The sequence below is a fragment of the Allofustis seminis DSM 15817 genome, from assembly GCF_000374325.1.
Taxonomy (GTDB): Bacteria; Bacillota; Bacilli; order Lactobacillales; family Carnobacteriaceae_A; genus Allofustis; species Allofustis seminis.
In genome coordinates this window covers 1-57,671 of sequence record NZ_KB894079.1, presented here as the reverse complement: position 1 = coordinate 57,671, position 57,671 = coordinate 1, and the positions used below count along the sequence as shown (strand labels likewise).

General features: G+C 36.5%; 53 protein-coding genes, 1 tRNA gene and 1 other RNA gene (1 of these 55 running past the window's edge). 5 read left to right on the top strand and 50 right to left on the bottom strand.

Annotated features, from left to right (window positions below):
- The 10 genes from scpB to C231_RS0100225 all read right to left on the bottom strand — a co-directional run.
- On the bottom strand, positions 1-234 hold the 5' end (the start) of the coding sequence (scpB, locus tag C231_RS0100270; protein WP_018658650.1) for an SMC-Scp complex subunit ScpB. Its footprint begins 354 nt before the window's first position; the window shows 234 of its 588 coding nt (coding positions 1-234); its start codon is at positions 232-234; the stop codon falls past the left edge of the window.
- A gap of 7 nt (positions 235-241) precedes the next feature.
- On the bottom strand, positions 242-1,015 hold the full coding sequence (locus C231_RS0100265; protein WP_018658649.1) for a segregation and condensation protein A: 774 nt from the start codon (positions 1,013-1,015) through the stop codon (positions 242-244).
- Positions 1,016-1,027: 12 nt separating this feature from the next.
- A complete protein-coding gene (locus C231_RS0100260) occupies positions 1,028-1,399 on the bottom strand; it encodes a hypothetical protein (RefSeq protein WP_018658648.1) in 372 nt (123 codons plus the stop codon).
- Positions 1,400-1,509: 110 nt separating this feature from the next.
- A complete protein-coding gene (locus C231_RS0100255) occupies positions 1,510-2,331 on the bottom strand; it encodes a purine-nucleoside phosphorylase (protein ID WP_018658647.1) in 822 nt (273 codons plus the stop codon).
- Positions 2,332-2,400: 69 nt separating this feature from the next.
- On the bottom strand, positions 2,401-3,321 hold the full coding sequence (gene xerD / locus C231_RS0100250; protein ID WP_018658646.1) for a site-specific tyrosine recombinase XerD: 921 nt from the start codon (positions 3,319-3,321) through the stop codon (positions 2,401-2,403).
- Positions 3,322-3,401: 80 nt separating this feature from the next.
- On the bottom strand, positions 3,402-4,256 hold the full coding sequence (locus tag C231_RS0100245; RefSeq protein ID WP_018658645.1) for a S1 RNA-binding domain-containing protein: 855 nt from the start codon (positions 4,254-4,256) through the stop codon (positions 3,402-3,404).
- Between the two features lie 80 nt (positions 4,257-4,336).
- On the bottom strand, positions 4,337-6,103 hold the full coding sequence (gene pyk / locus C231_RS0100240) for a pyruvate kinase (protein ID WP_018658644.1): 1,767 nt from the start codon (positions 6,101-6,103) through the stop codon (positions 4,337-4,339).
- A gap of 29 nt (positions 6,104-6,132) precedes the next feature.
- The gene (gene pfkA, locus C231_RS0100235) at positions 6,133-7,095 is read right to left on the bottom strand and encodes a 6-phosphofructokinase (protein WP_018658643.1); all 963 of its coding nucleotides are present in this window, start codon (positions 7,093-7,095) and stop codon (positions 6,133-6,135) included.
- 85 nt (positions 7,096-7,180) lie between these two features.
- Complete coding sequence (locus tag C231_RS07450) at positions 7,181-10,549, bottom strand: DNA polymerase III subunit alpha (protein WP_018658642.1); 3,369 nt, start codon at positions 10,547-10,549, stop codon at positions 7,181-7,183.
- A 13-nt stretch (positions 10,550-10,562) separates the two neighbouring features.
- Positions 10,563-10,886 carry a metal-sulfur cluster assembly factor gene (locus C231_RS0100225; protein WP_018658641.1) on the bottom strand — a complete coding sequence of 108 codons (324 nt, stop codon included), beginning with the start codon at positions 10,884-10,886 and terminating at the stop codon, positions 10,563-10,565.
- Between the two features lie 138 nt (positions 10,887-11,024).
- Between C231_RS0100225 and C231_RS0100220 the strand changes: the two genes are divergently transcribed.
- Entirely contained in the window at positions 11,025-11,837 is an 813-nt protein-coding gene (locus tag C231_RS0100220; protein ID WP_018658640.1) for a Cof-type HAD-IIB family hydrolase, read from the top strand.
- 43 nt (positions 11,838-11,880) lie between these two features.
- On the opposite strand, the gene C231_RS0100215 is transcribed toward C231_RS0100220, so the two are convergent.
- From C231_RS0100215 to C231_RS0100105, 23 genes are all read right to left on the bottom strand, one after another.
- A complete protein-coding gene (locus C231_RS0100215; protein ID WP_018658639.1) occupies positions 11,881-13,161 on the bottom strand; it encodes a nucleobase:cation symporter-2 family protein in 1,281 nt (426 codons plus the stop codon).
- The gene (locus tag C231_RS0100210) at positions 13,162-13,746 is read right to left on the bottom strand and encodes a xanthine phosphoribosyltransferase (protein WP_018658638.1); all 585 of its coding nucleotides are present in this window, start codon (positions 13,744-13,746) and stop codon (positions 13,162-13,164) included.
- Between the two features lie 126 nt (positions 13,747-13,872).
- Positions 13,873-15,681: an oligopeptide ABC transporter substrate-binding protein gene (locus C231_RS0100205; RefSeq protein ID WP_018658637.1), complete on the bottom strand. Its 1,809-nt coding sequence runs from the start codon at positions 15,679-15,681 to the stop codon at positions 13,873-13,875.
- A gap of 23 nt (positions 15,682-15,704) precedes the next feature.
- Positions 15,705-16,664 carry an ABC transporter permease gene (locus tag C231_RS0100200; protein ID WP_018658636.1) on the bottom strand — a complete coding sequence of 320 codons (960 nt, stop codon included), beginning with the start codon at positions 16,662-16,664 and terminating at the stop codon, positions 15,705-15,707.
- 20 nt (positions 16,665-16,684) lie between these two features.
- The gene (gene opp4B, locus C231_RS0100195) at positions 16,685-17,647 is read right to left on the bottom strand and encodes an oligopeptide ABC transporter permease (RefSeq protein WP_018658635.1); all 963 of its coding nucleotides are present in this window, start codon (positions 17,645-17,647) and stop codon (positions 16,685-16,687) included.
- Position 17,648: 1 nt separating this feature from the next.
- A complete protein-coding gene (locus C231_RS0100190; protein WP_018658634.1) occupies positions 17,649-18,626 on the bottom strand; it encodes an ATP-binding cassette domain-containing protein in 978 nt (325 codons plus the stop codon).
- Positions 18,626-19,633 carry an ABC transporter ATP-binding protein gene (locus C231_RS0100185; protein ID WP_018658633.1) on the bottom strand — a complete coding sequence of 336 codons (1,008 nt, stop codon included), beginning with the start codon at positions 19,631-19,633 and terminating at the stop codon, positions 18,626-18,628. Before C231_RS0100185 ends, C231_RS0100190 begins: the two co-directional genes overlap by 1 nt.
- A 209-nt stretch (positions 19,634-19,842) precedes the next feature.
- A complete protein-coding gene (gene acpP, locus C231_RS0100180; protein ID WP_018658632.1) occupies positions 19,843-20,091 on the bottom strand; it encodes an acyl carrier protein in 249 nt (82 codons plus the stop codon).
- 85 nt (positions 20,092-20,176) lie between these two features.
- Positions 20,177-21,208, bottom strand: a complete 1,032-nt coding sequence (gene plsX, locus C231_RS0100175) for a phosphate acyltransferase PlsX (protein ID WP_018658631.1) — start codon at positions 21,206-21,208, stop codon at positions 20,177-20,179.
- A gap of 14 nt (positions 21,209-21,222) precedes the next feature.
- Complete coding sequence (recG, locus tag C231_RS0100170; protein WP_018658630.1) at positions 21,223-23,259, bottom strand: ATP-dependent DNA helicase RecG; 2,037 nt, start codon at positions 23,257-23,259, stop codon at positions 21,223-21,225.
- Positions 23,260-23,321: 62 nt separating this feature from the next.
- Entirely contained in the window at positions 23,322-24,980 is a 1,659-nt protein-coding gene (locus tag C231_RS0100165) for a DAK2 domain-containing protein (RefSeq protein ID WP_018658629.1), read from the bottom strand.
- Between the two features lie 33 nt (positions 24,981-25,013).
- Positions 25,014-25,376, bottom strand: a complete 363-nt coding sequence (locus C231_RS0100160; protein WP_018658628.1) for an Asp23/Gls24 family envelope stress response protein — start codon at positions 25,374-25,376, stop codon at positions 25,014-25,016.
- 117 nt (positions 25,377-25,493) lie between these two features.
- Positions 25,494-26,597, bottom strand: a complete 1,104-nt coding sequence (locus tag C231_RS0100155) for a M20 metallopeptidase family protein (protein ID WP_018658627.1) — start codon at positions 26,595-26,597, stop codon at positions 25,494-25,496.
- A gap of 123 nt (positions 26,598-26,720) precedes the next feature.
- Entirely contained in the window at positions 26,721-28,448 is a 1,728-nt protein-coding gene (locus C231_RS0100150) for a DUF2207 family protein (protein ID WP_169333930.1), read from the bottom strand.
- Between the two features lie 19 nt (positions 28,449-28,467).
- A complete protein-coding gene (locus tag C231_RS0100145; protein ID WP_018658625.1) occupies positions 28,468-29,016 on the bottom strand; it encodes a LemA family protein in 549 nt (182 codons plus the stop codon).
- A 102-nt stretch (positions 29,017-29,118) separates the two neighbouring features.
- Positions 29,119-29,922 carry a septum site-determining protein MinD gene (gene minD / locus C231_RS0100140; protein WP_018658624.1) on the bottom strand — a complete coding sequence of 268 codons (804 nt, stop codon included), beginning with the start codon at positions 29,920-29,922 and terminating at the stop codon, positions 29,119-29,121.
- Complete coding sequence (locus C231_RS0100135; protein WP_018658623.1) at positions 29,901-30,599, bottom strand: septum site-determining protein MinC; 699 nt, start codon at positions 30,597-30,599, stop codon at positions 29,901-29,903. Before C231_RS0100135 ends, minD begins: the two co-directional genes overlap by 22 nt.
- Before the next feature lie 13 nt (positions 30,600-30,612).
- Positions 30,613-31,143: a rod shape-determining protein MreD gene (gene mreD, locus C231_RS0100130; RefSeq protein ID WP_018658622.1), complete on the bottom strand. Its 531-nt coding sequence runs from the start codon at positions 31,141-31,143 to the stop codon at positions 30,613-30,615.
- The gene (gene mreC, locus C231_RS07445; RefSeq protein WP_018658621.1) at positions 31,143-32,033 is read right to left on the bottom strand and encodes a rod shape-determining protein MreC; all 891 of its coding nucleotides are present in this window, start codon (positions 32,031-32,033) and stop codon (positions 31,143-31,145) included. The genes mreD and mreC overlap by 1 nt, the downstream gene beginning before the upstream one ends.
- Positions 32,034-32,062: 29 nt before the next feature.
- Entirely contained in the window at positions 32,063-33,070 is a 1,008-nt protein-coding gene (locus C231_RS0100120) for a rod shape-determining protein (RefSeq protein ID WP_018658620.1), read from the bottom strand.
- Between the two features lie 173 nt (positions 33,071-33,243).
- Positions 33,244-33,447: a cold-shock protein gene (locus tag C231_RS0100115; protein ID WP_018658619.1), complete on the bottom strand. Its 204-nt coding sequence runs from the start codon at positions 33,445-33,447 to the stop codon at positions 33,244-33,246.
- A gap of 163 nt (positions 33,448-33,610) precedes the next feature.
- Positions 33,611-34,291, bottom strand: a complete 681-nt coding sequence (radC, locus tag C231_RS0100110; RefSeq protein ID WP_018658618.1) for a RadC family protein — start codon at positions 34,289-34,291, stop codon at positions 33,611-33,613.
- 90 nt (positions 34,292-34,381) lie between these two features.
- A tRNA-Arg gene (locus tag C231_RS0100105) sits at positions 34,382-34,455 on the bottom strand.
- Positions 34,456-34,620: 165 nt separating this feature from the next.
- Here C231_RS0100105 and C231_RS0100100 point away from each other — a divergent pair.
- Positions 34,621-35,520: a diacylglycerol kinase family protein gene (locus C231_RS0100100; RefSeq protein ID WP_018658617.1), complete on the top strand. Its 900-nt coding sequence runs from the start codon at positions 34,621-34,623 to the stop codon at positions 35,518-35,520.
- Between the two features lie 55 nt (positions 35,521-35,575).
- Here C231_RS0100100 and recD2 read toward each other — a convergent pair whose 3' ends face one another.
- The 6 genes from recD2 to gshAB form a co-directional block, all read right to left on the bottom strand.
- Positions 35,576-37,957, bottom strand: coding sequence for an SF1B family DNA helicase RecD2 (recD2, locus tag C231_RS0100095; RefSeq protein WP_018658616.1), 2,382 nt, complete (start codon positions 37,955-37,957; stop codon positions 35,576-35,578).
- A 16-nt stretch (positions 37,958-37,973) separates the two neighbouring features.
- Positions 37,974-38,810 (bottom strand): Cof-type HAD-IIB family hydrolase, encoded by an 837-nt coding sequence (locus C231_RS0100090; RefSeq protein ID WP_018658615.1) that lies wholly within the window; start codon positions 38,808-38,810, stop codon positions 37,974-37,976.
- Between the two features lie 86 nt (positions 38,811-38,896).
- The gene (gene mnmA, locus C231_RS0100085; protein ID WP_018658614.1) at positions 38,897-40,021 is read right to left on the bottom strand and encodes a tRNA 2-thiouridine(34) synthase MnmA; all 1,125 of its coding nucleotides are present in this window, start codon (positions 40,019-40,021) and stop codon (positions 38,897-38,899) included.
- A 140-nt stretch (positions 40,022-40,161) separates the two neighbouring features.
- A complete protein-coding gene (locus tag C231_RS0100080) occupies positions 40,162-40,509 on the bottom strand; it encodes a hypothetical protein (protein ID WP_018658613.1) in 348 nt (115 codons plus the stop codon).
- 13 nt (positions 40,510-40,522) lie between these two features.
- Positions 40,523-41,662, bottom strand: coding sequence for a cysteine desulfurase family protein (locus tag C231_RS0100075; protein WP_018658612.1), 1,140 nt, complete (start codon positions 41,660-41,662; stop codon positions 40,523-40,525).
- Positions 41,655-43,985 (bottom strand): bifunctional glutamate--cysteine ligase GshA/glutathione synthetase GshB, encoded by a 2,331-nt coding sequence (gene gshAB, locus C231_RS07440; RefSeq protein WP_018658611.1) that lies wholly within the window; start codon positions 43,983-43,985, stop codon positions 41,655-41,657. The genes C231_RS0100075 and gshAB overlap by 8 nt, the downstream gene beginning before the upstream one ends.
- A 155-nt stretch (positions 43,986-44,140) precedes the next feature.
- On the opposite strand from gshAB, the gene C231_RS0100065 reads away from it, so the two are divergent.
- The 3 genes from C231_RS0100065 (at position 44,141) to C231_RS0100060 (ending at position 46,244) form a co-directional block, all read left to right on the top strand.
- Positions 44,141-45,415 (top strand): replication-associated recombination protein A, encoded by a 1,275-nt coding sequence (locus C231_RS0100065; RefSeq protein ID WP_018658610.1) that lies wholly within the window; start codon positions 44,141-44,143, stop codon positions 45,413-45,415.
- A 42-nt stretch (positions 45,416-45,457) separates the two neighbouring features.
- Positions 45,458-45,643, top strand: a non-coding RNA gene (gene ssrS, locus C231_RS08365) — 6S RNA.
- An 82-nt stretch (positions 45,644-45,725) separates the two neighbouring features.
- Positions 45,726-46,244, top strand: a complete 519-nt coding sequence (locus tag C231_RS0100060) for a universal stress protein (protein WP_018658609.1) — start codon at positions 45,726-45,728, stop codon at positions 46,242-46,244.
- Positions 46,245-46,370: 126 nt separating this feature from the next.
- Here the strand turns inward: C231_RS0100060 and C231_RS0100055 are convergent, their stop codons facing one another.
- The 11 genes from C231_RS0100055 to C231_RS08635 form a co-directional block, all read right to left on the bottom strand.
- Positions 46,371-46,970: a KpsF/GutQ family sugar-phosphate isomerase gene (locus C231_RS0100055; protein ID WP_018658608.1), complete on the bottom strand. Its 600-nt coding sequence runs from the start codon at positions 46,968-46,970 to the stop codon at positions 46,371-46,373.
- Positions 46,971-46,975: 5 nt separating this feature from the next.
- A complete protein-coding gene (locus C231_RS0100050; protein ID WP_018658607.1) occupies positions 46,976-47,608 on the bottom strand; it encodes a beta/alpha barrel domain-containing protein in 633 nt (210 codons plus the stop codon).
- 13 nt (positions 47,609-47,621) lie between these two features.
- Complete coding sequence (locus C231_RS0100045) at positions 47,622-48,506, bottom strand: dihydrodipicolinate synthase family protein (RefSeq protein ID WP_018658606.1); 885 nt, start codon at positions 48,504-48,506, stop codon at positions 47,622-47,624.
- The gene (locus C231_RS0100040; RefSeq protein WP_018658605.1) at positions 48,506-50,581 is read right to left on the bottom strand and encodes a BglG family transcription antiterminator; all 2,076 of its coding nucleotides are present in this window, start codon (positions 50,579-50,581) and stop codon (positions 48,506-48,508) included. Before C231_RS0100040 ends, C231_RS0100045 begins: the two co-directional genes overlap by 1 nt.
- A gap of 62 nt (positions 50,582-50,643) precedes the next feature.
- Complete coding sequence (locus tag C231_RS0100035; protein WP_018658604.1) at positions 50,644-51,927, bottom strand: PTS ascorbate transporter subunit IIC; 1,284 nt, start codon at positions 51,925-51,927, stop codon at positions 50,644-50,646.
- Positions 51,928-51,942: 15 nt separating this feature from the next.
- A complete protein-coding gene (locus C231_RS0100030; RefSeq protein WP_018658603.1) occupies positions 51,943-52,233 on the bottom strand; it encodes a PTS sugar transporter subunit IIB in 291 nt (96 codons plus the stop codon).
- Entirely contained in the window at positions 52,226-52,693 is a 468-nt protein-coding gene (locus C231_RS0100025) for a PTS sugar transporter subunit IIA (RefSeq protein ID WP_018658602.1), read from the bottom strand. The genes C231_RS0100030 and C231_RS0100025 overlap by 8 nt, the downstream gene beginning before the upstream one ends.
- 340 nt (positions 52,694-53,033) lie before the next feature.
- Positions 53,034-54,440 carry a HAMP domain-containing sensor histidine kinase gene (locus C231_RS0100020; RefSeq protein WP_169333929.1) on the bottom strand — a complete coding sequence of 469 codons (1,407 nt, stop codon included), beginning with the start codon at positions 54,438-54,440 and terminating at the stop codon, positions 53,034-53,036.
- 89 nt (positions 54,441-54,529) lie between these two features.
- Positions 54,530-55,219 (bottom strand): response regulator transcription factor, encoded by a 690-nt coding sequence (locus tag C231_RS0100015; RefSeq protein ID WP_018658600.1) that lies wholly within the window; start codon positions 55,217-55,219, stop codon positions 54,530-54,532.
- Positions 55,220-55,333: 114 nt separating this feature from the next.
- The gene (gndA, locus tag C231_RS0100010) at positions 55,334-56,773 is read right to left on the bottom strand and encodes an NADP-dependent phosphogluconate dehydrogenase (protein ID WP_018658599.1); all 1,440 of its coding nucleotides are present in this window, start codon (positions 56,771-56,773) and stop codon (positions 55,334-55,336) included.
- A gap of 319 nt (positions 56,774-57,092) precedes the next feature.
- Positions 57,093-57,671, bottom strand: a 579-nt coding sequence (locus C231_RS08635; RefSeq protein WP_040407945.1) for a carboxypeptidase-like regulatory domain-containing protein, incomplete at its 5' end; no start/stop codon positions are given.

The window sequence follows — 57,671 nt, the reverse complement described above, 5'->3', positions numbered from 1 at the left end:
TAGCGGCGCGAACTCTTGCTTTGTCGCTAGTTTATAGCATTTAGCTGTCTCGATTAGTGTCAAACCACACATCATATTTTCTTCATAAGATTTTTTTAATGAATCAATCAACGCGCATGCTTGATCTGCTTGTATATTCAACAGATTCTTTATTTCGTCAATACTCAATCCCTCATCGCCACTTATAAAAAGTAATGCCTCTAACGCAGGAATATATTCATTTTGCTTTTTCATAAATTCCCTACTTTTCTGATAACACAATTTTAATTTCTTCATGTGCATTTTGTTGCTTTACATAGACTTTATTTTTCTTCATTAACTCTAATATCGCAAGAAATGTAACAACAATTTCTGATTTCGTTTTTGTTTTTAGAAGCTGCGAAAAATTCAGCTCTCTTTTTTTTTGTTGCAAAATACTATCAGTAATCCAATCCATCTGATCAAATACTGTCAATTCATCGGTTTGAATCGTTGTACTTTTTTCTGCTGTTAGATCTTGCGCACTAAGTATTTTTTTCATTGCATCCAGTAAGTCATTCGCACTTAACTGACCTTTTTCGAGCGGAATATTCTGTTGATATTCCGATATGTCCGATGGTAATTTCGTATAATAGCCTGATCGAACGATTTCTTTTTCTTGCAATTCTCGACTCATTTTTTTGAATTTTTTATATTCCAATAGCATCTCAATTAAATGTTGGCGTGGATCTTCAGAAGTATCTTCCAGATCATTTAACTCTTCAGATTGATTTTCATTTCGCGGCAATAACATTTCACTTTTTATTTGCATAAGCGTTGCCGCCATCACTAAATAATCCGCTGCAATATCCAATCGGAGCTCTTTCATCATGTTCAAATAGTTCAAATATTGATCGGTAATCTCAGCAATTGGAATGTCATAAATATCAATTTCAAGTGTCCGAATTAAATGCAATAATAAATCAAGTGGCCCTTCAAATACTTCTAAATCGACTTCCCACTTTTTTTCATGCCATGCTGACTGTTCTTGTTTCATATGCACACCTGCTTATTCTTCAGCGCTAGATTGGTCTTGTTGCCATGTCTGAATAATCGGTGTCGTCTCCAGCGTTCCCATAATCGGCAAATCTTGGTACATCGCCTGTAGTGCATCAAGCATTTTATAAGATAGTCCTTCATTTCGATAAGAAGGACTTAAGGCAATCAGACGTAGGAGCAATACTTTCTGTTCAATTTCAACACCCAAAATTGCAACAAAATCACTGGTCTCCTCACTTTTCCATAAAAATAATTTTCGATCAGAGTCTTGACGATACAAATCCATCTCTTCCATCAATCGATCCGTCTGATTCAAGTCTGAAGCATAAGACATTAGTCCCATAGCGATTTTCTCGAAATCCTTTTTATAATGGTAGAGCATCTTTACACTCCTTTTGTTCATGTAAATATTTCTTCATACCCTATATAATAGCATGGATTTGCCGAATAAAAAAATAAATCTGCAAATATTATTTGCAGATTTATTTGTGATTACATTTGTTTTAATATTTCTAAGACTAATTGTTTGAAATGATCATACACTCTAGCAGACACTTCAATAACTTCTTGATGGTTCAATGGCTGATCTAAAACACCTGCTGCCATATTCGTAATGCAAGAAATTCCTGCAACACGCAACCCAACATGTTGAGCTACGATAACTTCTGGAACCGTCGACATGCCAACTGCATCTGCTCCAAGAATACGCGACATACGAATTTCGGCAGGTGTTTCATAAGTTGGGCCTGAATATCCCATGTAGACTCCTTCTTGAATTTTGATTCCTAAATCTTTGGCAATGTTGCGCATGAGTACTTGATAGTCTACATCATAAGCATAGCTCATATCAGGGAATCGTGGACCAACTTCATCATCATTACGACCGATTAGTGGATTATCGCCAGTATAATTAATTTGGTCGGTAATCATCATCAAATCGCCTGGTGTAAATGCTTTATTTACGCCACCCGCAGCATTCGTAATAATAACAGAATGAGCACCTAGCGCCTTCAGAATGCGAACAGGAATGGTGATTTCTTGCATAGAATAGCCTTCATAATAATGGAAGCGTCCTTGTTGTGCTAATACTTTTTTACCATTTAACGTTCCATAGACGAATTGACCAGCATGACCTGCAACAGTCGAGATCGGAAAGTCTGGAATATCCGTATATGAAATGATTAGTGGATTTTCAATCATTTCAGCAACTTTCCCTAAACCACTTCCTAAAATTAGACCAACTTCCAAGTCCTCAACGCCTTGATCTTTTATAAAATCAGCAGCGTTTTCAACACGTTTCAAAATTTCTTGCATTATGATGTCTCCTTTGCAATATTTTTTAGCTTCAATGAATGAAATTTTAAAGTTCAATTGAAGCATTTTTTATGATTTCTTTTTTGCTCGCGGGTGGGCAGCATTATACACTCTTCGATTATGACTTTGCGAAATATGCGTATAAAATTGTGTCGTTGAGATGTCGGCATGTCCCAGTAATTCTTGAACGATGCGCAAATCGGCACCATTTTCGAGCAAATGTGTTGCACAAGAATGCCGGAATGTATGGGGGGTAACATTTGCCGTAATCCCCGATTTTTTAGTATATTCTTTTATCTTTTTCCAAATGGCTTGACGTGAAAGTCCTTTGCCGCTGTTATTTAAAAAAATGAGATCCGTATCTTTTGGATTTTTTTGTAAAAGAAGTGGACGAACCTTTTCTAAATACTGCATCAACCATTTATCCGCAAGCTCTCCTATAGGCACAATTCTTTCCTTATTCCCTTTTCCTACAGTTTGAATAAAGCCCATCGATAGATGTAGCTCATCTAAAGTTAAATGCGTCAATTCAGAAATTCTCAGTCCCGTTGCATAAAGCACTTCAAAAATAGCACGATCACGAATGCCCAGTGGCTTACTTATATCTGGCACTCTAAATAATTGTTCAATTTCAGATATACTTAGTACATCAGGGAGTTTGCGTGCTAATTTGGGTGAGTCCACGAATTGCATCGGATCTTCTGTTGACTCTTTCGTCTGCACCAAAAAGCGATGAAATTGACGTAAACTACTCGTCATTCGGCCAATGGTTGGAACGGACTTTCCTTCTTTCCGTAATTTTTCTAAAAAAGAGAGTAGCACGTAGCGATCCACTTCCGACCAACTCTTAATTTTCTCACTTTCCAAATAAGCGAAATAATTTTCAATATCTCGTGCATAACTTTTGATTGTATTCTCGGCTAAATTTCTTTCAACTTTTAAAAAGACAAGATACTCTTCGATATTTTCTTTCGAAATTCTCCCACTCATTCCATCCCTCTTTTTTGATGCTTTCTATTAATTATAAAGTAATCGCTTGCATTACGCAAGACATTGTGAAATACATGTCATTAAATGAGGTAGGTATGGGATTCATCTTGTGCAATTAAATTTTCTTTTAGTAAATGACCAATTGCACGCTTGAATCGTCCTTTACTTATCGCAAATTGTTGTTCAATTTCTTCTGGTGTCGATTTATTTGTGAGTGGCAATTTTTGGTCAGGCATTCGTTTAATCGTTTCAAAAATCATTGCAGCATCATCTTCAATGATTTCATACGCTCTAGGCATCGTCGATACATATAATACCCCATCATCGCGAAGGCCAATCACGCGTGCTGTAATTTTTTGTCCCAGTCGCGGTTCTTCTATTCGCTCGGAAGGATGGATAAAAGCAAGTTCGCCAGAGTCAAGAAGTATAAATGTCCCAGCTTTTTGTAGCAGTACAACCGTTCCTTCTACATCATTATTGTGCATTTTTTCATTCCCAAACTTCGTTCGGCGGATCCATTCATCTCGATTAGGCATTTTACCCCACAGTCTGCCCTGAGCATCAAAAGACCCTTTCACAAATAAATAATCTCCTAGATGTGGCCACAAAGAAGGATGATAAGGCATATCATCCATTGAAACTAGTATATCTTTTTCTGGTAAGCCAACATCGACAAAAGCTCCTAGTCCTCTTTTAGTTTCGATTACTGGTGCACTTACATACTCATTTTTTAAAGCTTTTGGAACTTTTGTAATTAATACTTTTTCTTCTTTTTGATTTTCATAGACTAGGCCTTCTACTGTATCGCCTAGATTTAAATGCGATTCCTCATTGGTAATTACACGATAAGTTATTCCTTGATATTGTGCATAAAGTGCTTGTTCATTTTTATCGATAATTAAAGCTGTAATCAAAGACCCCATTGAAACAGTCATAACATCTCTTCTTTCCTTTTTAATTTTAAAAAAAGACTAAGTCACCTGGACGGTACTTAGTCTTTTCAGATGATAATTTATTAAAGTGTTGTCGTTGAGCCTTGATAGACATTTCCACGGCGGCTGTCTACTGTAATAAGTTCATTGGATTCGATTACTTTCGTTACACCTTTTGCATTTACAATAACTGGAATGCCCATTGCAATACCTACAACTGCTGCATGACTTGTTAGGCCACCTTGTTCAGTAATAATGGCACTCGCTTTTTCAATGGCTGGTAAGTAATCTTTATCAGTAGTTGGTGCTACTAAGATATGGCCTTCAATCATATTTTCATTTGCTTCTTCTGCTGAATGTGCCACGATAGCTCTACCAACGACTGTTCTTTTGCCAACACCTTGACCACTTACAATTTTCGAACCAATCATTTGAATTTTCATAATGTTCGTGGTTCCAGCTTCGCCAACAGGTACACCTGCTGTAATAATAATCAAATCGCCTTCTTTTGCAAATCCGGCTTCAAGTGTCTTAGTGGTTGCCATATCAAACATTTCATCTGTTGAAGTTGGACGAGGTTCAACCATTGGAACAACACCCCAAGCAAGCGTCAAAGTTAAAGCGACTTCCTCTGAACTTGTGAATGCAATAATATCTGCTTTTGGACGATATTTTGAAATCATACGTGCAGTATAACCAGATTCTGTTGCCGCCACAATTGTTTTAATGCCGAGGTTCTTAGCCGTATGTTGTACAGATTGACCAATAGCTTCCGTTGTATCATATTTGTCATGTCTTCTTGACTGATATGCATCTGTTTCAATCATAGCAAGCTCAGTACGAACACAAATGTTCGCCATCGTTTGAACAGCTTTGACTGGGTACAATCCTGCAGCACTTTCTCCAGAAAGCATGACAGCATCTGAACCATCAAAAATAGCATTAGCAACGTCATTAGCTTCCGCACGTGTAGGGAATGGATGCTCTTGCATAGATTCCAACATATGTGTTGCAGTGATTACAGGTTTTCCTGCCAAGTTACACAAGCGGATCATTTCTTTTTGAATAATAGGAACTTCCTCAACTGGGACTTCTACTCCCAAGTCACCACGCGCTACCATGATTCCATCTGTAATATCGATAATCGCTTGAAGGTTGTCTACTCCTTCTTGATTTTCAATTTTAGGGATAATTTGAACATCATGTGCATCATATTCATCTAGTAGTTCTTTAATTTCCATCACGTCTGCAGTGCTACGAACAAAAGAAGCTGCAATAAAATTAATTTTATTTTCAAGACCAAAACGAATATCATCGCGGTCTTTTTCTGTTAATCCAGGTAATTGAATGGATGCTCCTGGAACATTAACACCTTTATTATCTTTTAAAATACCGCTATTTAAAGCAGTTGTTACAATTTCTTGATTTTGTTCATCAATTTCTTTTACTTGAAGGTTAATGGCACCGTCATCTAATAAAATGGACATGCCAACGTTCACATCATTGATCAATCCGTCATATGTAACAGAAATTTTTTCGCGTGTACCAGCTACTTCTTTCATCGACACACGCACAACGTCACCTTTTTGAATTTGAACAATTTTTTCTTTCATGCGGTGTGTACGAATTTCAGGACCTTTAGTATCTAACATAATTCCGATTGTCGCATTTCTATTTTTAGCGGCTTGGCGGATATTTTTTATTTTTTGTAAGTGTTCAGGATGTGAGCCATGTGAGAAATTCAAACGTGCGACGTTCATTCCGGCATCAATCATCTGTTCAAGTGTCTCTACTGATTCACTTGCTGGTCCAATGGTACAAACAATTTTAGTTCTTTTTGTTACTGTCATATGAGTTAACCTCTTTCATTCTTTCCAATTTATTGAATCATTGCATTAATATCATAAAGTTCGAGTTTTGGCTGATGTTTTAAGCCAGAAAATATATCTTCAAATGGATGCGTAACAATTTGATCATTTACAATCGCTACACATTTTCCACCAATGCCTTTTTGTAATAATTCTACTGCGAAAACTCCAAACCTTGCAGCTAAAACACGATCTCGAACGGTTGGTTTTCCACCACGTTGCATATGCCCTAAGACGACATAACGTGTATCATATTGTTCTGTTAAACGTGTCATATGTTGCATTAATTCATTAGCAGACATTACGCCTTCAGCTAATACGACAATTGCATGACGTTTTCCATTTTCAAATTTTTGAATAATATGATCTTGGAGTACTTCATAATCAAAATCATGCTCTGGAATAACAATTTCTTCCGCCCCGCTTGCAAGTCCTGTCCACAATGCAATATCTCCTGCATCGCGTCCCATAACTTCAACAATCATAACGCGTTTGTGGCTTCCAGCAGTATCTCGAATATTATCAATCGCTTGTACCACTGTATTAATTGCTGTATCAAAACCAATCGTAAAATCTGTTCCTGGAACGTCATTATCGATCGTTCCTGGGATCCCAATACATGGATAGCCTAATTTAGTTAGAGCAGCTGCACCTCTAAATGAGCCATCCCCACCAATAACAACTAGCCCTTCAATCCCAAATTTTTTTAGCTGTTCAATTCCTTTACGTTGACCAGCTTCTTCTTTAAATTCAGGATAGCGTGCGCTATATAGAAAAGTTCCACCAAATTGAAGCTTACCACTCACATCTTTAGCGGACATCTTAAATATCTCACCATTCACGAGTCCCGCATAGCCGTTGCGAATGCCATATACTTCCATACCATCTTGAATTGCCTTTCGAGCAACTGCCCTAATGGCAGCGTTCATCCCTGGTGCATCTCCTCCACTTGTTAATACACCAATTCTTTTCATTAATTATCACCCTCTTACCTCAATCTATATTATCATTCATATGTTAACACTTTTTTATGCTGTTGTCTTGAAAATCTGTGAAAATTTATACAGTTTTATCTTTTGGTTGACGTGACAGCCAAGTATATTGATTTTTTCCTAATAAAGCTTCTAAACGCATCAATAATTTTTCATTGTAATGTATTGCATATTTTGGTCGCAATTCATAGATTTTCCCCGTTGTATCATCATAAATACACGTTGGAATTGTACCTGATGATTCTTGGAATATCGCTAAAACTTTTTCTAATACTTCTTGCTGTTTTTCCATATTTTTCATGCGGACACATAATCTATACTGTTCCATCTTCTGATCTTTTATTGTGGCGATGATGTTATCGAGTGGCTGCATATCATCAACGAGTATCTTTTTTTCGTGCGGATCGATTTCCACTGTTCCAGATACTATAAAATAATCCTGCGGAACAACTTGTTTAATATATTTGTGGTGCTGTTTCGGGAAAAGAACGAGCGTTAACGACTCCGTTGTTGTACGACACTTAATAAAGGACATTGGAATTCCTTTTTTCGTCTGAATTGTTTTGATAGACTGTATCATTACCAATTGCTTTGTACTTTCCTTATCCTTTACTGCTTCATTAATTTGTACGCCGAATTGAGGCAGCATATTCATCACATCAGCGTCGATCATATTTGAAAAATAATACCCCAACACTTCAAATTCTTGCTCACTTTTTTCTTCTTTTGTTAATTCCTCTTTGGCTTCAATTTTAGGGTCAAATACTTCCAGCAATTCAATACTTCCATGACTCATTGAAATACTTTCGATGGCAGTGTCTAAAGAAGTGAGCATTTCATTACGATTATATCCTCCTAACTCATCAAAAGCACCAGCATAGATAAGAGGCAGAATCTGCTTACTATCGCGCCACCGCGATGGAATGCGCTGAATAAAATCTAGAAGGTCTTTAAATTTACCGCCATTTTGACGCTCACTTAATATATCGTGAATAAATTGGCGCTGTAATCCTTTAATTTGGCGTAATCCAAAACGAATCGCTTTATGGTACACTGTGAAATCCGTCCAACTATAATTAATATGCGGAGCATAAAGCGTTACATTTAATAATTTTGCTTCATTGAGAAGCTGCATCATTTTAGTATGTGAATGCGATGATAGGAATAATGCTGCATAAAAACTGGCTGGGTAATGTGCTTTAAAATAGGCGAGTTGGTATGCTACTTTAGAATATGCAACGGAATGTGAGCGGTTAAAGCCGTAATCTGCAAAGCGCTCAATCAGTTGATACACTTGATCTGCTACTTGTGCACTATATCCTTTTTCTACGGCACGGGCTACAAATTGCTGGTGCCCACGTTTCATTGCTTGAACATCTTTTGCCGAAACCATACGCCGTAACATATCAGACTCATTTAATGAATAACCCGCTAACTTTGTTGCAACACGCATGATCTGCTCCTGATATACCATAATACCGTAAGTAACCTCAAGAATCGGTTTTAGATCTTCATGTGGATAATCCACAGATTCTTCGCCATGTTTTCGCTTGATAAAATGATCAATCTGTTGCATTGGTCCCGGTCGATATAAAGCATTGACTGCTACAATATCTTCAAAATTAGTCGGATGCAATTTTTGAAGAACATGTTTGATTCCATCCGATTCAAATTGAAAGATGCCATTTGTCATACCTGATTGAAAAATGGCCAATGTCTTAGGATCATTATCAGGAATTTCTCGAACGGAGTGAAGGCCTGGTTTTTGCTCATACTGACTGAATTTTAAACAATCTGCTAAAATCGTTAAATTCTGCAATCCTAAAATATCAAGCTTCAGCAGTCCTACTTTTTCGACATCATTCATTGTAAATTGGGTCAAAAGTAGCGACATATTCGACTTCATTAAAGGAACAACTTCTACAAGGGGACGTTCCGATAGAACAACCCCCGCAGCATGTGTTGAATAATTTTGCGGGATACCTTGTAATGTCTTAGCAATTTCAAAAAATTGACGATTATATTCATTTCGTTGAACTAATTGTTGGAGTGGTTTTGATTGTTTATACGCTTCATCTAGCGTTGTATTTAGTCCAAGGTTTGGAACGGCGTTTGACCACTGATCCGCCATTTTCTTATCTAATCCAAAAACTCTCGCTAGCTCACGTAATGCCGATTTTGCTCGATATGTTCCTAATGTACAAATTTGGGCAACATGATGCTGTGTATATTTTTCTTCAAGATAATCTAGAATTTCGCCCCTGCGATCACTTGGAAAATCTAAATCAATATCTGGCATTGTATAGCGCTCTTTATTCAAAAATCTCTCAAATAACAAATCATATTGGATAGGATCCACATCAGTAATGCCTAGAACATAGGCAACCAACGATCCCGCACTTGACCCGCGTCCGCTTCCAGTGAAAATATGCGAACGATGTGCAAATCGAATAATATCCCATACAATTAGAAAATAATCCGAAAAACCCATTTCTTCAATAATACGTAATTCATATTTCAAACGGTTCTCATATTCAGCGGTCACATTCTCCACTCGCTTAGGTAATTGCTTTTGGCATAGATCAAATAGATACTGCGCACTCGACCGCTTGCCAGTGTCAGGAAATTTTGGCAGTGTTGGCTGTCCTAATTCAAGTGATAGATGTATATTTTTTGCTAAATTAGCCGTATTATCGGCAGCAGCACTTAGCCCATATTTATGATACTGTGCTTCATGTGCTTGTGGAGAAAGTAATTGTTCTCTATGGTCTTCTGGTAGCGGATTCAAGTCTCCCATCGTCACTTTACCAAAGCGGTCGCCTCCGCGAATAACTTCTAGTAAATTTTTTGTATAATGCTCTTGACGTGTTGTATATGTTACATGTGGTGTTGCTATTAATGGAATATTCTCCGATTCAAAATGTTGACGAAGCACATGAGGCAAAAAATTAGGCTCAACTCCGATATAAAAATCGGTAAAATGATCGGAATAATGATGTATCCAGTGATCAAGCGCTGATTTTTCCCACTCATTTTGCGCTTTATTTTTTATCTCATCCGTCAATTTAACAATACAGGCCACATCTTTTTCATAATCTGTTAAATCAGTCAGGTTGCAATTTTCTTGTTTTAGAGATTGCATGGTCGCTATTGCTAGAAGATTTTGGTAGCCATGATTCGTCTTAGCAATAAAAATTACTTCATCAAATGGTGCATGAAGTGGCGAAGGAAGGCGCAGCGTGAGTCCAATAATTGGCATAATATTATATTTGATACATGCCTCATAAAATTCAATGGCACCTGTCAACGTCTGAAAATCAGTTAAGGCAAGTGCAGAATATCCTAACTCTTTTGCACGCTTTGCTAATTTTTCAGGAGCTAATGGACTACGCAATAAAGAATAATAACTATAAGCTTGCATATGAACAAATGCCATCTCATACCCTCCTTTACCATCTAATTCCAAGTGCAATACGAGCATAGCGCGACATCTTTGAAGGATCCCACGGTGGATACCACACAAGTTTTACATCTACTTCATCTATTCCTTCAATCGGCATGATGGTTTTTTTTATTTCTTCAAAAATTATATCAGCTAATGGACACCCAATAGTCGTTAATGTCACTGTAATGGTGCATTTTCTTTCTTCAGAAATTTCTACGTCATAAACGAGTCCCAAGTTCACAATGTCAATGTGCAACTCGGGATCAATGACTTCCTTTAGTGCCCCCATAACCTTCTCTTTTAAACTTATATTTTCTACTTCGCTCATCTTATATTCCCCTTATGTGTTCTACTACTATCATACTAAAAAACTCAAAAACTTTAAATCCCAGCCTATTTTTCTCCCTGTTTAACATTCCATTTCAATTTGCTATAATATAAAGGACGAAACAGAAAGGTGCATCATATGAACAAAAAATTAATTGCTATCGATCTTGACGGCACAACATTAAATAATGAATCTGAAATCGGAAAGTATACAGAAGAAGTTTTTACGGAAGTTGCTAAAAAAGGACATCTCATTTGTATTGTAACTGGACGCTCTTATCGTAATAGTCAGCGATTTTATCGCCAGCTCCAGCTCAATACCCCTATGGTAAATTTTAATGGTGCACTATGCCATCATCCCCATGATCATCAATGGGATGCATCCTATAAGCAGACATTAGACAAGCATATTGCACTCAGTATGTTGCAGATGAATGAATTTGAACATGTAAAAATGATTGCAGCAGAAACAATTGATGCTGTATATATGGATCGTGATTTCATTCCTTATCCAGAATTTTTTAATTCACAAAATGAAAATGCCCAACCCTTTGATGAACAATCTTTAAATGAAGATCCAATTTCTGTTAGTATCTTCACGCATAATGATCATGCACACAATCTTATAAAAGATAGAATTCTATCCCTTGTCGACAACAAAGTCGAGGTAAGAACATGGGGGGGATTTGCCCCTTGCTTGGAACTTGTTCAAGCGGGCGTTCAAAAAGCAATGGGGGTTGAAAGAATTGCCGAATATTATCGCATTCCACGCCAAGACATTTTAGCTTTCGGCGATGAAGATAACGATTATGAAATGATTCAATATGCAGGACATGGTGTCGCAATGGCCAATGCTATTATGCCAATCAAAAAAATCGCAGATGACCAGACCCCATTCACCAATGCCGAACAAGGTGTCGCGCGTTATTTAGCAGAATATTTCAATTTATAATAAAAAAACTTGCGGATTCAATTGAATCCGCAAGTTTTTATTTTTATTTATTTTGTATTCCATTAAAAAAGACATTCAATAAGACGGCTGTGATACTTCCTGCAACAATTCCACTACTTGTAATCCATGACAATCCACTAGGTAATTGTAAGAAAGCTTCGGGTACAACGGTTACACCCAAGCCAACAGTAATCGCTGATGCAATAATGGTCATATCATCACCAGAAAGTCCCATAGAACCTAATACACTCACGCCATATGCAAATACATTTCCAAATAGAAAAATCATCGCTCCACCTAATACTGGTGCTGGGACAGCCGTTGCAAATACACCCAACTTCGGAATAAAGCCCATCAGTGCCATTAAAATAATCAAATTCATAATGACTTCACGTTTACGTACGCCCGAAACCTTTATCACTCCTAAGTTTTGTGAAAAAGCTGTCTGTGGTGTCGTATTAAAGATTCCTGCTAGAAGATATCCGATACTTGCAGAACGATACCCTTTTCTTAAATCAGCTTCTGATAATTTCTCATCGCCTTCCAATAACCCAAAATAATTACCTGTCGCTTCAATAAATGTCACAATACCAACAACTGTCAAACTCAAAATGCTGCCAAAATCAAATTCTAACGCGGCCACTGACAGAGGCATTGGCACTTGAAATAAAGGTGCACCGGAAACAGCTGACAAGTCCACCATACCAAATAACGATGCTACAATTGTACCGATAACCAATCCAATAAGTGTCGCAACAGATTGAACAAATCCACGTGTAAATTTATAAATAAATAAAATAATTAAAAATGTTAAAAAACCAATTCCTAAAACTTTCAAACTACCATAAGAAGTAGAACCTACACCACCTGCTAAGTTATTAATAGCGACAGGCATTAAGGTAATCCCGATTAACATCACAACAATTCCCGTTACAAGTGGTGGAAATAATCGATTCAACTTTGCAAAAACTGGAGCCAATATTAACATGATAACTCCCGCAGCAAAGACACTACCAAATGCTGTCGCAACATTATGCTCTAATCCGATTTTTATCAGTGGTCCAACTCCTGTAAAAGTACTTGCCATCACAACAGGCAAACCAATTCCCACATATCTTCCATCATAAATTTGTAAAAAAGTCGTAATTGCACAAATTACAATATCTGCGGCAACCATATAAGCCGTTGCTTCAGGTGGCAATCCCCATGCATCTGCAATAATAATCGGAACGACTACAGCACCCGCATACATAGCAAGTAAATGTTGAATACTGAGCGCAATATTCTGACCTTTTTTCATCTCATTCCAAGCAAGTTTATTCAATTATTCTTCATCCTCCACGAATTCTACCGTTTGATTAGCTAATGATTTAATACGACAAATCGAATAAATATCAGCACCTGCCTGTTCTAATTTTTCACGTCCAGACTGAAAGGATTTTTCGATACAAATGCCAACACCTACAACTTCAGCACCGGATTGTTTTACTAGATCCATTAATCCCAATGATGCTTCGCCATTTGCTAGGAAATCATCAATAATAAGAACTTTATCCTCAGATTTTAGATATTTTTTGGATACGATAACGCGACTTGTTTTATTTTTCGTAAAACTATGAACTTCTGTTGCATACAAATCTTCTGATTTCAAAGTGGAAGGTTCTGTTTTTTTAGCAAAAAGCATTGGAACTCCCAAATCACTCGCCACCCAAATCGCAGGTGCGATACCGCTTGCTTCAATGGTCAAAATTTTTGTGACACCTTTATTGCCAAAATATTCTACAAATTGTTTACTCACTTCGCGCATTACTTTCGGATCAATTTGATGATTCAAAAAAGAATCGACTTTCAATATATTCTCATTAATTACTATACCATCCTGGATAATTCGCTCTTTTAAATAACTCACAGTATCATTCCTTTCATAAGATATATGAATTATACGAACATTTTGTTTATAAATCAAGTTATTATTCGTATTTAAAATAAACAAAAAAAGAACCTAGACTTTTAAAAGTCTAGGTTCTTCATGAAATTATTCTACAATATCAACGACATGAAGACCATATTTGTGTAAGTCTTTTCCTGCTTTTGAATCATGTGCCCAAGCAGATACACGGTTGCTTACAAGCTGTAACTCTGTTCTCCAAATTGTTGGAATAACAGGTGCTACATCATATAAGAAGTATTCTTGCCATTCATGGAAGATTTCATAACGTGTTTTTTCATCTAATGCTTCTACAGATGACATTTTCTTGAAGAATTCAGTGTTTTTCTCATCAACAAAACGTGAGAAGTTAAATGCTGCTTTTTCTCCATAAAGGTTTGTAGGAGTTGGATCACTTCCTACACCCCAGCCGCCTTCATGAACATCAATCTTAGGATCGTCCGCTTGAACACGGTCATAGAATGTGTTTACTTCATGTAAGCGTCCATCTACTAATTGAACATTAAGTCCTACAGCTTCCCATGCTTGTAGGTAGTATTTGGCAATAGGTTCTGCTGCATCAGAGTTTGCACGTGCCATGTAGTTGATGACTAATTCATTTCCATCTGGATCTTCACGGAATCCGTCACCATCAACATCTTTATAACCTGCTTCATCAAGTAATTCTTTAGCTTTTTCCGGATCATATGGATAACCTTTAAGCTCTTTGTTCATATAATCTCCAAAGACTGGAACAATATGGCTTGTTGCACGGAAACGAAGTCCTTGATAGAAACGTTCACCCACTTGATCAATATCTAAAGAATAGGCCATTGCTTGACGCAAGTTCAAGTTAGCCATTTTTGAATTAGGATCATATTCGTTCATACCAGTTTCAGCATTCCATTTACCTAATTTAAAAGCAAGATATTCATATGAGCCTTCAGTTGTTCCTAAAATAGTATAACCATCAAGACCATCTTTAATTGCTTCATATTGGGTACTTGGGAAGTTTAATGTTAAATCAAATTCTCCTGCTTGAAGAGCTGCTACGATACCTGAGGTTGGGACACGTTCAACAACAATTTTGTCAATTTTTGGTGCACCACCAAAGTAGTCTTTGTTCGCAACATACTCTACAGATTCACCAGGAACCATTTTGTTAACTTGGAATGGACCAAATCCAATTGGATGTTCACGAACTCTTTCATGTTCTTGCAATTCAGTCACTGGAATATCTCCTAAGTAGTGACGAGGTGCCGCATATCCCCAAACAAGTCCACCAGCTTGATATACTTGGAATCCTACAGGTTCTTTGAAGTGAATTTCTAAGTTGTAATCATCCACTGCAACAAGTCCTGAGATAGAATCTGCTTCACCATTATGATATTCTTCTACACCTTTAACTTTTTCAAAGTTATCACCATAACGTACACCATCATATTCTGGGTCACAGATGATTTCATAAGCAAAAACAATATCATCTACTGTAACTTCTTCTGGCTCAACTTCATCGTTTCCTTGCCACTTCGCACCTTTTTGAAGTGTAACTGTCGCAACGTTACGGTCTTTATCATAAGATAATTTACCGAGTGCACCATCAACAAATTCTTGGTTATATTGATAGTTTTCGTCTTCAGCAAAAATATTCCCCATATTATAAGCCATCAATTGGTTGTCAAGTTGGAATGAATACAATTCCCAACTGAAAATTCCTGGGAAAGCTGCATCAGATACCATACCTATGCGAAGTGTTTTCTCTCCGTCAATAGGTTTCCCTTCATTCTCAACAAACTCTACAAATTTATCGTTTGATCCTGAACCTTTCTTGTCAGAATCTCCACCGCCACAAGCCGCTAATAGCAAAGCTGCAGATGCTGCGGTAGCAATTAAACTAAACTTCTTCTTAAATGACATAAGAAATCCCCCTTTTTCTAAAATTATCCTAATCTTTGTTTTGCGTCAATCGAGCGTTTTAATGCTTGACCGACATAGTTTATGCACAACATCAACACGAGGATAACGGTTGATGCAGGCAGCCAAACCCAAGGTCTAAATTCCAAGTTATATGGCGTATTCGCTGCAGATACCATACGTCCTAAACTTGGAGTGCCGTCCGGAAGTCCGAACCCTAAGAAAGTAAGCCCTGTCTCTAAGCCAATATTTGCAGCATATGATAAAATCAATTGGACTGTAATTAAAGAAGACAAGTTTGGTAACATTTCATTTAATATAATTTTATATGTTGGTGTACTCATTGTTTTTGAAGCACTGATATAGTCTAAACGTCCTTCGCTAAGTGCTTTACTACGAACAATTCGAGCATAACCTGTCCATGAGAAAATACTCATAATAAAGATAAATGTCCACACACTCTGATCTGCTACAACTACCAAAAATGCAATAATAATCATTGTTACTGGTAGTGTCATCACAAAATCATTAAAGCGCATAATTGCACTATCAACTTTTCCGCCATAGTAGCCTGAAATTAATCCTAGCGTAATTCCGATTGCTGCAATAATTGTTGTTACAGCAAAAGCAATCAAAACAGAAACACCTGTCGCAATAAAGATTTGTAAGAATACATCGCGTCCGAATTCGTCTCCACCCATGATATAGGTTTTTTCGCCATTCCACGCTGCAATGAGCTTGTCAAAACTAAAAGGTTCAGGCGATCTAAAGTGACTGAGGATATCGACTTCCATAACGCGTTCCCAATCTAAACGAATCGACCAAATGGCAGACAACGCTAAAATTGCAACAAGAATAATCAAAGCACCTAATGCCACTTTATCTTTTTTGAATTCACGAACGATTACGCTGAATCCCATAGGAGGAGCTGAAACTTCCGTGCTGTCGACTGCTGTCTCGACAACTTCTTGTTTATTTATAGCCATACTTTTCATCCTTTTCCTTGTTATTCAATACGGATTCGAGGATCCACGAGACTTAATACAATATCTGAAACTAATGATCCGATAATCGAGATTACGCCATAAAATAAGACAAGCGTAATAACAACAGAATAATCTCGGGAGGTAATAGAGGTAATAAATAAGTCCCCCATCCCATTGAAAGCAAAAATTCTTTCAATAAAAACCGAACCGTTTAATAATCCAGAAAATATAAATCCAATTGAAGATGCAATCGGTAAGAATGCATTTCTGAAAATGTGCTTGTTATAAATTACATTTTCAGGAACTCCTTTAGATCTAGCGGTACGTACGTAGTCTTGAGTCTTAGCATCAATAACTTCGTTCCGTAGTGTTTGTGTCGTGGTTGCTGTACCTAAAATTCCAGCCGTAAATCCTGGAAGTAACAATCGGTAGAACATATCCCAATAATATGGTGCTGTGCCTTTAGGAATAACAGGACTTGCAGAACCACGTGTTGGGAACCACTGGAGTTGGTATCCAAATATATATATAAATAGTAATGCTAAAACAAATGTTGGAATTGCATAGCTCACATAGTTGTAAATCATAACAAAACGATCAAACCACGAATTGTTATAACGTCCTGAAAGCATTCCGAACGGAAGCGCAATAGCATAAGTAAAGACTGTAGACACTATACCTAAGCGAATAGAGTTCATAGCACGCGCTCCAATCAACGTCGTAACTGGAACTTTTTGTGCAAAACTTCTTCCGAAGTCTCCTTGAAGGGCATTTCCCACCCATCTAAAGTATTGAACATGCAATGGATCATAATATCCCGCTGCTCTTCGTAGTTCTTCCAAGCGGGCCGCATCAACGTTCGGGTCAATAATCCCAGTGAACGGATCCCCCGGCATGAAATGTGCCACAGTAAACACTAACATACTTAATAAAATAATCTGGGGAATCATGATGATTAAACGTCTAACTACTGTTTTCCACATATTATGCATCCCCCTTTATATTTAATTGCTCTGCGCTAATATTTGGATTTAAGGCAGCATAATGATCATCTGACAATTTCATTAAATCATAAACGCGACCATTTTCATCATAATAATCTTTTTGATGTTCATGATAAGCTGCTTCAATTCTTCTACGTTCATCCATGTGTTCTTCTCGATTTAGCGGATCAATTTTAGGAATTGCAGATAATAGACGCTTCGTATAAATATGTTGTGGATTATTAAAGATTTGTTCTTTTGATCCTTGCTCAACAAAACGACCGCGGTGCATGATCGCAATATCATCTGCCATATGCTTAACGACTGATAAGTCATGTGAAATAAATAGATAGCTTAATCCATATTCTTTTTGAATGCGTTGCATAAAGTTTAAGACTTGTGCTTGAACCGATAAGTCTAAAGCACTGGTCGGCTCATCTGCAATGATCAGTTTCGGATCACTTGCTACCGCGCGCGCTACACCGATACGCTGACGTTGCCCACCTGAGAATTCATGAGGATAGCGATAAATCGCATTTTCATTTAGTCCAACAATTTCAAGTAATTCAATGACACGATTCAATTCTTCTTCTTTCGTATAATTAAAATAATTGCGCATAGGTTCAGCAATAACATCTTTGATTCTTTTTTTAGGGTTCAAAGAGGATGTTGAATCTTGGAAAATCATTTGAATGTCTTTATTGTAATCACGATACGCTTGTGCACGACTTCGCGCTTTATTCGTAACGTCAACACCTTCGTAAAGAACTTTTCCGCCGGTAACATGTTCCAAACCGATAATTCCTTTACCAATTGTAGTTTTACCAGAACCTGACTCTCCAACAAGTCCATATGTCTTACCTGTTCCAATTACCATATTTACACCATCAACCGCATAAACATAGTCTTGAATCGTATTAAAAATCCCACCGCGAATTGGGAAATGGATTTTCATATTTTGTAATTCTAAAAATTCCATTATTCCATCTCCTCCCCTTCAAAGTGGAAATATTTCCAACTATTTCCGCGCACTTTATGGCCTGGTGCAATTTCATGAAGGATAGGATCTTCATCAAATGCTTCATCAGGAATCCATGGAATACGATCGCGGAAACGATCCCCTTTTCGTGGAAGATTCTGCAATGATGGCACCGTTCCTTGAATAACGTGTAACTCTTCACCATCTTCATGCAATTCGTTAGGAATAGAGTTCAAAAGGGAGCGCGTATATGGATGCTTAGGATCTGTAAATAAAACATCAACAGGAGCTTCTTCAACGATTTGACCGGCATACATAACCGCTACTCTATCTGCTGTCTCTGCAACAACTCCCAAGTCATGTGTAATTAAAATAATTCCTGATTCTGTTTCTTCTTGAATATCTTTCATCAAGTCCAGAATTTGTGCTTGGATGGTAACATCCAAAGCAGTTGTAGGTTCGTCTGCAATAATGACAGGCGGTTTGTTTGCCAAGGCAATTGCGATGACAACTCGCTGTCTCATACCACCCGATAACTCATGCGGATATTGTTTCATAACGCGTTCTGGTTTCGGAATACCGACCTGATTTAATAATTCTAAAACCCGATCATATCTTTCTTTATCATTTAACTTCGTATGATAAATCAGCGATTCTTCAATTTGTTTATAAATCGTCATTACTGGGTTCAATGAACCTAGTGGATCTTGGAAAATCATACTAATATCATTTCCACGAAGACGATTGTACAATTTTTCATTTAATTTCGTTAAATCCAAACCGTTATATAAAATTTCGCCTTCAATTCTTGTATTATGTGGATCATGCAATCCAATAATTGCTGTTGCTAATGTCGACTTCCCACAACCAGATTCTCCCACAATTGCTAATATTTCATTCTTAGCTAAACTTATGGAAACATCTTCAACTGCATTGTAGTACTCGTCTCCAAAGCGGAAACCAACATTTAGATTGTTTACTTCAATTAAAGTGTTATCGGTCGCCACTATTCAAACCTCCTACGCATCCATCATTATTAGGATGCATCACTATTTCTAATCATTAACTATTATGAATTAGATTTAAAATAAAGACCACTACTTGTACTAAAAATGAGTAGTGGTTTATAGTTCATTTTAAAGCTTTTTTTATTTTTTGCAAGCTTTTTCTAATTAAACTCTCATTTTTGCTTAAAATTATATCATTTCCTATTTTTTTATTGACGGCCAAACTTTTCTTGAATAAATTCTACAGTTTTTCCAATTGTTGAAATCTTTTGTGCTTCTTCATCTGAAATCTCACTATCGAAAGCATCTTCCAACTCCATAATAAGTTCAACCAAGTCTAATGAATCAGCACCTAAGTCATCTGTATAAGACGTTTCTAAAGTAATTCGACTTTCATCAACCCCTAAGCGGTCAACGAGTATTTCTTTAATTTTTTCAAATATTTCTTCATTTGTCATTCGAAATCCTCCTATATGCTAGCTATGACACTGTCTCTATGATTCTAGAGCTTGCTTTAATAGTATAGTATTTTTAAAATATATGCTACTTTTTATCATTTTCAGCATCTTGAATTTTTCTTTCGTTAACAAAATAATCTTTTAATTCATTAATAATATTGGAATGCAAAATAGTAATCATCTGCTTCAATGTTCCTGATACAGCTTCCGCATTTGTTGCACCATGTGTTTTCATTACAGGAGCATTGACACCTATTAAAATAGCACCGCCCAATTTTGAATAATCTGTGCTATCCCTTAAAGAACGCAAACTGTCTTTTAATAGAAGACCGCCGACTTTTCCTTTTATTCCTGAAGAGATAATGGCCTCTTTTAAAATAGAACTCATCGTTAAAGCAGTGCCTTCCATCGCTTTTAAGACTGCATTCCCCACAAAACCGTCCGCCACTACAACATCTACATTAGTACGAAGCATATCACGAGCTTCAATATTTCCCACAAAATGAATGGCTTTATTTTCTTTTAACAATTGATGAGCTTCTTTAGTGATTTGATTTCCTTTTCCTTCTTCTGCTCCATTATTTAAGAGTGCAACAGAAGGTCGTACTGCGTTATGAAGTGCTTTGGCAAAGAATGACCCTAATACTCCAAATTGTGAAATGAATTCTGGCTTAGTTTCCGAATTAGCCCCTAGATCTAAAAAAATCGTAGGACGTTTTAACTCGCCAAAGTTAGGCAAACTGACCATTAATGCTGGTCGAAATACACCTGGAATTCGGCCAACAATCAACGTTCCAGCACTTAACAATGCGCCCGTATTACCAGCTGAAAATAATCCATCTTGCAACCCTTCCTTAACATCGCGGGCAGCTCTTACTAAAGATGAATCAACTTTTCTGCGAATAGAGCGAACAGGGTCATCTTCTCCTGTTATCACTTCGGTTGTTTCAATAATTTGAATATTATCTAATTTTTGTGTGAGATATTTTTTGATCTCATTAGGATCACCATAAAGTGTAAATATTACATCTGAATACTCTTCCGCTACTGCCTGAGCTCCTTCAACAATCACCTGTGGGGCTCGGTCGCCTCCCATTGCGTCTATTGCAATTTTCATATTATGCTCCTTTACTAATCCAATATGTCCAAATTATTTTCCTGTTTGTTGATCAGTTGTAGAAATTCTTCTAACTTCTTATAATCTTGTTCATTTTTTTGTTGGTAGATTTTTTCAGCTTCAAGACGTGTCACTTCGACTATTTCCGCATCTTTCACTAAATCTGCCACTTTAAATTCTATATTGCCTGACTGACTTTTTCCAAACCAATCGCCAGGTCCTCGCATTTGCAAGTCTTTTTGGCTTAGAACAAATCCATCATTAGTTGCCACCATTATTTCCAGACGTTGGCGTCCTTCTTCCGTCCTTGGCTCAGCAATTAAGATGCAAAACGATGCTTTATCACCTCTGCCAACTCTTCCTCTTAATTGATGCAACTGGGATAGCCCGAAACGATCCGCATTATGAATCACCATGCCGATCGCATTTGGTACATCTACTCCGACTTCAATTACAGTCGTAGAAATCAATACATCAATTTCATGATTTTTAAAGCGCTCCATAATCAATTGCTTATCATCAGCAGACATTTGCCCATGCAAGCATTCAATTCTTATTGTGTCTTTCAAATGACTGCGATATTCTAAAAAAAGTGAGTCAAGCGTTTCCGCTTCTAAATGTTCGCTTTCTTCTATTAGAGGACTGATAACGTATATTTGTGCACCTTGTTCGATTTGGGGATTTAACCATTCCATAAGACTTCTTAATTGTCTAGGTTTTATCCAATGTGTGCGAACAGCTTTACGTTGCGGTGGCAATTCATCAATCGAACTAATATCCATTTCGCCAAAACTTGTAATTGATAATGTTCTCGGAATAGGGGTCGCTGTCATAAATAAGATATCTGGATGGTCGCCTTTTTTGCGTAAAGCGCGCCGTTGTTCCACACCGAATCTATGCTGTTCATCAATTAAAATAAAACCTAGATGATAAAAATGAACATCTTCTTGAATAAGTGCATGAGTTCCTACAACTATATCAATTTTACCAGTTTCTAATTGTTCAAGATACTTTTTTCTTTCCTTAGATGGTGTATTTCCCGTAAGCAGTGCAATACGTATAGGATAGGATGCAAACATCTTTTTCAATGTTTCAAAATGCTGTTGCGCCAAAATTTCAGTCGGCACCATTAAAGCCGATTGTAATCCGGCGGTATATGCCGCAAACATTGCTGCAGCAGACACTACTGTTTTTCCGCTGCCTACATCTCCTTGAAGAAGTCGATACATTTGGTGAGGCCGTCTTAAATCTGCACATATTTCATTTACACAACGCTTTTGAGCACCTGTTAATTCAAATGGCAATTGCGCAAAAAAATGCTTTAATGCCTCATTATCATATAAAATAGCGTGGCCAGCTTGTTCTTGACGCATCTTTAGTTGTAATATGTTCAATTGATAGGCAAAAAGTTCCAAAAAGGCAAAACTTCGACGTGCCCATTCATATTCTTCATCGCGATTAGGAAAATGCATCCCTACAATTATTTCTTTCAATGAGAGTAGGTGATATGCCACCTTTAAATGCTCTGGCCACACAACAGGAATAGCGAAATGATACGTATCCCATGCTTGCTTAATTAATTTCGCAATGGTCTGCGACTTTATTTCTTTTGAGGCAGGATAAATAGATTCAAAATTTTCTTCATTAGAATGACTTCCGATTATTTTAATGCCACTTAATTGAGCACGTGCACTATCCCACGTCCCAAAAACTTTTAAAGTGTTGCCCTTTTCCAGTTTGTCTTTCAAATAAGGTTGATTAAAAAAAACAATAGGAATTACAATGCCTTCAACCGTAATGTGTGTCAGCAGTCGACTTTTATTTCGACCGAAATATTGAACGATAGGAGAGTTCAATATGAGCCCCTCCAGTACAATTTTTTGTCGATCCTGAATTTCATGAAGATCTTTCACAGAGAGGTCTTCATAGCGAAATGGAAAGTATAAAAGTAAGTCCAAAATAGAATAGATTCCTAGATGATTCAATGCTTCTTTTCTTTTTTGACCTACGCCTTTCAATCGACCGACAGATTGAGTCAGTACCGATTGCATACTTATACCACCTCCTTAAATTTTAAAAAAGGACAAACGAATGACCGTCTGTCCTATAAGAATTATTCAACTGAAATTAAATAAGGATAAACGGGTTGATTCCCTTCATAAATTTCAACATCCAGATCATCAAACGCTTCTTCAATTTCTGCTTGTAACAATTCAGCTTCTTGTTCCGACACATCTTCTCCAAAAATTAATGTAATCATTTCACTGTCCTCATCAATCATTTCAGTAATTGTTTGTAAGACAATTTTATTTAATTCAGCATCTGTTACTTTGATCTCACCATCAATGAGTCCAATATAATGGTCTTTTTTAATATGCAAGCCATTTATTTCTGTATCGCGAACTGCAAAAGTAATTTGACCTGATGTGACCATTGTCATTTCCTCAGCCATTGATTTTAAATTTTCTTCCAGACCGCCGTCAGGATGGAACGCTAGCATCGCAGTAAGTCCTTGCTGTATCGTTCGTGTTTCGACTACCGCAGCATTACCTTCATGAATTTCTGCTGCTTGCTTAGCAGCTAAGAAAATGTTGCTATTATTTGGTAAAAGCAAATAATTTTTAGCAGGGACTTTTTCCATTGCTTCAACAAAATCATGCGTCGATGGATTCATCGTTTGGCCGCCTTTTAAAACATAATCGACACCCATTGAGCGGAACATTTCACTAACACCCTCTCCTGCAGCAACTGTAATAATTGCAAGATCTTTTTCAGGAGCTTTTGCTATTTGATTTTCTTTGTTAACTAGTGCGGCATTTTGTTCACGCATATTGTCAACTTTAATCTTAATGAGTGAGCCGAATTTTTGACCATAATTCATAACTTCGCCTGGTTTTTCAGTATGAACATGGACTTTTACAATCTCATCATCTGCAACGACTAAAAGTGAGTCACCTAATTCATTTAAGTAGTTTCTGAACTCATCATAGTCAAAGGTGGAATCGACCGTTTCTCCTTCACCTAAGCGCACCATAATTTCAGTACAATAACCATATACAATATCCGCTGGATGTGCTACTTCATGATGAACCTCATGTTCAACAACTTCTTCAAATATTTCAGCTTTTTTTAATGGCAGCACTGCTTTTGGTGCTTCTCCAGTCAATATGGATAAGAAACCTTCATAGATGAAGACTAGTCCCTGACCCCCACTGTCAACAAATCCCACTTCTTTAAGAACTGGCAGTTGTTCAGGTGTATGGTCCAGTGCTGTCTGTGCAGCATCTTTTACTGCGGCCATTACACCAATGATATCCGCATTTTCTAAAGCGGCTTGCTCGCCCGCTTTTGCAGCTTCACGAGCTACTGTTAAAATCGTTCCTTCAACTGGTTTCATAATCGCTTTATATGCTGCATCGACACCTCCTTGAAAGGCGGTCGCAAATTTTTTCGCATCAAGCGACTCATATTTTTCTATTTTTTTAGAGAATCCTCTAAATAACTGGGATAAAATAACACCTGAGTTTCCGCGTGCTCCCATCAAGAGCCCTTTGGCTAAAATTCGACCAATTTCTCCAACATGATCCGTCTCACACTCTAAAACGGCATCCTTCCCGCTTGTAAATGTCAGATTCATATTGGTGCCCGTATCGCCATCTGGAACAGGGAAGACGTTTAACTCATTAACATACTCATGGTTTTTCTCTAAGTTTTTCTGACCTGCAACGATCATTTGTTTAAAGTCATCGCCATTTAAAATTTCTAATCTCAATTTGTCAACTCCTCATTCATCACAAGTCACGCCTTATTCAGCGGGAACTCGTACACTTTGCACAAAAACATTCACTGATTTAGGCTCTAGATTAAACGTGGATTTGAGCTGATAGCTTACCCGTTCTTGTACATTTTTCGACACTTCTGAAATCTTAATTCCATATTGTGTAATAATATATACATCAATAATAACCTCATCATTTTCTTGGCGGACAATAACACCGCGTGAATAATTTTCTCTATTTAAAATTTCACTAATGCCATCGCGCACTTGATGACGACTCGCCATCCCAACAATTCCAAAAACTTCTGTTGCAGCGCCACCCACTACCGTTGCAATAACATCACTAGTAATCTCAACTGTTCCATATGAGTTATTAATTTTTACGGACATTTTGCTGCTCCTTTCAGTTGATTCTTTCATTTAATAACATTTAAAAAATTGCTATCTTTTATAATACACAAAAAGATTAAATAAAACAATGTTCGACCATAATGCTAGCGATTTCGCTTAGCCATTAAATGCCAGCCAAGTCCAAAATTTTATTCCTAGCTCAATAAGTGCATCTGGGAATTCATAATCAGGATGATGGACAGGCACATGTTCTTCTCCAGCACCCAAAATAAAAAAACAACCCGGACGATGTTTGAGGTACCAACCAAAATCTTCACTGGAACGAATTGGGTCTGACAACTCTTTTAATGTTATGCCTTGATTTGCCATTTTTTCACGTAGGGTTTCTACTAGATATTCTGGGTTAGTAGTATCTGGAAAATCATCATGAATTGCATATGTCATTGCCATTCCAGTCGCTTCTTCTTTGATAAGATGTAAGATCATCTCTTGTAAGCGATCCAAATCTTCTAATTTTTCAGCACGAATTGTTAAAGATAGCTCACCTACTCCTGGATTCACGCCAAATGCATCGGCTTCGCCCACATTCAAATGAACGACTGTACATAATACAAGTCCAGAAAACACTTCATTTAAAAATGGCGTTGGGACAAATCCTTTAAATTGAGCTAAAGGTTCCAATATTTTACAAATTTTAGCAAAGGTGTAGACAGGATTTAGTCCTTCTTCAGGCATGGATGCGTGAGATTGTTTCCCCTTAAGGCGAATGGTCAATCCTCTTGATGCACAATAGAATGTTCCTTTTCTTGTTACACATTCCCCTATTGAAAACCCAGGCCAATTATGAAGGCCATACACGCGATCAACATGTTCTTTTTCTAAAATTTCAACACATTCTTTGGCACCTACACCATTTTCTTCAGCATGTTGAAAAATATAAACAATATTTTTGCCGATTGTTTTCTTATCTAACGTAACTGCCGCTCCTGCCAGCATTGTCGAGTGCCCATCATGTCCACAACCATGAAAAGGTTGTCCTTCTTCATTCAAAATTGCATCATGATCTGCTCGAAATGCAATGGTTTCTGTAGCATCTTCTTCTCTTTTCACAGCATAAAAATAGCGACCACAATCAATGATTTCTGTATTCTCTAACCGTTTATTCAAAAAGCTCATCAATCTTTTTCGTGTATTTTGTTCATGCTCTGAAATCTCTGGATGAGCACGAAGTTCATGACGTAACTTTCTAAAATCATCCATTATAAAAGCCCTCTTTCTTTATTATCCAGTGAAATTTTACCCTATTTTTGCTCATTTTTCCAATATCATCATAAAAAAGCACTGGGTCAATTTCAAACTGTCCCAGTGCTACATTACATTATATTATCTAAATCCGCCGCCGCTGCCGCCACCAAAGCTACTGCCACCACCAGTAAAGCTGGTACTTCCTCCGTAGCCACTGGAGCTGGATGCCGAAGCGTTCGATGCAGCGCTAATAGCATGGGAAGGATAATAATGCGACCAATAAATTGCTTCTGGTGTCATATTTGTTTGAACGATATATTCTGGATAAAGCTTGCTAAATTCTTCATATACCTCATCAGCAATTCCAAGCATCGCTGCCCAAATAAGCAAATCATCCCATAAATGAACATTAATAGCTCCTCGTTCATTCAATAATGAGAAGTCTAATAAATAGTTGCGGAATTTAATGATATTTTCTTCTAAGAGTTTGCCTTTACTTGTAGGTTCTAACTGATTCAACTTAAGCCATGAGCGTTTTTTGTTATAGCGATAATAACCTTCTTCACATAACACACTCTCAGAACTAGCATAAATGTCATCCTGCCATTCTTCAAGGCGGTCGTACTCATCTGTCGCCCACTCCGTAAATTCTTTTGCTTCCAATATTCCATCGACACTCGCTTCTTCTATCATACTGAAAAGGTCCAGCTCAATATCGCTTGCCATTTTATTTTCTTTATGAAATTTATCAGCATCTATTTGGAGTGCTTTTTTGTTCTTTTTAGATTTTTTATTAAAGAATCCACGCACTTTTTTATCATCAACGACTACTAAATAACCTTCTTTGATCCATTTCAAGAAGTAAGCTGTCATAATTGAATCTTCATCACCAAAATGCAGACCATCAAGTGGTAATATTGCAATATGAATATCACCTTCTAATGGAACATCACGCCAATATTGACCGTCATAATCTTTAATTCTTAGCTCACTACGATATGAGTGCGACGTATTACCTGATGAAATTATGGTGGCAATAGCCGTAGCAACAGCAATGAATGGAGGAATTATTGCCAAAAATGCTAACAAGTCGGACAAACTAAAGCCATCTCCATCAACTTCTGCATAATCAGAACCATCTTTTGCTTTATCGATAATATCTTCAGAAGATTCATCCATTTCTACTTCAGTTTGAAATAATCCATCAGGAAGAATGGATAGCACTGTAAAATAGTTTATTTTACCATGACTTTGTGCAAAAATAGTACCTTCATCTAAGATTTCCGTCTCCCCTTCAAAACCGAATCCCCAAACACGCAGATCAGCTGCTGGCATCTTTGAAAAAGCGTTTATATGAACTGTCATTTTGTCGATTGGAATATTCATCGAATCATTAAAAAATTTCCAGAATATCATATATTTGCCATCTGATGTTTTTCGCACAAAATTGGTGATAGTATATTCTAATTGATAAAGATGCTTCCCATATGAGCCAATTCCCCAGCACAATTCTTGCTGATCACTTGATTCATTGATACCATTTTTAAATCTTTTTTCTTCTAATGAGCCATCAGTGTCCCAATCATTGCCTAAGTTTTCGTAAACTTTTCCCTCTTCGCTTACAGTAAAATCAATCACTTGTGAAACTTTATTGCTTCCCATCGGAATATAAATTTCAGTGCCTTCATATTGCGACATATCCCAAAGGGCCTTAATCGTTGCTGAACCATCTTCATTCAGCATAACCTCCATATTAATGGAATGAATGATATTTTCTGAAGCAATGACAGATTGAGACCCAGCACCTAAAAAGAGTAAAGCTACGAAAATTAGTGGAGCAAAAATATTTTTCAAAATCTTATTCATACAATCACTGTCCATCTATTTATTCCCAGCTTGGCATTTCGCGTTTTTCTTCAGTTTCTTCAAAGTAAGGTTCCTTAGTAAAATTGAACATACCTGCAATAACTGAAGATGGGAACTCTTGAACTGCGCGATTTAATTTTGTCACGCTGTCATTATAAATCATACGTGACTGACGTACTTTATTTTCAAATTCTTCCACGCTTCGCATCGCATTTTGATAAAGTTCACTTGCTTTTAATTCAGGATATGCTTCTGCTACAGCAATTAATCGACTTAATACACCTGCAAATTGTTCTTCACTTTTTTCCATTGCTTCAACGGACGATGCTTGGCTAACACTTGTTCTTTGCGCTGTAACTTTTTCTAATGTTTCAGCTTCATGACGCGAATATTGTTTCGTTGCATCAATGATACTTTTCAATGCATCCCATCGCGATTCAATTTGTACTGCAATCTGACTTTTTGCATTAAAAACATTTTCACGAATACCAACCAATTCATTGTAAATTCGAACGCCCCATAGCGCAATAGCGGCAACAATAATAATGAGTATTCCTATGACTTCCATATCATTCACTCCTTTAACAATTTATTTAATTATGAACTTATTTTACCATTAAATCCCTTCAGACAAAAATAAAAAGGAGAATTTATATTCTCCTTGATTGCTTTATTGCATTGTAAAAATTCTTTTTATTTTTTGCCACAGTGAAGGTTGCTCTTGCTGGTCTAATGACATCAGCGGCACCGCATCCCCTAAAATACGTCTAGCAATATTACGATAACCTTTTGCTGAAGGTAGATCAGGATTCATCACTACTGGCACTCCTGCATTTGATTGTAAGGTAACTTCTTCATCGTCAAAGACAATTCCTAACAAAGGAATTCCTAGATGTTGTGTAATCTCTTCTACATCCATAATATCCCCATTGAGCATCATTTGTGGTTTTACACGATTAATGATCAATTGTGGTGCAGCTAATTCATTTTGCTCAAGCAAGCCCACAATACGGTCCGCATCGCGAATAGCAGAATTTTCGGGTGTCGTTACTATAATAGCTTCATCTGCTGCTACAACTGCATTTTTAAATCCTTGCTCAATTCCTGCGGGACAATCAATGATAATGAAGTCAAAAAGAGGATCTAATTCTTTCACAATTTCAAGCATCTGCTCTTCACTCACTGCATCTTTGTCTGCATGTTGTGCTGCTGGAATTAAAAAGAGATGATCATTAAAGCGTTTGTCTTTAATTAACGCTTGATGTAATTTGACCCGTCCTTCTGCTACATCTACAATGTCGTAAATGATACGATTTTCCAATCCTAAAATAACATCTAGATTTCGTAAACCGATATCCATATCCATTAAGCAGACTTTTTTATCTTGAAGAGCAAGTGCTGTCCCAATATTTGCAGAAGTCGTTGTTTTACCAACGCCTCCTTTACCTGATGTTACGACAATCGTTCGAGCCATTCTTCCAATCCCCCTGTTTCTTTCGTGATATCTGGTCGGCGCTCTTTTAAAAGACGCGGCGAAATTTTTTCCATGACATACATATCATTTACAAGTAATACGCCATAATCTTTTATTTCATCAGATTCTTTGTCGCCTTCGATGACTTCAACATGATCTGCGATTCTAACTTGTGCATCACACATAAAGTTATTAATAATCACCGCTTCTTCATTTCCTCTGAAACCCGCTTGAATTGTTCCATTCATTTCGCCAATGACAATAATGTGACCAGCAGAACGAACAACTCCTCCTGGGAAGACTTTCCCAACGAGCAACAAGTCTTTTTCAGATTCTAAGATTTGCCCATTACGGACGTTACGAACAACAAATTCCATACCAGATTGATTCGCAAAATCTTGTGCGACATCTTTCGGCAGGACGTTGCTCTCTACACGTTCAATTTGAAATTTCGTTTCATTTTCAATTGTTTTTTTCATTTTTGCTAATTGTTTTTCATCAATCAGACGATTACCCGTTGAAATTCTAAGTAAGTAATCTGATTTTTGAGAAGATTCTTCATGGATATTTTCTATCAATGATGCTAACGCTTCATCAATTTCCTGATAGCTTGACTGATCATTTACTATTAATCGCCAACCATCATTTGTGCCTTTCAATGTAACAGCTTTTTGCAATTCATCCACCTACTTATAATTTAAATTCGGTTGCTTTTAAATGTAAGAATAATTTATCAATCAGAAATGTAACGATAACTGTCAAGGCGCTATTTACAAATAATGTGATGCCTAGACGTTTGATATAAAATGTTGCCCAGTCCATTTGTGTAATGGAAAGCATGTTATAAATAAAATATGCAAAATTCTCAATTAAGAAAATTCCTAAAATGCCAAGTAATACATAGACAATAAATTGCTCATTAAAGAAGCTTTGAACTTGACGAATAATATAAATCATCGCAAAGAATCCTACCATGTAAATTCCTAAAAAACCAACATAGTATGAATCTTTAATAAAGCCAACGACTAAAGCGAATAATTGCATATATGTCTCGTCAAAATAATAGCTCAATGTAATGAGCATTATAGTCGTTAAGTGGGGGACAATTTGTCCCAGTCGCGTATTTAAAAGTTGTGGAGCATTTAATACAACGCTACCATCAATAAAAAGAGCGAGTGCGATAAGAAAGACGGACAAAATAACCTTTTTCCATTGTGCCATTATTCATTCGGCTCCTCTTCTTTACTGAACTCATTCTCATTGACAGTTCGTGCATTGCGGCTAATCACTGTCACGAAACGTATCTGATCAAAATCTTCTGTAGGAGTCACATAAATTTGTTGACTCAGTCCATGTTCATCCATTGACACTTCGGCAACTTCGCCAATTAATAATCCACGCGGCACTACGCCACCTAGACCACTACTCACCACGCTCGTGCCCTCCTCAATCGTTGCATCACTTGTAATGCGGTCCATAATGAGTTGTTTGCGCTGTGGATCATAATGGGTAATCACGCCATAAATCGTTTCACCATCTTCTGTCGTAACTTCAGCAGATGTTTGAACAGCTTGTTGCTCTGCATGCGTTAGCAACATAACTTTTGAACTGGTAGGATTAACTTCTGTTATGCGTCCAATAAGTCCCTTGCCTCCAAGAACAGACATCCCAACTTTAAGTCCATCAGTACTTCCTCGATCAATTACCACAATATCTAGCCACTTATCTGGATTACGTGCAATGACCGTTGCGGTAATTTTTTCATATTCTGTTAGTGTGGCTTGAAGCTCCAATTCTTCTTTCAATTTCTCATTTTCTTGGCGAATGGCTTGGTTTTCGGCCTGCACTTCTCCAATTCGATCAATTTCTTTTTTTAGACGTTGATTTTCAATATAAGTATCTTGTAAATTGTTTACCTTGCTAAAAAGCCCATCAACTGCACGAATTGGCGCCTCAAATAAGCGTCCGAAAACTCCTGTTACATCATTCGTTATAGTTTGAAAAAAAGGAATATTGCCCATGCGATTAAATGACAAGGACAAGACGGTAATAAAAAGAATTACTGTAATCAATAGCCCTATTAACTTTTTATTACTAAAGAATTTCTTCATTCTATAAAACTCCAATCACTCAATTTAAATTACAATTGTTGTTTACGGAAAAGCTCCATATTCTCAAGCGCTTTACCTGTCCCTAAAGCGACACAATCTAGCGGTTGATTTGCTACAAAAACGGGAACATCCGTAGCATCTGAGATCACATCGTCTAAATTACGTAATAAAGCGCCGCCCCCTGTTAAGACGATTCCGCGGTCGATCACATCTGCCGCAATCTCGGGCGGTGTATCTTCTAGTGTACCTTTTACTGCATTAATAATATCATTGACAACTTCAGCGATCGCTTTTGAAAGCTCAACAGCAGAAATTTCAATCGTTTTTGGAAGCCCTGTTAGCAAGTCACGACCGCGTATTTCTGAGCTACCAAGCTCTTCTGCTGCTTTTGGACAAGCAGATCCTAATTCCATCTTGATGCTTTCAGCCGTTCGTTCGCCGATGAGTAAATTATGTTCATTACGAATATAGGCAATGATCGCTTCGTCCATAGCATCTCCCGCTGCATGAATGGTTCGACTTGCCACAATTCCACCTAAAGAGATCACCGCTACGTCTGTGGTTCCGCCCCCTAAGTCAATGACCATACTTCCAGTAGGTTCGTTGACAGGCAGATCAGCACCAATCGCTGCCGCAAAAGGTTCTTCAATCAAATAAGCTTCACGAGCACCCGCCATTCGAGCTGCATCGATTACTGCACGCTTTTCGACTTCGGTACCTTTTCCTGGAACGCAAATTAATACAGAAGGTTTTGAAAAGCGTCCACTTAATTTGTTCATAAAATATTCAAGCATCGCACTTGTCGTATCAAAATCAGCAATCACACCATTTTTCATTGGACGACTTGCCACGATACTTCCGGGTGTACGACCAATCATCTTTTGTGCATCGCCACCTACAGCAACTATTTCGCCTGTCTTAAGGTTCGTAGCGACAACAGAAGGTTCTCCAATAACAATTCCTTCACCATCAACGTAAACTTTCGTATTTGCCGTTCCTAAATCAATGCCAATTCTTTTTTTACTAAATAAGCACACACCAGTACCTTCTTTCTTTCAATTTAATCATTTTGATTTTTAATTCAAATAATTGTACATGCTTACTAATTATAACTTTTTTTCGATCATTTTGCACTAGTTTTTAAGCGAAAGGTCGAATAAAACAAAAAACCGGAGAGAATATGCTCTCTCCGGTAAAGTTTTTAATGAAATTAGTTAACTTTTTTTACGTTTGCAGCTTGTGGTCCGCGGTCGCCTTCTTCGATATCGAATGTTACTTCTTGACCTTCTTCAAGTGTTTTGTAACCTTCTTCATCAATTGCTGAGAAATGTACGAATACATCGTCTGCGCCTTCACGTTCGATGAATCCGAATCCTTTTTCTGCGTTAAACCATTTAACTGTTCCTGTTTCCATTATAAAATTTCCTCCTCGTGCCTTTTGACACATATAAATTCACATTCTAGCCTAAGGTACGAATGGAGTGCTAAAACACTTTTTTCTTTCCTTAACAAAATGCTAGGGTTAGCATACCACTTGTTTATAGGATTAGCAAACAAAACAAACTCATCGCTTAAAACTATAAATATCCTTCTTCTTTTAAGCTGATATAACGCGATTCTCCAATTACAAAATGATCTAACAATTCAATTCCAATCAATTTTCCTGCCTGGGCAAGTTTTTTTGTAAAATCTAAATCAGTCTGTGACGGTTGCGGATTACCAGAAGGATGATTATGAGCGATAATTATTCGTGCTGCACTACAGCGAATCGCTCCTTTAAAAATTTCGCGCGGATGAGCAACCGATGAATTAATCGAGCCAATAAATATCGTTTCTTTTTTTATGATTTCATTTTTAGTATTTAAATAAAGTGCCACAACATGTTCCTGCTGCAAATCTCTCATTTTCTGGATTAAAAAATTCCCGACCCATGAACTTGAAGCTACTGTCCCTTCTTTTACTTGATAAGCATCATTTAAGCGCTGTCCAAATTCAATTATGGCTAATAATTCAACAGCCTTTGTTGGACCGATACCAGGCAATTCAAGTAATTCTTCATATGTAACATTTCGCAGTTGATGTAAATTTTTAAAATGATTCAATATTTCCAAAGAAACCTCAAGTACATGTTGTTTTTGTGTCCCAGTTCGCAAAATAATCGCCAATAATTCATGATCAGCTAAGGATCGGCTGCCAAACTTGCGCAGCCGCTCACGCGGCCTACTCTCTATAGGCAGCTCTCTCAAAAAAGATGGCATCATATATCACTCTTTCGCTTTATCCTATATATTACCGAAACATGCCATGATTAACAAAAAAGCTGTGGAATATTCCACAGCTTTTTGAAGCGCGCCCTAGAGGAGTCGAACCTCTAACCGCCTGATTCGTAGTCAGGTACTCTATCCAGTTGAGCTAAGGGCGCTCAAGACTTATTAATAATAATATACCCTTATTTTTGGGGATTGTCAATAGTTTTCATGAATTTTTTCATGTTTTTTAATTATTCATGATATCTCTTAAAAATGGTCTATTACTTAGTCTTTTTTATAACATTCATGTATAATAAAAATTCAAAAGAGGTGAGAATGTGCCAAAAGAAATATGTTTTCATTTTATTTTAAGTATGAGTAGTCGCCTTCAAGCAAAACACTTGCTACAAGTCGTTCCCCAATATACTTCTCATTATAAAATATATCATACGGAAAATCTTCCACAACTCAATCAATTATTTTGGCGATTCAAAAAAGAACTCGCACCGCAAGATGTTATTGTAGCAGTTGGGGGCGATGGTACGATGAATCAGATTATTACGCATGTGCGACAATTCAACATAAAAAATCCAATTGGCTGCATCCCCGCTGGGACAGGTAATGACTTTGCACGATCTAATTATATTCCATTAGATACCGATCAAGCGATCGAATATTTATTGACAAAAGCACAGCATGTGGAACATGACCTTTTAGAAATTATCGGGCCTGACGCTCATTACTTCGCAGTTAATAGTGCTGGCATAGGACTAGATGGCCGCATTACATATTATTTGAATCGAAATCGTCACTATCGAAAAATTCATGCAAAATCTTATTCTAATGCGATTATTTCAAGTTTTTTGAAACAAAATAAATTTGGTGTAACGCTGCACTATCCGAAACACACAAAGCATTTTGAACATGCTCAACTTTTTTCATTTGGAATTAATAAATATTTTGGTGGTGGAATTCCATTTTTTGCAGATGCAGATGCAAAAGATGGACACCTAGATGTAGTTGTAGGACATGAGGTGACATTTATCCAACTGCTATCAATTCTTAGAAGAATGCTCTTACATAATGCATTACCTACTGATGATAAGTTATGGAAAGCATCTGCTTCAACACTTTCATTTGAGACAACCGCTATGCAATATGGTCAATATGATGGTGAGCCTTTCATTGTCTATCCTGGTCAAAAATGGGACGTTAATATCTTAAAACAAAATTATTAGATATAAAAAAAGACTTTAAAACAATCTTTTGTGAAGAAATGTTTTAAAGTCTTTTTTATAAATCATAAGGTGATAATCCATCCATTCCAATTAAGGGATCAATTACTGCTTTTAAAATTATTTCAGGTGTTAAAAGATATGATGATGTCCCATCAACAGAGTAATTCTCATCTTCTTCATAAATGAGGTCTTTCAGCGGCTGTACATCTAAATTTTCATTTAGACGTTCTTTCAATGTTGTTTTTCTTGTAGCACTTGTTGTAGTTAAACAAGTTACAAAGGCATTCGGATCACCGCACAAAATCAATGATTGACTAGCACGTGTGACAGCTGTATAAAGCAGATCTTTTGTTAACATCACTTTGAAAGCATAAACAAGTGGTAATATTACAATAGGATATTCACTGCCTTGTGCCTTATGGATCGAACAACAATAAGCGAGCGAAAGATGTATCCACTCACTGCGCGGATAATGAACTTCAATTCCATTGAAATTAAGCAACATCTCTTCACGCTTGGACTCTGTATATTCTTTAGCCACAAACCCAACAATAATTCCCATATCTCCATTGTAGACTCCTTGTTCGGGATCATTTTTCGTTAATAATATTTTATCCCCAACGCGATATACAATGTTACCAAATTCCATTTCTTCTTTTTCAGGATTGGCAGGGTTAAATAATTTTTGTAAACTTTTATTCAATTGATCAATCCCCGCAGCTGTTTTATACATGGGAGCAAGCACTTGAATATCTTCGGAAGTGTAGCCTTTTTCAATCGCACGCGTCACAATATGTTCAACTAAAGGAACAACCTCAGCTGTTCCAGCCCGAAAGAAATTTCGATCATGTGTCTGTTCTAAGAAATCATGCGGTAATTTTCCTTGCTTTATTTGGTGTGCTAATTCAATAATAGAGGACCCCTGTGCTTGTCGATAAATTTTATTAAGCGATACCATAGGAATATAGTGTGTTTCAATCAGATCACGAAAGACTTGACCTGGACCCACTGGTGGCAATTGGTCTTGATCGCCAATTAAAATGACTTTCATTCCTTTAGGCACTGCACGCAAAAGCTGATTCATTAACCATGTATCGATCATGGACATTTCATCCACAATTAAAAGCTGCCCTTCAAGCGTAACTGCCCCTTCTTCAAATGTTTCATCCGCTTCATCAATTTTTAATTGCAACAAACTATGAATCGTTCGCGCTGGAATTTGTGTAGCTTCTTGCATTCTTTTCGCTGCTCTCCCTGTAGGTGCTGCAAGCAAGATAGGATGTGAGGGACTGTCCTCATGAATATTCTCCAATGAATGAAGATGACGATAGGTTTGAATAATTCCATCAATGACAGTCGTCTTACCTGTCCCTGGTCCCCCTGTCATAATAAAAAGAGGAGACTTCATTGCAAGTAAAATTGCTTCTTTCTGATCGTCATCATATACAATTCCTGTATCTTCTTCAGCAAAGGACAAGGCTTGTTCAAATTCTTCTTCTGAAAATTCTTCAATTGAACTATTCAACAGACGATGAATATCTCTTGCGATGCCATATTCGCAGCGATAAAGGATCGGTAAATAAGCTCGCCCATCTTCAATGATGAGCTTCTCAGCATTTACTAATTCACTGACAGCATCATAAATTAAATCTGATTCAATCATAAAAGGGCGCGTTCGCTCAAGGCGCTGAACGCTTTGATAAATTAAAGGCTCCACTGCCATGAAAGTATCGCCAACTTTTCCAATCTCATATGCCAATGTATATAAGATACCTGCTTTTATCCGACTAGTTGCATCAGGAGGGACTTCTAATTCTTGTGCAAGTTGATCGGCACGTTCAAAGCTAAATTTCTCCAAAATATCACATAAAATATATGGATTTTCTTTAATTTTTTCAATCGTTTCTTCTTTTAAAATATCATAAACGCGATAAGCACGATCATTACCTAATCCTAATTCATTTAAAAAAATGATAATTTGGTGACTTCCCAAGGATTCTTTGATCCCTTCGCGTAATGCTTTTCGCTGCTTTTTATTTAAAAATGACAAGTCATCTAGGCATTTTGCATCATCGGATATTTTTTGTAATAGGTTAGTACCCAATGATTCAATTAAACGTTTTGCAGTTACTTCTCCAATTCCTTTAAATTGACGTCCTGATAAATAATTAATTAAAGAGGTCTCATTTGAAGGATGTTCTTTCATATAACGATTGGATTGAAATTGTACACCATAGCGCGGATGATGAACTAGTTGTCCATAAAATTGATAATAATCTCCGCTGGCAATTGCACCAAAATATCCAGTAATTACAATCTCTTCCTCAAGATAATCAGTATTCGTATCTGTGACGGTCACAAGGAGAACTTTGTAAAAATTTTCGAAATTTTCGAACAAGGTCGCTTTCACTTCTCCGATAATATATTCTTTTTCCACTAAGTTCTCCTCCTTTTTATAAATAATTTTCCAAAATCATTGCAATGCCGTCTTGATTGTTGTCTGAAGTCACAATATCGGCAGTCGCTTTTACTTCATCAGTCGCATTCCCCATCGCAACCCCTACTCCCGCATATTGGAGCATTGTTATATCGTTGCCATTATCTCCAAAAGCAATAATATCATCTGGATGGAATCCAAGAGGTTTGAATGCTTTTTCTAAACTATTTGCTTTATCAATTCCTTGTGCTGTAAATTCAAAATAAAATGGAGCTGAAAAATTGGAAATCGTTTCATTTAAAAAAGGAGCTGCCATTTCTTGATAATTTTCTTTTAAATAGTCTGGATTTCCAGCAAGCAAAATTTTGTATACACCCTCGCTAGGTACTTTCTCCCCAATATGGTCAACTTCACATATTTTAAAATGTCCATTTCGAGCTTCATATGCGACAACACTTGGAAAATCAAAGACGGGAATTCCGATATCGGCATAGGCATCATTAACATACATATAGGCATCAACATCTAAAAATGGATGTATCTCAAACTGTTCTAGATGATCATAAATTTTGCGAGCCAGTGGTGCAGAAATTGTCTGACTAAAAAGTGTCTTTTGATTCTTAATATCATAGACTCTTCCTCCATTATAACCTGCTAAATATCCTCCAAAATGATCCAGTTGTAATTGATCTGCTAGAGCTTGCAATCCTTGAAATGGGCGACCCGAGCAAAGAACAATCTTTATTCCTTCTTGCTGACAAGCCATCAATATTTCATATGTTTTCGGAGTAATGCGGCGGTCATCATTAAGAAGCGTACCGTCTACATCCAATGAAATAAGCTTCAATGTCATCTCATTTCCTCCCTTTTTTGCTTACTTTGTTAAGCATAGCGATAAAAATACCAAAGTTCAATAAAAAAAGAGCTGATAGCAGCTCTTTAAATATATTGTAATTGTTGATCTTCTTGATAAGCTGCGGTGATCGTTCCGCCTCCAAGGCATTCATTTTCGTCATATAAAACAATCGATTGTCCAGGAGTTACAGCTCTTGCTGGTTCATCGAAATAGACTTCAGCTTCCGTTTGGCCATCATTTAAAATAACTGTCACATTCACTGGCTTTTGTCGGTAGCGAAATTGTGCTTGGGCTTTAAATGTGGTTCCTTTTTTTATGTCATGAGTAAATGATATTTTTTCAGCCGTTAGTTTAGTCGCATATAAATGTTCATTATGATACCCTTGCCCCACATATAAAATATTTTGTGATAAATCTTTGCCAACAACAAACCATGGATCATTTGAATTTTGGGTACCTCCAATACCCAATCCACGCCGCTGACCAATTGTATAATACATCAATCCATCATGGTGACCCATTTCTTTTCCATCAAATGTCATCATTTTCCCTGGTTGAGCAGGGAGATAATTCATTAAAAACTCTTTGAAGTCGCGCTCGCCAATAAAACAAATTCCAGTCGAGTCTTTTTTATTGGCCGTTTGCAAATGTGCATCTTGAGCAATTTTTCTCACTTCACTCTTACTCATGGCACCTAAAGGGAACATTGCTTTTTGCAGTTGATCTTGGGAAAGTTGATTCAAAAAATAAGTCTGATCTTTATTTGCATCCACTCCCCTCAACAAATGCACGACATTATTATTGTCACGTACCACTTGTGCATAATGACCCGTCGCTACGTAGTCTGCTCCAAGTGTTAGTGCATAATTTAAGAATGCTTTGAATTTTATTTCTTTGTTGCACATAACATCGGGATTCGGTGTGCGCCCTTGGCGATGCTCTTCTAGAAAATATTCAAATACTTTATCCCAATATTCTTTTTCGAAATTCACAGAATAATATGGAATTCCAATCTGCTCAGCAACTGCGGCGACATCTTCATAATCTTGAGTAGCAGTACAAAAGCCACTCTCATCCGTATCGTCCCAGTTTTTCATAAAAATTCCTACCACATCATAACCTTGTTCTTTAAGCAATAGTGCCGTAACTGAAGAATCTACACCACCACTCATTCCCACAACGATGCGCGTTTTTTTATTTTGTTCCATTTTTTCACCATCTTTTCGTTCATTTTAAATCTAGCCGAATTGAAGGTTCGTTAGATACTAGCTATTCATTATAGAAGTTCATTTATATGTTTGCAAATTATTTTTCATCAATAAAAAAGACCTTTGCAGGTCTTTTTTAACTAGTTCATTTCCTGAATAATTTCCGCTTCTATGAACTCTTTTAAAATAAATTCCAACAGCTCACGTGCATCTTCCATATGTTCATTTTTATAAATATTTATCTTTTTGGCACTATTTACACTTGCAACGATAGAAAGGCGCACACGATCAAAATTTTTGCTAATTGTCATTTTTAAAACGGGTGCTTTAGAATCAGTTATAACTGTTGAAAGTGGCCGTTCATATTGAAAATTACCATTTTTTGTTTCCATAAATCCATGATCTCTTAAACTATAACGTTTTATGTTGGAATGCAGTTGGAATTTTTTTGAGCTTCCTAAAATACTAAATGTTGCCGTTTGACTCATTGTCAGACCCCTCTCACACTATTTCTTTCAAAACTTTCACAAAATCTTTGATATCTTTCTCTGTTGTAAATGCACCCATGCTCACTCTTATCGAGTGCATCAGACGATCTGATTGATCCCCATACATAGATTGTAACACATGACTGGGTTTAATGCTTCCCGCTGTACATGCAGATCCAGCAGACACCGCAATTTGTTTTAAATCTAGCTGAATTAAAAGTTGTTCCGCCAATTTATTGGGGAAATAAAGGTTAATAATATGTGGCACTTGCTGCGATAAATTGCCATTAATTTGAAAATTAATCGCTTGATGATTCAATTCATAGATTAATTGCTCTCTTAAATTCACTGCATGCTGATTGAACTGGGCGCGATTAGCCTTCATATGGCAGACTGCTTGTTCAAAACCTACAATGGCTGGTAAATTTTCTGTTCCAGCACGCTGTTTTCTTTCTTGATTGCCCCCTAGCATAAATGAAGGGATTGCGATATTTTTTCGTTTATAAAGAAATCCTACCCCTTTTGGACCATATATTTTATGTGCCGAAGCAGATAATAAATCAATTTTAGCTTTTTTTACGTCAATTTTAAGAGGACCGAAAGCCTGCACCGCGTCAGTATGGAATAAAATATCACGTTCGGATAAAAAGGCGCCAATTTTTTCGATCGGAAAAATGGTTCCTACTTCATTATTTACACTCATAATCGATACGAGAATGGTATCTTGACGCACTGCTTCTTTAAAGTGCTCAAAATCTAATTCCCCAGTTATACCAACAGGTAAATAAGTTACTTCAAACCCTTCAGCTTCCAGCCTTTTTAGTGGTTTGAGCACCGCTTCATGCTCGACTGCTGTTGTTATAATATGGCGGCCGCGATCGCTTCTAGCATGTGCCCCCATTAAAATAGCAGTATTATCACTTTCAGTGCCACCACTTGTGAAAATAATTTCTTCGGGCAATGCATTGATATATTCTGCTACCGTTTTTCGTGCATGTTCCAATAATTTTTTGCTATTACGCCCATATTGATGGATACTGGAGGCATTTCCATAATGATTTCTCATTGTATCAGTCATTTTTTCAATGACTGAGATATCCATCGGGGTAGTGGCAGCATAATCTAAATAAATTGATGCAGTCATATTAATCATTCTTTCCAAATACTAATTCATAAGGTTGCCAATATTTCGCTTGCATCGCTTCTGGAAAAAGCATTTCTAAAATGTTGCGCGTCAAGCGATGCCCTTTTCCTTTTGTCACAAAAGCATGCATATTCATTGCAGGATTGAAATTTGCCTCTAAACAAACATAGCCTGGTTTTTCTTTAGTACTTTTTATTTTAAAATCTGGAATAATTAAGTCAATACCTGTCACACTCACATCAATTGCTTGTGCAATATTTTCTGCAACTTTTTTATATGAGGGATCCATTTGATCCGTCATATCAATTGAATCGCCGCCCGTTGAAATATTTGAATTTTCCCGTAAAAATATTCTTTTACCTTTTGGTGGCACTGAGTGAAAATCCAGTCCTTGTTCATGAAGCATCAATCTTTCAATTTTTCCTTTTTCGAGTCGTCCCATCGGTGTTTGATGGTTTATTCCACGTAACGGATCTTCATTTTTTATATCAATCAATTCTTCAATGGTAGAATGTCCATCCCCAGTTACATTCGCAGGGACACGCAGTAGAACCGCTTTCGTTTCCCCATTTAATACGAAAAATCGATATTCTGTACCTGGAATATATTCTTCCACTAAAAATGAGTCATCGAAATCCAAAGCGATCTTTACTGCTTCTTCATAGGCTTTTTTCGTTGGTGGACTTTTAAAAACTGAAATTCCCCATCCATAATTTGTCGATTTTGGTTTGACAACTACTGCCATATTTTTAAAGCCATCGTATGCTTCCATCGCTTCTGCTAATCCGTTAAATTCTTTCCCATATGGCACGCGAAATCCAGCGTGTGCTAATACTTTTTTGGTCACTGTCTTATTTTCCATAATAAAATGAGAAATTGTGGAATCTTTAGAGGTCATATTACCTTTTCTTACATATTCCGCATGCCCTTGATGATTTAATTTGATAAATTGATCGGATGCATCAAGGACTTCTAACTCTAATCCTAATTGTAGGCTGTCAAAGATTAGAAGTTGTGTCGATAACTCAAAATGTTCAAAGCCACGTAAGCGATAAGGTTTTTCTGTTGCGCTCGCATTGTATTTCATGCCTAATGAGTGGCCAAGTGCTTGATAGCTTGTTTTTTTAATGTCTGAAACGATCCGAGCAGCAATTGTTTCTTCTGGATGATGCAAAACTTCATATGCTGCATTCCAAGCATTTTTATAGACATCTGGCAAATTCAGTACCTCAAGTACTTCATGCATAAGGTCTAGCAATTGTCTGCCTTCTTCAATATAATGACTTTGTGCAAAAGGATCTTCTTTTGCCGTTTCCATCTGCATCATTTCGCCTAATTTAATTTCTTTTTGATCTGCCGTCTTATCCATCCAAACCATCGCTAGGAAGAAAAGATGAATAAATGCTAATTGTTCTTTTGTTATCCCCACTTCAGCATATGGATTAATATCAAATGAGCGAAATTCTACATATTGAATGCCACTTTCAGCGAGTGCTTGCAGAGAGCGTCCACCACGAAGTCGTGCATTCCCATAAAATTCTCGCTCTTCAAAAAGTTCTCCAGCTTCTACTGCAGCTAAAATATCTTGTATATATGCTTTAATACTATCATAGCGAACGACTAATTGATGATCATTATGATAGCCATATTCTCCATTACGAATACTGCGAGAATAATTTTTTGGAATAGGAAGCGGTCCATTAGCCGACTCATAAAAATCATCTAGCGCATATGGGGCAGCACCATATAAATAAAGAAGCAACCATTCATAACGTAAAAAATTTTGTGCAAGTTTTAAATAAATTGCATCTTTTAATTGTTGCTTTGAATCATAAATTGCTTGGACTTCAAATAACTTTTCAAACCACTCTTCCCCAAATGAAAAATTATAATGAATACCACTGATCAACTGTAATTTGCGACCATATTTCTGTGCTAAATATTCACGATATTTTATATCCGCTTCATTTTCAACACGAATAATTGGAATATCATTTGCCGAAGGTAATCGATTGGGCATGCTAAATGGCCAAATATATTCATTTTCTGCCATCGATTGATTAAGGACATCATGAAGTGCTAATAAAGCATGATAGACTTCTTCCACACTTGATAATGCTGGTGTAATAATTTCTGGCTGACTTTCACTGAAGTCCGTCTGAATGTATGGATGATATTGACGACTGCCTAAAGTATGCGGATGATCTGTTAATGCTAGATAGTCGGTATCTTTTTCAGTACGTAAACCTTCTTTTTCTATTCCGAAATTTCCTTGGTGCATTTCATATGTTAGCGAATGTTCTGTCACCAATTGGCGTATATCTAAATTCATGTCTAGACACCTACTTTTTATATTTTCATTCATATTTTAACATAAGAATAGAAATTCCCTAAAAATTCCGTTTCTTTCGTCGATTTCCTTAATAAACACTCCCAATGAATTTCATGTCGATTTTAGCTATAATAAATAAAAAAGAAGGAGTTATTATGAATCAGCCATTAGCTTATCGAATGCGTCCGACTTCCATTGATGATGTGGTCGGTCAAGAACATTTAATCGGTCATGGAAAAATTATTTGGCGAATGGTTGAAGCCAAGCGCTTATCATCCATGGTTTTATATGGCCCTCCAGGAATTGGCAAGACAAGCATTGCAAGTGCAATTGCTGGATCTACACAATATGCTTTTCGCTCTTTAAATGCTGCTGTTCACACTAAAAAGGATTTACAAATTGTTGCAGAAGAAGCCAAAATGAGCGGCAGTGTTATTCTGCTTTTAGATGAGATCCATCGTCTTGACCAGCCCAAACAAGATTTTTTGTTGCCACATTTAGAAAGCGGTCAAATTATTTTAATTGGTGCAACTACAGAGAATCCTTATCTCTCAATTCATCCTGCTATTAGAAGCCGTTGCCAAATTTTTGAACTTATGCCACTCACATCCCAAGCCATCGAAAAAGCACTGAATCGCGCTTTAAAGGATAAAATAAATGGACTCGGCCAATATTCCATCAACATAGATAAAGAAGCCATGTTACATTTTACACGCGCGACAAATGGCGATGTTCGTAGTGCATTAAATGCATTGGAACTTGCAGTCATGTCCACCGAAAAAAATGAAGAAGGTACCATTCATATCACCTTAAACATTGCGGAGGAGTGCTTACAACGCCAAAGCCTAACCCACGATAAGGGAGGCGATGCCCACTATGACACCATTTCCGCACTTCAAAAATCAATTCGCGGAAGTGATGTTGATGCAGCCCTTCATTATTTAGGACGATTAATCGTTGCAGGCGATTTGAAAATTATTGCCAGACGTCTAATGGTCACAGCCTATGAAGATATTGGCCTTGCAAATCCCGCAGGTGCTGCGCGTGCTACAGCTGCGATCCAAGCCGCTGAACGCTTAGGATTTCCAGAAGCAAGAATTCCACTAGCAAATGCTGTTATTGAATTATGTTTATCCGAAAAATCAAATACCGCTTATCGTGCCATTGACCAAGCCATCGCGGATATAAAAAAAGGAGGATATGGTGACATTCCTTCCCATTTAAAAGATGCACATTATGCGGGCGCAAAAAAATTAAAGCGCGGTCTCGATTATCAATATCCACACAATTTTGAAAAAGCATGGGTCAAACAACAATACTTACCCGATCCGCTCATCGGGAAAAAATATTATCAACCAAAGCTAAATAGTAAGTTTGAAACAGCGCTGGCTCAACAATTAAACAAATTCCGACCACAAGATCCCCTCTAAAATTTTGACACCGCTTTTAATATCTGATATTATTTTATTAGAAAATATCTGAGGTGTACGCGATGCATATTACTGCGTTGACCGATCGAATAATTTAATAACGGGATTCTAAAGTGCTATTGGCTGACAAGCCTTTTCATTTGGAAGTCAAAAAATAGTGCAGTGAAGCCCACCTGCTTATAGCGGGTTCAACCTTACCATGCAAACAAACGGCATCTCGGATTTTACATACTTTGGACCACTTTGCTGTTTGTAAAGTGGTCTTATTTTGTGCAAGTGATGCCGGTCATGTTTATTAAGGAGAATACAAATGTTACGAGAAGAATATAAAAATATACTAGTCGCCGTAGATGGATCAAAGGCTTCGCGTGTTGCTTTTCAAAAAGCGGCCCTGTTAACCGTTCAAAATCGCGGAACACTTTTTATTGCTCACGTCATTGATGAGCGTTCCTTTACACATACGGACCCTTCCTATGCCCACTACGACAATCAAATTTCGATGCCAAAAAGCGCACAAGAAGATCCACTGCAAGCCGTAAAAATTACTTTAAATGAATATAAAAAGTTGGCCGAGAAATATGGAATCTATGATTGCCAAATCTTAATAGAATATGGTAACCCTGAAAAAGTTATCGCAAAAAAATTACCAAAAGAATATGGCATTGATTTAATTATTATGGGAGCTACTGGATTGAGTGCAGTCGAGCGATTATTTATCGGCTCTGTCTCTGAAAGCGTCATCCGACATGCCATTTGCGATGTACTAATCGTACGTAAATCATCATCAAATCTTAAACACTCAGCAGAAGAAGGAAAAGACACAAAATAAAAAAAGGTTTCTCATGATGAGAAACCTTTTTTATTTTCACAAATCATTAAACATTAATAACTAAATTCATCATTCAAAAGATTTAATAAAATTGAAATTTTCTTACACTTTATCAGATATAAGTAATTATTTTAAAAGATTTTGTTCTAATAAGTTGCCTAAACTACCCCCTGGATGAAATGTATGAAATTCCTCAGCAGTAAAGTTGCGACATTTACTAACAGTACATGCCACAGCATCTCCAATAGCTAAGCAAATGATTGCGCTTGTTGTAGGTGCTAAATTCAAATGATCGGCCTCTTGATCATATTGATATACTAATGCAAGTTCTGATAACTTCGCGAGTGTTGATTGTGAATTAGATGTCATACTCACTAAACAAGCTCCAATTTTTTGAATAGATGGCATTAAAGCTAACACTTCAGATGTTTCCCCACTATTTGAAATTGCGATAACTATATCCCCTTTTTCGATCATTCCCAGATCCCCATGAAGTCCTTCAGTGCTATGCATATAAAAACATGGCGTACCAATAGAAGAAAAAGTTGCCGAAATTTTCTTAGCAATTAAACCCGACTTTCCCACGCCAGTAATGATAAGTTTCCCTTTCATATTTAAGATCATTTCGACTAATTGTCCATAAGTACCATTAATATTTTTTTCTAAATTTTGTAAACCATTGATTTCTATACTAATAACTTTTCTTATTTCCTCGTTGTAACTCATCTCGATCATCCTTCTGTGTTTTTATGGATAATTGATTTAATCATTTTAGCATGTTGGTAAATATCTTCGCCCGATCCTTCAGACAATAAACTCCCGAAAGCAACAAGATCCACCCCAGCCGATAGCCAATGTTCTAAATTATCTAAATTAATCCCACCACTAGCCATCAGCAACAACTTAGGAAAGGGTGTTTTAAAAACCGGCACTAGCTTCGCGCCATAAAAATTAGAGATTGGAAATGCTTTTATAAAAGAGGCACCATATGTTAAAGCTTCAACAGCTTCTGAAAGTGACGTACAACCAGGCCCATAAGGAATTTGATACCGATTGCAAACTAAAGCTACTTTTTCATTATAATTTGGAGCTATAATAAAATCTGCTCCATTTTTAGTCGCATCGAAAGCTGCTTGCTCATCTAATACAGTGCCTGCTCCGCAAATAATATTATTTTTATATTTTGATTTTAAATAATTAATACTTTGACCTGCATCCAAATTGGTATAACTAATCTCCAAAACGGGTAATTCAGCACGTATTAAGGCATCAGCCACCTCATCTGCTCTCTTTATAGAATCTACTCTTAAAATAGCAAGTGCTTTATACGATAGCATTTTGTCAAAAATTTCATGCTTTTTCATATCTTTTCCCTTTCTATAAATTATAATATCTCAGCATTTTAATGATACGATCATCATATTTTCCTGCGATGTCTTCCACAGGATGGCGAGCAGGTCCTAATTTAGAGATATTTGCTAATTCAATCGCTCTTTTTAAAATAGATGGCACAGTATTCAAATGATTAACTGTTCTTATTTCTTCTATCATCTGCTGTAATCCTTCTGCTCTGCCAAAATCTTCTTTTTCCAGTGCATCCCATAAGCTAACAATCGTTTGAGGAATAACATTGCTTAATCCTGAAATTGCTCCGACGGCTCCATGTTGATACGAAAAAGATATGTTTCCATCACTTCCGCACCAGTATGACTTTTGATTTTCATGACAAATTTTTGTGAAATCTACAATAACATCTCTATTGCCACTACTATCTTTAATACCTATTATATTGTTGTGTTTCAAGCATTCATCTAAGACTTCATTACTAATTGAATAACCTACATTCTTTGGAATATTATACATAATGATCGGTATTTCAAGTTGATCAGCAATATCAATATAATAACTAATAATCTCATCGTCCGTCGGTCTTATAAAATATGGTGGCAGTATAGATACAGCAGCGGCCCCTAATGCTTGAACCTTTTTAGATAATTTTAAGACCTCATTACGCTGACAAGAAGAAGTCCCTACAATAATTGGAACTCTTCCATCAACATAATTTAATATATGTTTTACGAATTGTAATTTTTCATGATCGTTCATTGTAAAAAATTCGCCATTGCTGCCGAGCGCAAAAAGCGTACGCACACCATTGTCTAACAAATAATCTATCAGTGGCTCCATTGCATCTAAATTTAAGGTTCTCTCTGTATCACGATGAAATGAGCTCAATATAGGTGTAATAATTCCTGAAAACATCAATGACCCTCCTTGTTTATGATGAAACGATAAATATCGCTAATATCTTCAGTGTCATCAAGCGTGCTCATAAATTCTTCATTATTAATTAAATCAAGCAATTCCCCCATAGCATTTAGATGAGAATTATTGTTAGTAGCTGCCAGCATAAAAATTTTGCTTACTTTTTCTTCTCCAAAAGTAACGGGCTTAGCTAATGTACAAATTACTAAAGCATCTTTATGTACTCCATGAAAAGGCTGTGCATGAGGGAAAGCAACGCCTAGTGCAATAACAAAATAATTAGGATGCGATCTCTGGCGTTTTATCATTGCTTCAATATATTCTCTATCAATTACACAATCATCTAAAAGAACCTGACCAATTTTTTTAATTGCATCCTCATCATGACTAGCTTCAAGTTTAAGCAAAATATAATGTGGATATACCATCTCTTCTAGTTTTAATTGGCCAGGAAAGTCAAATACAAGTTTACCTTCAATTTTATGAGTAAAATATTGTGTCAATTCATAAGTTAATTTATCTGTCAAAGCATCATCTATATGATTCTTTTTAAGAATGGATTGTACATTGTCTTCTTTTTTATAAATTTCATGATTAATTAATGCGGAATAAACTTGTCGATATAAAAACCGCTTTTCAGATACACTCATTACTGGAGAAACTTTAACAACAGGCTTATCGCTATCAATCATTTCTTCAACAATATTAGTCGTAAAAATAATATCAAAATCACCACTTATTTGTGATAAGTCATATGCTGAAATTGGTGGATAAAACTCAAATTCGCTAAACATTGTTCTTAATTCATTATATAAAATCACCGAACTCCCAATTCCATTCAAACAAACAATTAATGCACGAATTTTCTTTAAATCCTTAATTTGGTTATCTTGTAAAAATACTGTCGAAAAATGTAATGCCATAAGCGATAACTCATCTAATGAAACATGATATTGTTTTAAAGGTTGTATAGATTTAAATATTTCCCTAACAATCATAATCAACCCTTCATATCTATTAACAATTTTCATAGTTAATGGATTATCGATTGGAATATCGTTAGTGATTCTATAAAATGCTGGTCTAAAATGAGAGTATATATGCTCAATAAGGCTAGTGGAATCAACAATTGCTGTACCGCTTAATCGTTCAAAATTAGCAACAATTTCGCATACTAATTCATAAATCATTTCACGATCCGCTGTTTCTTCATTTATATCGCCTATCGAAACGCCTAAAATCCAATAGACTAAATATTCAATATCTTCTTCCCCAAAAATATTTTCCAAATGATAATAAGAGATCAATTGCTTAATAAAATAATATTCTTTTAAATCATGAGTTAAATTGATATGTTCAGATTGTTTTTGAATTAATTTATGAGTGGAACTGGATAATCGTTTAGATTCAAATAAAAAAATATATATAAATTCTTTTAAGCGTGTTTCAACAAAATTAATATTTTGTTTTTTGGCTAAATTATTAAACACTTTCTTTACGAGATTGAAATTCATAAAATCAAAGTCATTTAAAATCATTGGCAATACTTGAGAAGTGTTATCATGAGTTACCATATTAGCAACCATTTTAACCATCATTTTTTGTTTTTTATGTTCAGAACCTTTTAGATAGTATCCTAAGGAACGATTATAATGAATGTCTACCCCTTCTTTTTTTAATAATTCAGAGAGATCATTCATATCATTCATCAAAGTTGTTTTACTAACTGATAGTTGTTGCGTAATATGCTGAACAGATAAATATTCACTATTTATATACATCCAAATAAAAATATACTGTTGTCGCTCTATACGATTTAAATAATATTCAGATTGATTTAAATCACTAAACGTATATTCCAATAAAAATTCTTTCACTACAGGATCAGCAATGATCATTTGATTTTGAATATAAATTGGTGGTAAGTGATAGTCAATAAGCAGCTGATTTATTTTTTCAATTCTATAATCGATTTGACGACGAGAAGCTTGGGTCATTCTTTCTACATCTTTAACTTGTAAAATATGTTGGACAGAAAGAATTCGAATTAATTCGAGTACTTCTTTATCCACTACAACTTACCCTCCTTCTATAAAATATCAGAGAGAATCCTAGGATTCTCTCTAACAACTCTTTACTGGAATAACTGCAAAATTTTATCGAGTAAAGAACCAATGACGTTATAGTCAATATTAGGGAATGAAGCTTCTGCAATTCCTAAATGGGCGAACGCCGGATATAGCGCTAAAGGAAGTACAACTAAAAATATTCCTATAATAAAGCTACCTAAAGCTGCACCTTTCCATCCACCATAAGCATGACCAAAAACTCCTGCCGTTCCACCAGAGAAGAAACAAATACCAGCAGCAGGAATTAATATAACAGGTGACTTAAACATCACCATTAATGCCATTCCTAAAAATCCTCCCAATAGCGATCCTACAAAACCAATTAAAACAGCATGTGGTGCATATGGGAAGATCGCTGGACAGTCAACTGCTGGTTTTGAATCTGGAATATATTTTTCGGATATTGCAACAAATGCCATTGTAATTTCAGCAATAAATTGTCTTACTCCATAAATTAAAACTGACATACCTGCTGCAAATTGTAGCCCTTGAAGAAGTGGCCATATAAACCAAATATCATTTCCAGACATCTCGGCAACCAGATCACTTTGTCCATTTACCATAGCTGCGATTACTGCAATATAGAATAAAACCACCATAAAGACAGCAACTGAAAAAACAAAATCTCTAAATAATTTTAAGAAGCCAGGCAAATTAATATCTTTTTCTTGATCATGTGAATCATTAGTCGCTTTCCCAACAAGTTTTCCAATATAACCAGATAATGTATAGCCGATTAAATTAAAATGACCCATCGCAATATCATTTGATCCAGTTATTTTATTCATAAAAGGCTGTGCTAAAGTTGGAAGAGCCGCTCCACAAAAACCTAACATAATACCGCCAAATAAAATAGTTGCCCAAGTTGGAAATCCATGAGAAATAAATACAAGAGCCAAAACACATGCGAAATATAAAAAATGTTGACCAGTCAGAAAAATAGCTTTAAATCTAGTAAATTTAGCAAAAGTTAAATTAAAGACAAACCCCAAAACAAAAAGTAGGGCAACTTCAGTTCCGAATTTATTTAGCGCTAACGCGGTCGCTACTTCTACTTGAGTCGTTACACCCGAAATTCCAAAACCAGCATTAAATAATGCCGAAAAATTTGAAACTACAGATGACATCGCACTTGATCCAATGTTAAATATCATAAATCCAGCAATTGTTTTTACCGTACCACTGATCACTTCGTCAGATTTCTTTCCTTGTAAAACTAATCCGATAAAAGAAATTAATCCTACAATTAACGCCGTGTTGCGTACTTGTCCTAATATTGCATCTATCATAATAATCCCCCTATCCTATTTATCTTTTTCATTTTTAAACTTTAAAAAGTCCTCTAATTTTCTCTCAATTTCTTCTTTATCAATAATATTTTTTATGCCAATTACATAATCCACTTTATCGCTTAGCTCATTTGCCAAATCTTCCATAGTAATTAATAAGTCTCCATTAAATCCAATAAGCGAATCTAAGTTTCCATGTTCTGTAAAAATATCTAAATTATTTTCTTTTATCACTTGGTCAACTTTAACTTTTAGTAACACACTTGACCCCATTCCAGCACGACATGCAACTAAAGCTTTATACATTTTCTAACGCTTCCTTTCTTTTTGAATCTATATATGTAATTATTTCGTCAGGATTTTTAGCATCTTCAAGCTTCTCAAAAAACTTTTTGTCATCTAATAAAATAGATAAAAAAGAAAGAGCTTTTAAATGATCTTCTCCTTTAACAGCGGCCAATATAAAAACATATTTCACTGGATCATTGGCCTTATTCCCAAAATATACCGGAGTTTTCAATCTTGAAATAGCAATAGAGTTTTGTCTTACCCAAGATTCAGCTTGTGCATGAGGAATTGCTACATTTGGCATCAATACGAAATAAGGGCCTGCCTCTTTATAGTTCATTAACATTTCATTTATATATTCCAATTCAATTCTTCCAGCCACCACCAAAGGTTCACTTGCCATTTCGATTGCTTCTCGAGGGGTTTTTACATCTAAATTTAATGTAATAAACTCTTTATTAATCCACGTTTCTATCATAAACACCTCCAACACTTTACTTTAATTAAAGTGTAGGTGACCCATTTTTTAAATACAATAACAATTGAAGCCATCTTTTGTATGTGCTTTCAACAATTATTTTACATTTTAAATAAATGATAATAATGTCTTAATTGTTGCGCTAAATGAACGTAAGAATTATATGTCTTATGAATATTTGATTAACTAAAAACCCCGACAAAACCATTAGTGATTTTGTCGGGACTTTTTTGATTTATTATTTAAATTTCTAATTTTCAATCAAATAATATTTATTATTAATCTCTTTTTGATAGAAAAAACATAATAAAAAAAGGTTTCTCATCATGAGAAACCTTTTTTATTTTGCTAATGGTATTCTTATTCTGAAAATGGTGCCATAATCCACGACACTGTCTACTTGAATTGTTCCGCCATATCCTTCGATAAGTTGTTTTGCAATAGGCAGTCCTAGACCGGTTCCGCCGCTTGCTCGGCTTCTTGCCTTGTCCACTCGATAAAATCGATTAAAGATATTTAATAAATCTTTCTCCCCAATACCAATCCCAAAGTCTTGAATTACTAAGGTTGCATAATGTATTTCAGTAGATAAAGAAATATGAATCTCCAATCGATCTTTTGAATATTTCACAGCATTTTCAAGTAAAATGATTAATATTTGCTCAAAATGTCCTTGAGAAATTTGACCAATGACAGGTTCCTTTGCATCGATGTCCAGTGTAAATAAAAAATCTGGATAAAGCATTTCAAAATTGGCATGTGTTTGTCTTACGACTTCAATCAATGATGTTGTATCATTTGTAAATCGTCCCATCATCTGCTCTGCACGTGAGAGGCTCAACATTTCCTGGACCATGCTCTTAATCCGATGAATCTCTTGCAAACTCACTGTAATACTTTCTTCCAAAATATTCGGGTCTTCTTTTCCCCAGCGGTTAAGCATATTTAGGTATCCTTCAACAACAGAAATAGGCGTCCGTAACTCATGTGAGACATCTTCTACAAATTGCTGCTGATTTTCAATATTACGCTGCATTAAATCAACCATATCATTATATGTCATGGCTAATTTTTCGATTTCATTTGCTTGTTTTCCTTCATACAATCGAATATCAGATTCTGGATTTCGTTGAATTTCTTTCATGGCTGAGATTAAGCGATTAATTGGTCGCATAAAACTATTAGATAGCAACAACCCTGCACCAAAACTCACAAGCAATACAATCGTGCTAAGAATAAGGGCCAAAAGATGGATGTGCGTAATCATTTCTTCATAACGATCTAGCGTATTCACAACTTGAACATAGCCTATCAACTCTTTTTCATCAAAGATTGAATAGACGGGCATCAGATCATTAAAGGCGGTCAATTTTCGATTTTCATACACTTCGCGCACTTCATCTGTTCGATAACGGTCCACTGCATATTGGTGAGGTTGCGTCGAAAAAATTTCTTGCATTTCAACATTATAAATACTTACAATATATCCTTGACGATACATAGAGATATTTTTCAATGGATAGGAAAGTCCCTTGTCCATATGATTATTCTCTGTGGCTTTTTCTTCAGACCCCAACTCGGGAGTAGCATTTATATATTTTTGGATATTTTGAGTATCTAATTGACGGCCTTCTTGCTTTAAATTATTTACAATTTGTACTTGTAACTCAACCAGCTCTTCTTTTTCATTATGCAATGTCCATTTTTTGAAATTATAAATTAATAATAATGTAAAAAATAAATACATAAGAAAAAACGCCCCACCGGAAATCAACCCCCAAGTGAGGCGTATGGAATGATTGGTTTTTAATTCGCGAATTTTTTCTTTTAATATTTTCATGCTCTCATCACATATCCTGTGCCACGTACTGTCTGGATATAGCTAGGCTCATCTGATTTGTCTAATTTATTTCTTAAGTAGCGCACATAAACATCCACGACATTCGTTTCGATTTTAGAATCATGACCCCAGACATCTTCTAAAAGTTTGTCGCGAGTCATTACAACATTAATATTTTCCATCAACTTAATTAAAAGTTCATATTCACGTTTGGTTAGATCCACAATCTCATCGCCACGGCGAACCATTTGATTATCGATTTCAACTGTAAGATCGCGATAGGTAAGGATATTTTTCAAGTCCGTTGTTTCTTTTTTCTCAATATCAATACGACGCATCAGTGCACGAACCCGCGCAAGTAACTCTTCAATTGCAAAAGGCTTGACAATATAATCGTCCGCACCATGATCGAAACCAGAAACTCGATCAATTATAGAATCTCTTGCAGTCATCATAATAATAGGCACATTACTTTGTTGGCGCACACGTCTAGCCACTTCTAAACCATTAAGTTCAGGCAGCATTAAATCCAACAAAATTAAATCCCAAGACGCATTAGGTGCCGTTGCCTTCTCTAGACCATCGCGCCCATTATAGCTTACCTCCGTCTGAAATCCTTCATGTCGTAATTCCAATTCAACAAAGCGCGCTAAATTTTTTTCGTCCTCAATAATTAAAATATTCATGTAAGGCCTCCCTCACAGCTTTCTCATTTTTCGTATCACTTTTATATTATCATAGCTTTTCATAAAATGAAAAGAAAATTAAAAGAGCTCAAAATAATTTGAGCTCTTTTTTGATTAGGACCATTTTTCTTCGCCAGTATGACCATACCAATCGTAATGGAATATTCCTTCCTCATCCACTCGCTCATATGTATGCGCACCAAAATAATCCCGTTGTGCTTGGATGATATTGGCTGGCAATGTTTCACTGCGATAAGAGTCATAATAATTAATGCTAGATGAGAAAGCCGGCGTTGGAATACCTGCACCAATTGCCTGAATGACCACTTTTCGCACTGAATTTTGATATTTTCTTACAATATCTTTAAAATAATCATCCAATAACAAATTAGCAAGTTGCGGATTATTCGTATAAGCATCTGTAATATTTTGTAAAAAGCGTGCTCGTATAATACAGCCCGCACGCCAAATTTGTGCAATTTCGCCGAAATTCAGCGCCCAATGATACTCGCAAGAAGCCATCTTAAGCTGTGAAAATCCTTGTGCATAGCTTATAATCTTGCTTAAATAAAGTGCACGTCTTAAATCTTCAATGAATTCTTCTTTATTTCCAGAAAAATCTACCGTTTCAGGATGTGGTAATCGATGGCTTGCTTTTATGCGTTCATCTTTTAAAGCAGAAATAAAGCGTGAAAAAACGGCTTCAGTAATTAAAGGCAGCGGTGTTCCCAAATCAAGTGCGCTTTGAGAGGTCCATTTGCCAGTTCCCTTATTTCCTGCACGATCCAAAATAATTTCTACCAACGACTGCTTAGTTTTAGGATCTTGAACACGCAGGATGGCTGCCGTAATTTCAATGAGATAGCTCGCTAATTCACCTTGATTCCACTCTTCAAAAATATCCGCAATTTCATCATTTGAAAGTCCAACAAAAACGCGAAGTAAATGATATGCTTCAGCAATTAATTGCATATCGCCATATTCAATACCATTATGTACCATCTTAACATAGTGCCCCGCACCATCAAGACCAATATATGCAACACATGGTGCACCATCTGTTGGCGCTTTGGCAGAAATCTGTTCTAAGATAGGCGCAACTAAGTTATAAGCTTCTTTTTGTCCTCCGGGCATGATTGACGGACCATAAAGTGCCCCTTCTTCGCCACCAGAAATTCCTGTTCCTATAAAATTAATCCCTGATGCTTCAAGTAACTGGCTACGTCTTACAGTATCTTTATAAAAAGTGTTGCCCCCATCAATCAAAACATCCCCTTCATCAAGAAAAGGTAATACTTGATCGATCACTGCATCTGTGCCTGCTCCCGCTTGAACCATCAAAAAAACAAGTCGCGGCTTTTCTAAAGAGCGAACAAAATCTTCGATCGAATATTGTGCATGTAAATTTTTCTCAGGATGTTCTTGAATGACTGCATCAGTCTTACTTGCTGTACGATTGTAGATCGAAACAGAATAACCTCTACTTTCAATATTTAACGCAAGGTTTTTGCCCATGACGGCCATACCAATTACACCAATTTGTTGCTTACTCAAGGTGATCTCTCCTTTTTTCAAAGCTGATATACGCAAATATCATACCAAAAATTTATGAAAAGCTAAAGGTATGACCATTAATTCATGAACGACATTCTTGACTTTTGTTCTACAACTCGATAAAATCCAATTGATAAGAAGCGAGGGATAGATATGAAAAAGAAACAATCAATTTTTGCTAAAGTAGTTATCTTTTTATTAGTGATTTCACTTTTAGCACCAATACTTTTACGATTAATATAAAAAGGTCATCAAAGCATAAGAAAACGAAGCCACTAAATCTCCTATCAAGAGTTATAGAGGCTTCGTTTTTTAATATTTATTGTTCTTCTTTACGATGTGCTACACCATATAAACCAATTCCAGAAAATAGATAGGCAACAGCTGCACCTAGACCAACGGCTGCACCTGCTTTAGGCAATTTGTTTTTGTCTTCTTTTTCTTTGCCTTCTTTAGTGTCGCCCTTTTGGTTTTCTCCGTTGCTATTTTCTTCAACTTTGCCTTCATCTTTTTCTTCTGCTGGCACAAGAGGTGTCATCGGCTCACTATGAAGTCGGAATGTAACACCAGAAACATAGTTTTCATTAATAGTTACTGTTTTTTCTTCTTTGACTTGACCGCCAAGCATTAATTTAAAGGTATAATCTTTGCCAACAAGTAGATTGTGAACATATCCTAGTCCACGTTCATCTGTTGTAATTGTTCCAACATGAGTGCCGTCGGCATCATAAACTTCTACAGTCTGACCTTTTAGTCCGGTACCATCTTGGTCAATAACTGTTGCAGTGGCAGATTGTAGTTTAACAATTGGTGCCATTGGATCACTATGAAGTCGGAATGTAACACCAGAGATGTAGTTTTCATTAATGGTTACTGTTTGTTCTTCTTTGACTCGACC

Coding starts and splice junctions, on each gene's coding strand:
- C231_RS0100160 (WP_018658628.1), bottom strand. CDS start 25,376: ATGTCCGTAAAAATTAATAACTCATATGGAACAGTTGAGATTACTAGT.
- pfkA (WP_018658643.1), bottom strand. CDS start 7,095: ATGAAAAGAATTGGTGTATTAACAAGTGGAGGAGATGCACCAGGGATG.
- mnmA (WP_018658614.1), bottom strand. CDS start 40,021: ATGGAACAAAATAAAAAAACGCGCATCGTTGTGGGAATGAGTGGTGGT.
- C231_RS0100045 (WP_018658606.1), bottom strand. CDS start 48,506: ATGTTTTCAGGAATTATTACACCTATATTGAGCTCATTTCATCGTGAT.
- C231_RS0100025 (WP_018658602.1), bottom strand. CDS start 52,693: ATGATAGAAACGTGGATTAATAAAGAGTTTATTACATTAAATTTAGAT.
- C231_RS0100050 (WP_018658607.1), bottom strand. CDS start 47,608: ATGAAAAAGCATGAAATTTTTGACAAAATGCTATCGTATAAAGCACTT.
- C231_RS0100115 (WP_018658619.1), bottom strand. CDS start 33,447: ATGGAAACAGGAACAGTTAAATGGTTTAACGCAGAAAAAGGATTCGGA.
- C231_RS0100090 (WP_018658615.1), bottom strand. CDS start 38,810: ATGACATTGAAGCTTATTTCATTGGATGTAGACGGTACGCTTCTTAAT.
- acpP (WP_018658632.1), bottom strand. CDS start 20,091: ATGACAAATGAAGAAATATTTGAAAAAATTAAAGAAATACTCGTTGAC.
- gshAB (WP_018658611.1), bottom strand. CDS start 43,985: ATGAATTTAGATATACGCCAATTGGTGACAGAACATTCGCTAACATAT.
- C231_RS0100020 (WP_169333929.1), bottom strand. CDS start 54,440: ATGTATTTATTTTTTACATTATTATTAATTTATAATTTCAAAAAATGG.
- C231_RS0100265 (WP_018658649.1), bottom strand. CDS start 1,015: ATGAAACAAGAACAGTCAGCATGGCATGAAAAAAAGTGGGAAGTCGAT.
- C231_RS0100150 (WP_169333930.1), bottom strand. CDS start 28,448: ATGAATAAGATTTTGAAAAATATTTTTGCTCCACTAATTTTCGTAGCT.
- C231_RS0100035 (WP_018658604.1), bottom strand. CDS start 51,927: ATGATAGATGCAATATTAGGACAAGTACGCAACACGGCGTTAATTGTA.
- C231_RS07450 (WP_018658642.1), bottom strand. CDS start 10,549: ATGGCATTTGTTCATATGCAAGCTTATAGTTATTATTCTTTATTGCGT.
- C231_RS0100080 (WP_018658613.1), bottom strand. CDS start 40,509: ATGAGTCAAACGGCAACATTTAGTATTTTAGGAAGCTCAAAAAAATTC.
- xerD (WP_018658646.1), bottom strand. CDS start 3,321: ATGAGTGGGAGAATTTCGAAAGAAAATATCGAAGAGTATCTTGTCTTT.
- C231_RS0100030 (WP_018658603.1), bottom strand. CDS start 52,233: ATGTATAAAGCTTTAGTTGCATGTCGTGCTGGAATGGGGTCAAGTGTG.
- C231_RS0100055 (WP_018658608.1), bottom strand. CDS start 46,970: ATGAGTTACAACGAGGAAATAAGAAAAGTTATTAGTATAGAAATCAAT.
- plsX (WP_018658631.1), bottom strand. CDS start 21,208: ATGAAAATTGCAATAGACGCAATGGGAGGCGACCGAGCCCCACAGGTG.
- radC (WP_018658618.1), bottom strand. CDS start 34,291: ATGCCATCTTTTTTGAGAGAGCTGCCTATAGAGAGTAGGCCGCGTGAG.
- C231_RS0100260 (WP_018658648.1), bottom strand. CDS start 1,399: ATGCTCTACCATTATAAAAAGGATTTCGAGAAAATCGCTATGGGACTA.
- C231_RS0100060 (WP_018658609.1), top strand. CDS start 45,726: ATGTTACGAGAAGAATATAAAAATATACTAGTCGCCGTAGATGGATCA.
- minD (WP_018658624.1), bottom strand. CDS start 29,922: ATGGCTCGAACGATTGTCGTAACATCAGGTAAAGGAGGCGTTGGTAAA.
- C231_RS0100145 (WP_018658625.1), bottom strand. CDS start 29,016: ATGGAAGTCATAGGAATACTCATTATTATTGTTGCCGCTATTGCGCTA.
- C231_RS0100245 (WP_018658645.1), bottom strand. CDS start 4,256: ATGACTGTTTCAATGGGGTCTTTGATTACAGCTTTAATTATCGATAAA.
- C231_RS0100225 (WP_018658641.1), bottom strand. CDS start 10,886: ATGAGCGAAGTAGAAAATATAAGTTTAAAAGAGAAGGTTATGGGGGCA.
- recG (WP_018658630.1), bottom strand. CDS start 23,259: ATGCAATCGGTACTGACTCAATCTGTCGGTCGATTGAAAGGCGTAGGT.
- C231_RS0100205 (WP_018658637.1), bottom strand. CDS start 15,681: ATGTCATTTAAGAAGAAGTTTAGTTTAATTGCTACCGCAGCATCTGCA.
- C231_RS0100075 (WP_018658612.1), bottom strand. CDS start 41,662: ATGATTAATATGACTGCATCAATTTATTTAGATTATGCTGCCACTACC.
- mreC (WP_018658621.1), bottom strand. CDS start 32,033: ATGAAGAAATTCTTTAGTAATAAAAAGTTAATAGGGCTATTGATTACA.
- C231_RS0100190 (WP_018658634.1), bottom strand. CDS start 18,626: ATGGAATTTTTAGAATTACAAAATATGAAAATCCATTTCCCAATTCGC.
- C231_RS0100255 (WP_018658647.1), bottom strand. CDS start 2,331: ATGCAAGAAATTTTGAAACGTGTTGAAAACGCTGCTGATTTTATAAAA.
- C231_RS0100220 (WP_018658640.1), top strand. CDS start 11,025: ATGAACAAAAAATTAATTGCTATCGATCTTGACGGCACAACATTAAAT.
- C231_RS0100155 (WP_018658627.1), bottom strand. CDS start 26,597: ATGGATGATTTTAGAAAGTTACGTCATGAACTTCGTGCTCATCCAGAG.
- C231_RS0100200 (WP_018658636.1), bottom strand. CDS start 16,664: ATGGCTATAAATAAACAAGAAGTTGTCGAGACAGCAGTCGACAGCACG.
- opp4B (WP_018658635.1), bottom strand. CDS start 17,647: ATGTGGAAAACAGTAGTTAGACGTTTAATCATCATGATTCCCCAGATT.
- C231_RS0100015 (WP_018658600.1), bottom strand. CDS start 55,219: ATGAATATTTTAATTATTGAGGACGAAAAAAATTTAGCGCGCTTTGTT.
- pyk (WP_018658644.1), bottom strand. CDS start 6,103: ATGACAGTAACAAAAAGAACTAAAATTGTTTGTACCATTGGACCAGCA.
- mreD (WP_018658622.1), bottom strand. CDS start 31,143: ATGGCACAATGGAAAAAGGTTATTTTGTCCGTCTTTCTTATCGCACTC.
- C231_RS0100065 (WP_018658610.1), top strand. CDS start 44,141: ATGAATCAGCCATTAGCTTATCGAATGCGTCCGACTTCCATTGATGAT.